The organism is Martinezella sp. CNPSo 3957 (genome assembly GCF_057784395.1).
Genome location: NZ_JBXSOU010000008.1, coordinates 1 through 53,592 on the forward strand (window position 1 = coordinate 1; position 53,592 = coordinate 53,592).

Here is a 53,592-nt window from a genome sequence, read left to right on the forward strand (position 1 = left end):
TCGAAGACGGCCACTCCATCCGAGTGGCCGATTCGATGACAATATTATGATGCAAGCGGCACTAGCCGCTTGCTTATGACATGGAAATGTTGCAAATGGCGCGCGAGCGCGATTTGCGCGCTGCTTCGGATGACGAAGTGGCGAATGAAATTAACAATAAGGTGGGCCGGAAGGCCTAAAGAGTGGATAGGGATGCCCGTAGCCGGCGTCCCTCTCGATCTTTGAAACCGGTGGTCCGCCTTAGGAAACAGAACAATCCGTGCCTTTTCGAAAGGCGCGCGAGATAACAAACACAAGGATAACGTCGAATGAACGGCCAAAATATCCGCATTCGCCTGAAGGCGTTCGATCACCGGATTCTCGATGCTTCCACGCGCGAGATCGTGTCGACGGCGAAGCGCACCGGTGCAAGCGTCCGGGGCCCCGTTCCGCTTCCGACTCGTATCGAGAAGTTTACGGTAAACCGGTCCCCGCACATCGACAAGAAGAGCCGCGAGCAGTTCGAGATGCGCACGCATAAGCGCCTCCTCGACATCGTTGACCCGACCCCGCAGACGGTAGACGCGCTGATGAAGCTCGATCTCGCCGCCGGTGTCGATGTTGAGATCAAGCTCTGAGACCTCCGGTCCTCGAGCTGAGTGAGAAGGATTGAACCGATGCGTTCAGGTGTGATTGCACAGAAGGTGGGAATGACCCGCGTCTATAACGACGCCGGCGAGCATGTCCCGGTTACCGTATTGCGTTTGGATGGCTGCCAGGTCGTAGCCCAGCGCACAGTTGAAAAGAATGGCTACACCGCAGTTCAGCTCGGTGCCGGCCAGGCTAAGGTTAAGAACACGACGAAGGCTCTTCGCGGCCATTTCGCCGTTGCAAGCGTAGAGCCGAAGGCCAAGCTCGCAGAATTCCGTGTCACGGAAGACAATCTGCTTGAAGTCGGCACCGAGCTCAACGCAGGTCACTTCACGGCGGGTCAGCTCGTCGACGTGACCGGCACGACGATCGGTAAGGGCTTTGCCGGCGCCATCAAGCGCCACGGCTTCGGCGGTCTGCGCGCCACGCACGGTGTGTCGGTTTCGCACCGCTCGCATGGTTCGACCGGTTCGCGTCAGGACCCGGGCAAGGTGTTCAAGAACAAGAAGATGGCTGGTCACATGGGCCAGACCCGCGTTACGACGCAGAACCTTGAAGTGGTATCGACCGACGAAGATCGTGGTCTGATCCTGGTCAAGGGTGCGGTTCCCGGCTCCAAGGGTGCCTGGATCATCGTGCGCGACGCCGTCAAGTCGGCAGCGAAGTAAGGGAGCCAAACCAATGGAATTCAACGTCAAGACCCTTGAGGGCAAAGACGCCGGGAAGGTTTCCCTTTCTGATGCGATTTTCGGCCTCGAGCCGCGTGAAGACATTCTCGCTCGCGTCGTTCGCTGGCAGCTTGCCAAGAAGCAGCAGGGCACGCATCAGGCAAAGGGCCGCGCGGACGTAGCGCGCACCGGCGCCAAGATGTACAAGCAGAAGGGTACGGGCCGCGCTCGTCACCATTCGGCTCGCGCTCCGCAGTTCCGCGGCGGTGGTAAGGCTCACGGCCCGGTCGCCCGCAGCCACGAGCATGATCTGCCGAAGAAGGTTCGCGCCCTCGGCCTGCGTCACGCTCTCTCGGCCAAGTTCAAGGCTGAAGACGTGATTGTTATCGACAATCTCGTCGCTACCGAAGCCAAGACCAAGGCACTCGCTGGCGCTTTCGAGACGCTCGGCCTGACGAACGCTCTGTTCATCGGCGGTGCTGAACTCGACAGCAACTTCAAGCTCGCAGCCCAGAACATCCCGAATATCGATGTTCTGCCGGTTCAGGGCATCAACGTTTACGACATCCTGCGCCGCGGCAAGCTCGTGCTGTCCAAGGCCGCAGTTGAAGCTCTAGAGGAGCGTTTCAAGTGACGGATCTTCGCCATTATGATGTGATCGTTTCTCCTGCGATCACCGAAAAGTCCACGCTGCTTTCGGACAATAACCAGGTTGTTTTCAACGTTGCGAAGACCGCGACGAAGCCGGAAATCAAGGCTGCCGTCGAAGCGCTCTTCGGCGTCAAGGTTACGGCCGTTAACACTCTGCTGCGCCTCGGCAAGACCAAGCGGTTCAAGGGTCTCGTCGGCAAGCAGAAGGATGTGAAGAAGGCTGTTGTGACGCTCGCCGAAGGCCAGTCGATCGACGTCTCCACCGGTCTCTGAGGAATAAGAAAATGGCATTGAAAACATTCAATCCGACGACCCCGAGCCAGCGTCAGCTGGTCATTGTCGATCGCTCCTCGCTCTACAAGGGCAAGCCGGTCAAGTCGCTGACCGAAGGCCTCACTTCCAAGGGTGGCCGTAACAACACTGGCCGCATCACCGTCCGTTTCCAGGGCGGTGGTCACAAGCGCAGCTATCGTTTGGTCGACTTCAAGCGTCGCAAGTTCGACGTCGAAGCAACCGTCGAGCGTATCGAATACGATCCGAACCGTACCGCTTACATCGCTCTGGTGAAGTACACGGACGGCGAACTGGCCTACATCATCGCTCCGCAGCGTCTTGCTTCGGGCGACAAGGTCATCGCTTCGGAAAAGGCAGTGGACGTGAAGCCGGGCAACACCATGCCGCTTCAGTTCATCCCGGTCGGCTCCATCATCCACAACGTGGAAATGAAGCCGGGCAAGGGTGGCCAGATCGCTCGCTCCGCCGGTTCCTACGCGCAGCTCGTCGGTCGTGACCAGGGCATGGCGATCCTTCGCCTGAACTCGGGCGAACAGCGCCTCGTGCACGGCACCTGCCTCGCAACGATCGGTGCGGTTTCGAACCCGGATCACGGCAACATCAACGACGGTAAGGCCGGTCGTTCGCGTTGGCGTGGCAAGAAGCCGCATAACCGCGGCGTTGTCATGAACCCGGTCGACCATCCGCACGGCGGTGGTGAAGGCCGCACCTCCGGTGGTCGCCATCCGGTGACCCCATGGGGTAAGCCGACAAAGGGCAAGCGTACGCGGTCGAACAAGTCGACCGACAAGATGATTATGCGCTCGCGCCATCAGCGCAAGAAGTAAGAGAGGAAGTCTCAAGTGGCTCGTTCAGTATGGAAAGGTCCGTTTGTTGACGGCTATCTTCTCAAGAAGGCTGAGAAGGTGCGTGAAGGCGGACGTAACGAAGTAATCAAGATGTGGAGCCGTCGCTCCACCATCATGCCGCAGTTCGTTGGTCTCACCTTCGGTGTCTACAACGGCAGCAAGCACATTCCGGTCAGCGTCAATGAAGACATGGTCGGACACAAGTTCGGCGAGTTCGCCCCGACCCGTACCTATTATGGTCACGGTGCGGACAAGAAGGCGAAGAGGAAGTAACAATGGGCAAGGCAAAAACCGAACGCCGGCTGAAGGACAATGAAGCGCAGGCAGTTGCGCGCACGCTCCGTGTCAGCCCGCAGAAGCTCAACCTGGTCGCGGCTTCGATCCGCGGCAAGAAGGTTGATCGCGCGCTCGCAGAGCTGGAATTCTCGCGCAAGCGCATCGCAGGAGCCGTCAAGAAGACGCTCGAATCTGCGATCGCCAATGCAGAGAACAACCACGATCTCGACGTTGACTCGCTGGTCGTAGCGGAAGCTTACGTCGGCAAGTCGATCGTCATGAAGCGTTTTCACGCTCGTGGCCGCGGCCGCGCATCTCGCATCGAGCGTCCGTTCGCACACCTGACGATCGTCGTTCGTGAAGTGGAAGCTCAAGAGGAGGCCGCATAATGGGTCAGAAAATCAATCCAATCGGCTTTCGTCTTGGCATCAACCGCACTTGGGATAGCCGCTGGTTTGCGGACAATGCCGAGTACGGCCAGCTCCTCCACGAAGACCTGAAGATGCGCAAGTTCGTTATGAACGAACTGAAGCAGGCTGGTATCTCCAAGGTGGTCATTGAGCGTCCGCACAAGAAGTGCCGCGTCACGATCCACTCGGCTCGTCCGGGCCTGATCATCGGCAAGAAGGGCGCTGACATCGACAAGCTCCGTAAGAAGCTGTCGGACATGACGAATTCCGAAACGCACCTCAACATCGTTGAAGTTCGCAAGCCGGAAATCGACGCGACGCTGGTTGCCCAGTCGATCGCTCAGCAGCTGGAACGCCGTGTTGCTTTCCGTCGCGCCATGAAGCGCGCCGTTCAGTCCGCGATGCGTCTTGGCGCCGAAGGCATCAAGATCACCTGCGCCGGCCGTCTCGGCGGTGCAGAAATCGCTCGTACGGAATGGTACCGCGAAGGCCGCGTGCCGCTGCATACGCTGCGCGCCGACATCGACTACGGTACGGCTGAAGCAGAAACCGCTTTCGGTATCTGCGGCATCAAGGTCTGGATCTTCAAGGGCGAAATCCTTGAGCACGATCCGATGGCCTCCGAACGCCGCGCGCTCGAAGGCGACGCCCAGGGTCCGGCTAGCCGCGATCGCGATAGAGACCGTCGCCGCGACAACGCTTGATAGCGTACGTGGCAGATAAGTTCGGAGAATAAGAAAATGTTGCAGCCAAAGCGTACGAAGTACCGCAAGCAATTCAAGGGCCGCATCAAGGGCGTTGCCAAGGGTGGTTCTGATCTGGCGTTCGGCGAATTCGGCCTGAAGTCGCAGGAGCCCAACCGCGTCAATGCTCGCGAGATCGAAGCGGCTCGCCGCGCGATTACGCGCTATATGAAGCGCGCCGGCCGTGTATGGATCCGCGTGTTCCCGGATGTTCCGGTAACCGCAAAGCCGACCGAAGTCCGTATGGGTAAAGGTAAGGGCTCTGTCGAATACTGGGCATGCAAGGTCAAGCCCGGCCGTATGATGTTCGAGATCGACGGTGTGAGCGAAGAAATCGCTCGTGAGGCTCTGCGCCTCGGCGCTGCCAAGCTCTCGGTCAAGACGCGCTTCGTTCAGCGCATTGCAGAGTAAGGAAGAAGCTCATGAAAGCCGCAGATGTTCGCGCCCTGAGCGCCGACCAACTCAAGGACGAGCTTGCCAAGCTGAAGAAGGAGCAGTTCAACCTGCGCTTTCAGAAGGCGACCGGCCAGCTCGAGAAGTCCTCGCGCATCAACGAAGTCCGTAAGGACATCGCTCGCGTAAAAACCATTGCCCGCCAGAAGGCGGCAGAAGCAAAGGCCTAAAGGAAAAATAACATGCCGAAGCGCATTCTGCAGGGCGTCGTGGTCAGCGACAAGAACGAGAAGACGGTAGTTGTCCGCGTTGAGCGTCGTTTCGCTCACCCGCTGCTCCAGAAGACCGTTCGTCGTTCCAAGAAGTACAAGGCTCACGACGAAAACAATCAGTACAAGACCGGCGACGTCGTTTCCATCGAGGAATGCGCGCCGATCTCCAAGGACAAGACCTGGACGGTCATTTCCGCCCAGTCCAAGTAACAGAATTTCGCTCAGGCCCTTGCGCTTGGGCGAAATATCTGTATGAAGCACGAGCTTGGAAGCAGGACGCTCGAGAACGGGCGTTCTTTTGCTTTATTGATGGCCGGCAGAGACGATCCTTGTGGTCGCGAAGCCAGGCATAATCAGACAAGACACTAGTCCATAAGCCGGGGTAGGGGGTCGACTGACCCAACCATTCCGGTAACAACAAGAAGGCGACCTGACATGATTCAGATGCAAACAAACCTCGACGTGGCGGATAATTCCGGCGCACGTCGTGTCATGTGCATCAAGGTGCTGGGCGGCTCGAAGCGCAAGTATGCCTCGATCGGCGACGTTATCGTCGTTTCGATCAAGGAAGCTATTCCGCGCGGCCGTGTGAAGAAGGGTGACGTGATGAAGGCGGTCGTCGTTCGTACCGCCAAGGACATCCGTCGTCCGGATGGCAGCGTCATCCGCTTCGATACCAACGCAGCAGTCCTCATCGACAACAAGAAAGAGCCGATCGGCACCCGCATCTTCGGACCGGTTCCGCGCGAACTTCGCGCCAAGAACCACATGAAGATCATCTCGCTGGCTCCAGAAGTACTGTAAGGAGCGGAGCGATGCAGAAGATCCGTAAAGGCGACAAGGTTGTCGTATTGACCGGTAAGGACAAGGGCCGTACCGGCGAAGTCATTCAAGTGCTGCCGAAGGAAGACCGTGCGGTCGTTCGTGGCGTCAACGTCATCAAGCGCCATCAGCGCCAGACGCAGAACCAGGAAGCCGGCATCATCAGCAAGGAAGCCTCGCTTCACCTGTCCAACCTGGCAATCGTCGACAAGGACGGCAAGCCGACCCGCGTCGGTTTCAAGGTTGTAGATGGCAAGAAGGTCCGCGTGGCGAAGACCTCGGGAGAAGTGATCGATGGCTGAGGTAAAGTACGAGCCGCGGCTCAAGAAAGAATACGTTGCTCGCATCCGTGCAGCCATGCAGGAGAAGTTCTCCTACGCTAACGAGATGCAGATCCCGAAGCTGGACAAGATCGTGATCAACATGGGCGTTGGCGAAGCGACGGCTGATTCGAAGAAGCCGACTGTTGCTGCTGCCGACCTGGCGGCCATCGCTGGCCAGAAGCCGGTCATCACCCGTGCACGCAACTCCATCGCTGGCTTCAAGGTCCGCGAAAATATGCCGATCGGCGCGAAGGTTACCCTGCGCGGCGCCCGCATGTATGAGTTCCTGGATCGTCTGGTCAACATCGCGCTTCCGCGCGTTCGCGACTTCCGCGGCCTGAACCCGAAGAGCTTTGACGGTCGTGGCAATTTTGCCATGGGCATCAAGGAGCACATTGTGTTCCCTGAGATCAACTACGACAAGGTTGATCAGATGTGGGGCATGGACATCATCGTTTGCACGACGGCGACGACCGACGACGAAGCACGGGCTCTTCTGACAGAGTTCAACTTCCCGTTCCGTCAATAACCGTAACGACGAGCGTAGAAAAGGAACCCTGATATGGCGAAGACAAGCGCAGTTGAAAAGAACAAGCGCCGCCGCAATACGGTTGCCAACCAGGCCGCGAAGCGGGCTGCTCTCAAGGCAATCATCATGAACCAGTCTCTCTCGATCGAAGACCGGTTCAAGGCCACTCTGAAGCTGGCATCGCTGCCGCGCGATGGATCGAAGACCCGTATTCGCAACCGTTGCGAAGTGTCTGGCCGTCCGCGCGCCTACTACCGCAAACTGCGCATGTCGCGTATCGCGCTGCGTGAACTCGGCAATCTCGGCAAGGTGCCGGGCATCGTCAAGTCCAGCTGGTAAGGAGCAGATTAGATGTCTATGACTGATCCTTTGGGCGATATGCTCACCCGCATCCGCAATGGCGCTTCGCGCCGCAAGTCGTCGGTTTCGACGCCTGCGTCCAAGCTCCGTGCGCGCGTTCTCGATGTACTCCAGGCTGAAGGCTACATCCGTGGCTACTCCGTCGTCGATTTCGGCAACGGCAAGTCTGAGCTCAACATCGAACTCAAGTACTACGAAGGCGCATCGGTGATCCGTGAGATCGGCCGTGTGTCTAAGCCGGGCCGCCGGGTTTATGTCTCGGTCAAGTCCATTCCGCAGGTCGCGAACGGCCTCGGCATCACCATCCTTTCGACTCCGAAGGGTGTGATGGCCGATCACCAGGCTCGCGAACAGAATGTTGGTGGCGAGGTTCTCTGCTCGGTCTTCTAAGATTGAACAGAGATCTCCTTCGAAACAGACAGGTTTGAAAAATGTCTCGTATCGGTAAGAAGCCCGTTCAGGTACCTGCAGGGATCACGGCCACGGTTGATGGCCAAAAAGTGACCGCCAAGGGCCCCAAGGGCGAGCTGTTTTTCGTCGCTAACGACGAAATCGGTCTCAAGCTGGAAAACAATGCAATCGTCGTGACGCCGCTCAACGACTCCAAGGATGCTCGCGCAAAGTGGGGCATGTCCCGCACGATGATCGAGAACATCCTCAAGGGTGTTAAGGACGGCTACGAGCGCAAGCTCGAAATCAACGGCGTCGGCTACCGTGCCTCCATGCAGGGCAAGAACCTGCAGCTCGCGCTCGGCTTCAGCCACGACGTGGTTTATGAGCCGCCGCAGGGCATCTCGATCGCTGTGCCGAAGCCGACGGAAATCGTCGTCACCGGCATCAACAAGCAGCAGGTCGGCCAGGTTGCCGCTGAAATCCGCGAATACCGCGGCCCCGAGCCCTACAAGGGCAAGGGCGTTAAGTATGCCGAAGAGCGGATCATCCGCAAAGAAGGCAAGAAGAAGTAAGGATCACGCGAAATGGCTAGCAGGAAAGAAGCACTTGCGCGTCGCGCCAACCGCGTGCGCCGCCAAATCAAGTCGGTGGCCAATGGCCGTCCGCGCCTGTCGGTTCATCGCTCGTCGAAGAACATCTACGCCCAGGTCATCGATGACGTGGCTGGCAAGACCCTCGCGGCTGCCTCCACCCTCGACAAGGATCTGCGCGGTTCTCTGAAGACCGGTGCCGATACCGCAGCCGCAGCCCTCGTTGGCAAGCTCGTTGCAGAGCGCGCCTCCAAGGCCGGCGTGAAGGAAGTCGTGTTCGATCGCGGCGCTTTCATCTACCACGGCCGTATCAAGGCTTTGGCTGAAGCAGCCCGCGAAGGCGGCCTGACCTTCTAATCAGATTTCCGGCCGGCGATCCCAAGGATGCCGGCCGGATATTCACCGGACCGCAGGTTTCCCGCAAGGGAAGGCATGCGGTCTTCGTTTTGTTTGCCGATTGCACCCGGAAAAGAAAAAGGAAGAGGACAATGGCACAGGAAAAGAGGGCTCCGCGGGAAGACCGTCAGAGCCGTGAAGAGCGCGATAGCGAATTCGTCGACAAGCTGGTCGCGATTAACCGCGTCGCCAAAGTTGTTAAGGGTGGCCGTCGCTTCGGCTTCGCCGCTCTCGTCGTCGTCGGCGACCAGAAGGGCCGCGTAGGCTTCGGCCATGGCAAGGCACGTGAAGTGCCGGAAGCTATCCGCAAGGCAACCGAAAGCGCCAAGCGCGACATGATCTTCGTACCGCTGCGCGACGGCCGTACGCTGCATCACGACGTTCATGGCCGTCATGGCGCCGGCAAGGTTCTGCTGCGCTCGGCCAAGGTCGGTACCGGTATCATCGCCGGCGGCCCGATGCGCGCCGTTTTCGAAACGCTCGGCGTTCATGACGTCGTTGCCAAGTCGACCGGTTCGTCGAACCCGTACAACATGGTTCGCGCCACGTTCGACGCCCTGAAGCACCAGGTTCACCCGAAGGACATCGCAGCTCAGCGCGGCATCAAGTATGCCACCCTGCAGGCTCGCCGCGCCGCTTCGGGCAACGCCTCCGAAGAATAAGGGAGTTTGACCTATGGCCAAGACGACCAAGAAGGCTGAAGCTAAGGCGACCGTTACGGTCGAGCAGATTGGCAGCCCGATCCGCCGTCCGGATGTTCAGCAGAAGACGCTGATCGGTCTCGGACTGAACAAGATGCACCGTCGCCGCACGCTGGAAGATACTCCGGCTGTTCGTGGCATGATCCGTGCTGTCCAGCATCTCGTTCGCGTTGTCGACGAGAAGTGAGCCGGAGGTAATTCGCTATGAAACTGAATGAAATCAAGGATAACGAAGGCTCGACCCACAGCCGCAAGCGCCTCGGCCGCGGCATCGGCTCCGGCTCCGGTAAGACCGGTGGCCGTGGTGTGAAGGGTCAGAAGTCCCGTTCGGGCGTTGCGATCAACGGCTTCGAAGGCGGTCAGATGCCCATCTACCGTCGTCTGCCGAAGCGCGGCTTCAACAACATCTTCGCATCCGACTACGTTGTCGTATCGCTGGCACGCATCCAGGCTGCCGTCGATGCCGGCAAGCTCGATGCCAAGAACACCGTTGATGCAGCGGCTCTCAAGGCCGCCGGCGTTATTCGCCGCGTCAAGGACGGCGTTCGTGTTCTCTCGGACGGCGAACTGAAGGCGAAGCTTGTTCTCGAAGTTGCAGGCGCTTCCAAGTCTGCAGTCGAGAAGATCGAAAAGGCTGGCGGCTCCGTTAAGCTGCTCGCTGCTGCCGCAGAATAATATTATCAATAATCGCCCGAAGTGACTTCACTTCGGGCGATTTTGCTCCCATATGTGAGCCTCACGAATCTGATCGATGCGGCAAGTGTCTTTCCGATCGATAACGGGAACCAAGGGTGAGGCGCCCGATTGCTGCGCAATCCGTCCGAAGCCCGGCTTTTGAACAATTTACAGACCGATTCCGGACTCGGCCGACTATGCCGGAATTGGTGATGCGGAGATTTGCATGGCTTCTGCAGCGGAACAATTGGCGTCCAACCTCAATTTTTCGACCTTTGCCAAAGCCGAGGATCTCAAGAAGCGCCTGTGGTTTACGCTCGGTGCTCTCCTCGTCTACCGGCTCGGCACCCACATTCCGCTTCCTGGCCTCAATCCTGCCGCTTATGCCCAGGCTTTCCAGAATCAGTCGGGCGGCATTCTCGGCCTCTTCAACATGTTCTCGGGCGGCGCTGTGCAGCGCATGGCGATCTTCGCGCTCGGCATCATGCCTTATATTTCCGCCTCGATCATCGTTCAGCTGATGACCTCGGTCGTCCCGTCGCTCGAAAACCTGAAGAAGGAAGGCGAGCAGGGCCGTAAGATCATCAACCAGTACACCCGCTACGGCACAGTGCTGCTCGGCGCATTGCAGGCCTATGGTATTGCGATCGGTCTGGAGCATGGCAACGGCGTCGTCGTTGATCCCGGCTGGTTCTTCCGCATTTCCACCGTCATCACGCTACTCGGCGGCACAATGTTCCTGATGTGGCTTGGTGAGCAGGTGACGTCGCGCGGTATCGGCAACGGCATCTCGCTGATCATTTTCGCGGGCATCGCTGCAGGTCTTCCGACTGCGCTTGCCGGTACGCTCGAGCTCGGCCGCACCGGCGCGCTTTCTACGCCGCTCATTCTCGCCGTGCTGATCGTCGCCATTCTGGTCATCGCGCTCATCGTCTTCGTCGAGCGCGCGCAGCGTCGCCTTCTGATCCAGTATCCGAAGCGCCAGGTTGGCACACGCATGTTCCAGGGCGATACGTCGCACCTGCCGCTGAAGCTCAACACTTCGGGCGTCATCCCGGCGATCTTCGCGTCGTCGCTGCTGCTGCTGCCGGCAACCGTCGCAGGCCTCGGCAACAACACCGCGCTCCCGACCTGGGTGACCTCGATCGTTGCGGCACTTGGCCACGGCCAGCCGGTCTACATGGTGCTTTACGGCGCTCTGATTGCCTTCTTTGCCTTCTTCTACACGGCTCTCGTCTTCAATCCGAAGGACACGGCCGACAATCTGAAGAAGCACGGCGGCTTCATTCCGGGTATCCGTCCGGGTGAGCGCACCGCCGAATATATCGATTACGTGCTGACCCGCATCACGGTCATCGGCGCGATCTATCTTGTCTTCGTCTGCATCCTGCCCGAAATTCTCGTATCCCAGACCGGTATTCCCTTGTCTCTGGGTGGCACTTCGCTTCTGATCGTGGTTAGCGTAACGCTGGATACGGTGGCGCAGATTCAGGGTCACCTGATCGCACAGCAATATGAAGGCCTGATCAAGAAATCGAAGTTGCGTGGAGGAAAGAGGGGGCGATGAGACTCATACTTTTAGGGCCGCCGGGAGCAGGTAAGGGGACCCAGGCCCAGCGCATCGTGGAAAAGCACGGCATTCCGCAGCTTTCCACAGGCGATATGCTGCGCGCGGCCGTTCAGGCCGGCACGGAAGTCGGCAAGCGCGCCAAGGCTGTCATGGACGCCGGCAAGCTTGTTTCGGATGAGATCGTGAATGCGATCGTTTCCGAGCGCATCGATCAACCGGATTGCGTCAGGGGTTTCATCCTCGACGGCTTTCCGCGCACCTTGGTGCAGGCCGATGCCACCGAAAAAATGCTCAATGCGAAGGGCCTCGAACTCTCCGTTGTGATCGAGTTGAAGGTCGATGATGCCGAACTGATTCGCCGCGTCTCCGGCCGCTATTCCTGCTCGAACTGCGGCAGCGTCTATCACGACACTGACAAGGTTCCTGCAAATGCCGGTGTCTGCGATAAATGCGGCTCGACCCATTTCAAGCGCCGCCCTGACGATAATGCTGAAACCATGGCGACTCGCCTCCAAGTCTACTACAAGGAGACGTCGCCGCTGATCGGTTACTACTATGCTAAGGGCAAGTTGCAGAGCATCGACGGCATGGCCGATATCGAGCATGTGACCGAAAGCATAGAGGCTATCCTGGCTAAGCTCTAGATAGCCTAAAATAAACTTGCCGGAGCGGTTGCTTTTTTGCGCTGATTCCGCTAAACACCGCGCCAACTCGCGACATGCTATGCGATCGGCGCGGATTTCCAACGGGAAGTCCGAGCACGGTCGTTTTGACATGTGGCGGACACACATCGAACAAGCAGCTCCCGGGCTGCATAACAAGACCCTTTGCCAAGGCAAAAGGAATGCAAGGAGAACAGGCGTGGCTCGTATCGCTGGCGTCAACATCCCGACTGCAAAGCGCGTAGTTATTGCGCTTCGTTACATTCACGGGATCGGACCGAAGTTTGCACAGGAAATCTGCGAGAAGGTTGGTATTCCGGCCGAGCGTCGCGTCAACCAGTTGACGGATGCTGAAGTTCTGCAGATCCGCGAAACCATCGACCGTGACTATCAGGTCGAAGGTGATCTGCGTCGCGAAACCGCGATGAACATCAAGCGTCTTATGGACCTGGGTTCCTACCGTGGTCTGCGTCATCGCCGCGGCCTGCCGGTTCGTGGCCAGCGCACGCACACCAATGCCCGCACCCGCAAGGGTCCGGCAAAGGCGATCGCTGGTAAGAAGAAGTAATTTCCGGGCAACCGGATTTGGGAGGCTGGCGGTCCGCCGGCCTCTTTTGAGTTTGAAGCGGTGCTCCATGGGTGCTGCTTCGGTGTAGCCGCTGGCATTACGGCGGTGCAGAGATCCAAGAAAGGACTAACATGGCCAAGGAAGCCGTACGCGTTCGTCGTCGCGAGCGTAAAAATATCACGTCGGGCGTCGCACACGTCAATTCGACCTTCAACAACACGATGATCACCATCACCGACGCGCAGGGCAACGCTATTGCCTGGTCGTCCGCTGGTGCCAAGGGCTTCAAGGGTTCGCGCAAGTCGACCCCGTTCGCTGCCCAGATCGCTGCCGAAGACTGCGCCAAGAAGGCTCAGGAACACGGCATGAAGTCGTTGGAAGTTGAAGTTTGCGGTCCGGGCTCCGGTCGTGAATCCGCTCTGCGCGCCCTCCAGGCTGCTGGTTTCATGATCACGTCGATCCGCGACGTCACCCCGATCCCGCACAATGGTTGCCGCCCGCGCAAGAAGCGTCGCGTCTGATCATCGCCACTCACGACACCGGCCGGGGTAGATGCGCCCGGTTTGGTGTTACTCAAGCTCGGTTGCCACGATTGGATGGTGGCAACGAACGGAAGGCAAAAACATGATTCAGAAAAACTGGCAGGAACTGATCAAGCCCAACAAGGTCGAGTTCACCTCGAGCGGCCGCACCAAGGCAACGCTCGTGGCCGAACCGCTGGAGCGTGGCTTCGGTCTTACCCTCGGCAACGCGCTGCGCCGCGTTCTGCTGTCCTCTCTGCGCGGCGCCGCTGTAACGGCCGTGCAGATCGACGGCGTACTGCATGAGTTCTCCTCTATCCCGGGCGTCCGGGAAGACGTGACGGACATCGTGCTGAACATCAAGGAAATCGCCATCAAGATGGACGGCGATGATGCCAAGCGCATGGTCGTCCGCAAGCAGGGCCCAGGCGTAGTAACGGCTGGCGACATCCAGACGGTCGGCGATATCGAAATCCTCAACCCCGAGCATGTCATCTGCACGCTCGACGAGGGTGCCGAAATCCGCATGGAGTTCACCGTCAATAACGGCAAGGGCTATGTGCCCGCCGAGCGCAATCGTGCGGAAGATGCTCCGATCGGCCTCATCCCGGTCGACAGCCTCTATTCGCCGGTCAAGAAGGTGTCCTACAAGGTTGAAAATACCCGCGAAGGACAGGTTCTCGACTACGACAAGCTGAGCATGTCGATCGAAACCGATGGTTCGATCAGCGGTGAAGATGCAGTCGCTTTCGCGGCCCGCATCCTTCAGGATCAGCTTGGCGTGTTCGTCAACTTCGACGAGCCGCAGAAGGAAACCGAAGAGGAAGCAGTTACCGAACTCGCTTTCAACCCGGCGCTCCTCAAGAAGGTGGACGAACTCGAACTGTCCGTTCGTTCGGCAAACTGCCTGAAGAACGACAACATCGTCTACATCGGCGACCTCATTCAGAAGACCGAAGCAGAAATGCTCCGCACGCCGAATTTTGGTCGCAAGTCGCTGAACGAAATCAAGGAAGTTCTCGCTTCCATGGGCCTGCACCTCGGCATGGAAGTGCCGGCATGGCCGCCCGAGAACATCGAAGATCTCGCCAAGCGTTACGAAGACCAATACTAAGGCCGCAAGCGCTCCGGCGGAGCGCTTAAAGCTGGCCTTAGCATCTTAAACTGCGCATGCACCTTTCGCTCCGCCGGGAATCGGAGCGGGGCATGCGCCCAACAAACTGCAGGCGAGCGATGCCTGCAAGTGAAGGAGAATAGCCATGCGCCACGGTAAAGCCGGCCGCAAGCTGAACAGAACCGCTAGCCACCGTAAGGCGATGTTCGCCAACATGGCGGCTTCGCTCATCACCCATGAGCAGATCGTCACCACGCTCCCGAAGGCGAAGGAAATTCGTCCGATCGTCGAGAAGCTGGTAACCCTTGGCAAGCGTGGCGACCTGCACGCTCGTCGTCAGGCCATCTCGCAGATCCGCGACGCTGCTGTCGTTTCGAAGCTGTTCGATGCGATCGCAACCCGCTACGCCACCCGCAACGGCGGCTACCTGCGTATCATGAAGGCCGGCTTCCGCCAGGGCGACAATGCCGCTCTCGCAGTCGTCGAATTCGTTGATCGCGACGTCAATGCCAAGGGCGCAGCCGACAAGGCTCGCGTTGCCGCTGAAGAAGAAGCCGCAGCCGCTTAAGGCTAAGCTTTGGATTAAATATAAAAGGCCGGATGAGCGATCATCCGGCCTTTTGTCGTTTGTGCTGCGGGAGGGGCCTTTCAATCCCCCTGAATGCTTTGGAATATCGTAAGCAGCCTTGCTGAGTCGCAGTCGGCTCGGGCTCATCAGGGGCAGGGAGCGTCGTGGGACATGCAGCGAAAATTGATGCGCGGGAGGCTGCTTCTGGTCGTGGCGCTGCTGGTGACCATCGCCAGCGGTCTTGCGTTGCGGCATTATGGCTATGCGATCAATCTGCCCTTCGCGGTCGTCAAATATGGCGGCTCATTACTGTGGGGAGCTATGGTCTATTGGCTCCTGGCGGCAATCTTCGTGTCACAGGGGCGTTTCAGGATTGCCGTGGCGGCGCTGCTCATCGCGGTCGCCGTCGAGCTTTTCAGACTGTGGCATACGCCTGATCTCGATGCTTTTCGATTGACTGCCGCCGGAGCCCTGTTGCTGGGCAGGGTATTCTCGCCGTGGAATATCGCCGCCTATACCGCCGGCATCGCCCTGGCGCTGGCGCTCGATTGCGTCCTGGCCGGAACGAGGCGCTCGGTTTGATGTTCTTGCCTAGCTTCTATTCCGGCGACCTCGATCCTCACTGAGTGATCCACTAGGGCATCGGTCGCTTGCGATCCCGGTCGGTTACCGCTGCCCCTCCCGATATTCGCATAGCTGCATTCCCCATTTGGAATGGCGATTTTGATGGTAATAATTTGAATCCTAATTAGTTTAGTGCTAATAGGTTCTCATGAACCCGTCAAACACCCTGCAACGTATATTTACAGCCAATCTGCTGACCACCGGCCGCCAGTGGCGCCGAGCTGTCGATCTTGCGCTGAGCTCCCATGGCATATCAGAGGCGGTGGCTGCGCCGCTGCTTTGGATCGGCCGCTTGGGGGGAGGCGTGCGGCAGGTGGTGCTCGCCACCTGTGTCGGTATCGAAGGCCCGTCTCTAGTGCGGTTGATCGATCAGCTCGAAAGCATGGAACTTGTCATCCGCAAGGATGATCCTACGGATCGGCGCGCGAAAGGCCTGTGGCTGACGCCTGAGGGCGAAAAGGTGGCTTCCCGCATGGAAGACATACTTGATGAGCTGCGTGGCAAGATCCTTGCCAATGTCGACCCTGCGGATATCGAAGCTGCGGTTCGCGTCCTGAAGGCTTTCGAGGAGTTTGAGGCATCCAAAGCCACCGAACCGGAGCCGGAGAAGGTCTCATGAGCATTCCATCCTGGCGCGAGTGGTTATTTTCCGTCAAAGCCTTCATTGCTGCGATCATGGCGCTGTTCATCGCGTTGTCGCTCGATCTGCCGCGTCCCTATTGGGCGATGGCCGCTGTTTATGTGGTCGCCAATCCTCTTGCCGGGGCGACCAGCTCAAAGGGGCTTTATCGCGCTCTCGGCACGCTGATCGGTGCCACCGCATCGGTGATCCTCATCCCGCTCTTCGTCAACGCGCCGGAACTGCTTTCGATCGTTGTCGCGCTGTGGACCGGCACCTTGCTGTTCATCTCGATGCTCGACCGTACCTCGCGCAGCTATGTCTTCATGCTGGCCGGCTATACCTTGCCGCTGATCGCACTGCCGACCGTCGGCTCGCCCGAAACCATTTTCGATGTGGCGCTTGCCCGCTCCGAAGAGATTATCATCGGCATCGTCTGTGCGAGCGTGGTTAGCGCCGTCGTCTTTCCGAGCAGCGTCGGCACTGTGCTCGGCCAGCGCATAGGGTTCTGGCTGGATGACGCTGGCACCTGGGCAGACGAGATCCTGCGCGGCGAGGGCGCTTCACCCGCAACTCCCCTTAAGCGGCAGAAGCTCGCCGCCGACGTTTCCGGCCTTGATCTCGTCATCAGCCAGTTGCGCTATGACGCAGGCAGCCGCGACATCGTCAGGCATTCGCGCGAGCTGCGCGGCCGCCTGCTGATGCTGCTGCCCCTCTTTTCCTCTCTTGCCGACCGCCTGCACGCCTTGAAGGCCGGTGGCAAGCCGTTACCGCAGGAATTGGTCGTTGTTTTGAACGAGGTGGCCGACTGGCTGAGGCAGGGTGGTCGTAGTAGGGCCGATGAGACCGCTGAGACCTTGTCGCGGAAGATCGAGAAGTTGCAGGAGGACGACCTCGATATCGGTTGGGACGATCTCGTCCGGTCGAGCGCGCTCGCTCGCCTTAAGGAAATTGTCGACTTGTGGCAGGATTGCCTGACGCTGCGCGCTGAGATCGTCTCGGGACAGCAGGTCGGCACCTGGCGCCCGGCATTCCGCTACCGCAATGTCGTCGGTCGCAGCAGGCATTATGATTACGCCCTGCTTGCCTTCTCTGCCGGTAGCGTCATCGCCGGGATTGCCGTCGCCTGCTTCTTCTGGATCTATTCCGGCTGGGCGGATGGTGCCGGCTTCATCGCCATGGTGGCCGTTGCCTGCTCGTTTTTCGCGGCGCTCGATCGTCCCGCGCCCTTCATCACCACCATGTTCATCTGGACTGCGGTCAGCCTGGTTATCGCCTGCGTCTATATCTTCATGGTGCTGCCGTCGATTTCCGGTTTCGAGATGCTGGTGCTGGTCTTTGCACCGCCCTTCCTGGTGATGGGGCTGCTGATTACCCGCCCGCAAACCAACATGCTCGGCATGCTGCTGGCGGTAAACGGTGCAAGTTTCATCGCGCTGCAGGATCGTTACACCGCCGATTTCGCCAGCTTCACCAACAGTGCGATCGCCGCTCTGGCCGGTGTTGGCTTCGCCTTGGTCTGGACTTTGCTCACCCGTCCTTTCGGTTCGGAGCTGGCCGCCTGGCGGCTGGTGCGGGCCGGCTGGAGAGATCTGGCCGAGACTGCTGCCGGTATCCGTCGCGCCGATCATGAACGGCTCTCCGGCCGCATCCTCGACCGCCTGGGCCAACTCGTGCCCCGCCTTGCGGGCATTGAGGACCGAGAGCTGAAGAAGGTCGATGGCTATGCCGATGTCCGCCTCGGCTTCAACGTGCTGATGCTGCAGAAAGAGCGCGGCCAGCTGAAACCGGCTGCCGCTGCATCCGTCAGCAAAGTGCTCATCGGCGTGTCGGATTTCTATCGTTCGCGGCTGAAGGCAAAACGGGCTGTGGATCCGGCCGACGAACTGCGTGTGTCGATCGACCATAGCCTCGAAGCCGTCGCGCAGGAAAAGCGAGATTCCGCTCGGGCGAGCCTTGATGCGCTGGTCGGCCTTCGCCGGGCACTCTTCCCGCATTCCGAACCGCCGGCGAGCTGGCGACCGCCCGTAGCGGATACAACCCAACTTCATCCCATTGCCGCCGAGTAATATCATGCCCGCAGAATTCGATCTTTATGGCGTCTATATCCCACGCCTTCTCGTTCTCATGCTCTTGACCTTGTTTGTCGTCATTATCCTTCGGCGCCTGCTCGCATGGATCGGAGTCTACACTCTGGTCTGGCATCGCGGCCTCTTCGATCTCGCGCTTTACGTCCTGCTGCTCGGCGCCGTCTCCTCAGTCTCTCGTTGGTACTTCACATGAACGCGTTAAAACTCATCGGCCGCGTGGTCGTCACTCTCATCTTCGTCGCCGCCGCTGTCTATGTCGGCCGTCACCTCTGGGGTCATTACATGGATGAGCCGTGGACGCGCGATGCGCGTCTGAGGGCCGATGTCGTCGGCATCGCGCCTGACGTCTCCGGCCTGGTGAGCGAGGTTCTCGCGAAGGACAATCAGACCGTCAGGAAAGGCGATGTCCTCTTCCGCGTCGATCGCGATCGCTTTGCCATCGCTCTCGAACAGGCAGATGCGGCGCTTGCCAGCAGCAAGGCGGCTCTCGAACAGGCCCAACGTGAAAGCGCGCGGCAGGCGCGTCTCGGCGATGCCGCCTCCCTGCAGCAGAAGGAACAGGCACTGACCACCGTGCAGCAGGACGAAGCCGCCGTTCGTCAGGCGACCGCCAATCGCGAACTCGCTCAGCTCAATCTCGACCGCTCCGAGGTTCGCGCCACCGTCAACGGCACGATCTCGAACCTCAGCCTGCGTCCAGGTGATTATGTCTCTGCCGGCACTGCCAAAGTGGCGCTGATAGACAGCGATTCCCTGCGCGTCGAAGGCTATTTCGAGGAAACCAAGCTGCCGCGTATCCAGATCGGCGATGAGGTCTATATCCACCTGATGGGCCAGGCCGAAAAGCTGACCGGCCATGTCGAGAGCATCGCCTATGGCATCGAGGACCGCGAGCGAACCTCCGGCAGCCTGCTTGCCAACATCACGCCGACCTTCAGCTGGGTGCGACTGGCGCAGCGCGTGCCGGTGCGCATCGCGCTCGACAAGGTTCCCGATGGCACGAAGCTGATCGCCGGCCTGACGGCAACCGTCGAGGTGCAGGAGCAGGGCCAGGCAAAAATCGCCAGCGCTGCGGAATGATTTTCGCTTAAAGGCAGGGCGGCCGCCTTCAGGCCGCTCTGGAACTCGATGCGGCAGCCGGCTTACGCGCTGCCCGCCGCCTTTCCATCATGATCGGCCGGTAGGATCTGTAGAGGATCATCGCGATCAGCAAGCCGATATAGATGAACTGCTCCACGGATAGCACCTTGGTCGATAGCGCAAAGTGCAGAGCACCGCAGGCAGCGATGATGTAGACGAGGCGATGCAGCCAGATCCATTTCTTGCCGAGCCGTTTGATCGAGAAATTGTTCGAGGTCACGGCAAGCGCTAGCAGCATGACGAGGCCCGCCATGCCGAACATGATGAAGGGTCGCTTCAGCACATCATCAATGACCGCCTGTACGTCCAGCGCCTGGTCTAGGACCATATAGACGGTCAGGTGCATCAGGGCGTAATAGAAACAGAGCAGGCCGAGCGCACGGCGATAGCGCAAATAGTTCCAGCCGAAGAGATCGCGAAGCGGCGTCACCGCAAGCGTCAGCAGCAGGAAGCGGATCGCCCACAGGCCTAGGAAGAGCTCGAAGGTCTTCACCGCATCGGCGCCGAGCTGATCGGTAGCGCCAAGATAGAATTCCCAGACCGCCGGCAAAAGCCCGACAAAGTAGAGCGCCCAGACGGAGGTGGGTTGCCAGCGTTTGGGCAGAGCGAAGGAGAGGGCCATCAGAAATTCACCCTGAGATCCATGCCGCTATAGAGGCTGGCGACCTGATCGGCATAGCCGTTGAAGGGCAGGGTGGGGTGGCGATTGGAGCTGAAGAAGCCGCCTTCGCCGATGCGCCGTTCGGTTGCCTGGCTCCAGCGCGGATGATCGACGGCCGGATTGACGTTAGCGTAGAAGCCGTACTCTTGGCTGTTCGTCGCCTGCCACGTGTTCAGCGGCTGCTTGTCGGTAAGCGTGATGCGGACGATCGACTTGATGCCTTTGAAGCCATATTTCCAGGGCACGACGAGCCGGATCGGCGCGCCGTTCTGGTTCGGCAGCGTCTCGCCATAGAGACCTACGGCAAGCAGCGTCAGCGGGTTGCGCGCTTCATCCAGACGCAGGCCCTCGACATAGGGCCAATTCAGGGATTGCAGGAGGCCCGACTGCCCCGGCATTTCTTCCGGTCGGACCACGGTCTCGAAGGCCACGAACTTAGCGCTGCCCTGCGGCTCCACCTTGTCGAGCAGGGCCGAGAGCTGGAAGCCGTCCCAGGGAATGACCATCGACCAGGCCTCGACGCAGCGCATGCGATAGACACGCTCCTCCGGCGGAAATTCCTTGATCAAGGCATCGACATCGAACGTGCCGGGCTTGTTGACCATACCGTCGACCTTGATTGTCCAGGGACGTGGCTTGAATTTACCCGAGAGGTTGGCCGGATCGGCCTTGTCGAGGCCGAATTCGTAGAAGTTATTATAGGTGGCAACATCCTTGAGCGGCGTCAGCTTCTCATCAACGGTATAATTGCTCTTGGTCGCCGTCAGCGCCTCGGCCAGCGCCGCCTTGCCGCCGATCGTGGCCATGCCGATGCCAGCTGCTGCAGCCGTCAGGAACTCGCGACGCTTCAGATAGATCGAGCGGGGTGTAATCTCGGAGGATGCGATTTTCGGCGGGCGATAGGCGGCCATGGAACAATTCCTTTATGCGATAGCAGCTTCGATATGAGCGATACGCAACGGACACAGGTTTTGTTACACTCTTAGGCAGGCATTTCTTTGGAAGTGAAAGCAACTTTTTGTGTGCGCTTGTGATCGGGCCGTTTCGTTCCCAACTTTGGTCGAGCGACTTGTTTGCACGGACGCGGCCCTTGCCCGGCAGCGTACCGGATTCGCTCGAGTTGATAGTGACAGTACTGCATGATTGGATTAGGACAATTCCAAAAAGCGGAGTTGCCGGCGCCCCTGCGGCCTAAAACCCTTGGCCCATGCCTGACGCCGCACAAATTCCAGGATGACGAGGAAGACACCATGCCAGCTTATCGTTCCAGAACAACCACCCACGGCCGCAACATGGCCGGCGCGCGCGGCCTTTGGCGCGCGACGGGTATGAAGGATAGCGATTTCGGCAAGCCCATTATTGCGGTGGTCAACTCCTTCACCCAGTTCGTGCCCGGTCACGTTCACCTCAAGGATCTCGGCCAGCTCGTTGCCCGCGAGATCGAGGCGGCCGGCGGTGTTGCCAAGGAATTCAACACCATCGCCGTCGACGACGGTATCGCCATGGGCCATGACGGTATGCTCTATTCGCTGCCGTCGCGCGAGCTGATCGCCGACAGCGTCGAATACATGGTCAACGCCCATTGCGCCGATGCCATGGTCTGTATCTCAAACTGCGACAAGATCACCCCCGGCATGCTGATGGCTTCGCTGCGCCTCAATATCCCGACGGTCTTCGTGTCCGGCGGCCCGATGGAGGCCGGCAAGGTCGTCCTGCATGGCAAGAAGGTCGCCCTCGATCTTGTCGATGCCATGGTTGCCGCGGCCGACGACAAGATCAGCGATGAAGACGTCCAGGTCATCGAGCGCTCCGCCTGTCCGACCTGTGGCTCGTGCTCGGGCATGTTCACCGCCAATTCGATGAACTGCCTGACTGAAGCGCTCGGTCTGTCGCTGCCGGGCAACGGCTCGACGCTCGCCACCCACGCCGATCGCAAGCGCCTCTTCGTCGAGGCCGGCCATCTGATCGTCGATCTTGCCCGCCGTTACTACGAGCAGGACGATGCATCCATCCTGCCGCGCTCCGTCGCCTCCAAGCAGGCCTTCGAGAACGCCATGGCGCTCGATATCGCCATGGGCGGCTCAACCAACACGGTTCTGCATATCCTGGCAGCTGCGCACGAAGGCGAGGTCGATTTCACCATGGCCGACATCGACGCGCTGTCGCGCCGCGTCCCGTGCCTGTCCAAGGTTGCGCCCGCCAAGAGCGACGTTCATATGGAAGACGTGCACCGCGCCGGCGGCATCATGTCGATCCTCGGCGAGCTCGATAAGGGCGGCCTGATCAACCGCGATTGCCCGACGGTTCATGCCGAAACGCTCGGCGACGCTATCGACCGTTGGGATATCACTCGTACCAACAGCGAAAGCGTACGCGAATTCTTCCGCGCGGCTCCGGGCGGCGTTCCGACGCAGGTTGCCTTCAGCCAGAGCTCCCGCTGGGATGAACTCGATACGGACCGCGAGAAGGGCGTCATCCGCTCCGTCGAGCATCCCTTTTCCAAGGATGGCGGCCTGGCCGTGCTCAAGGGCAACTTGGCGCTTGACGGCTGCATCGTGAAGACGGCCGGTGTCGATGAATCGATCCTGAAGTTCTCCGGTCCGGCCAAGGTCTTCGAAAGCCAGGACGCTGCCGTCAAGGGTATCCTCAGCAACGAAGTGAAGGCCGGCGATGTCGTCGTCATCCGATACGAAGGCCCGAAGGGCGGCCCCGGTATGCAGGAAATGCTCTATCCGACGAGCTACCTGAAGTCGAAGGGCCTCGGCAAGGCCTGCGCGCTGATCACCGACGGCCGCTTCTCCGGTGGCACCTCGGGCTTGTCGATCGGCCATGCTTCACCGGAAGCGGCCAATGGCGGTACGATTGGCCTGGTGCGCGAAGGCGACATGATCGACATCGACATCCCCAACCGCACCATCAACTTGCGCGTTGATGACAAGGAACTTGCCGCTCGCCGCGAAGCGCAGAACGCCAAGGGCTGGCATCCGGCGGAAGCGCGTAAGCGCAACGTCACTACGGCCTTGAAGGCTTATGCCGCTTTTGCGACCAGTGCGGATCGTGGCGCTGTTCGGGATTTGGGTGGGAAGTAACAAAGCCCCTTCGCCCCGTGAAACGGGGAGAAGGTGGACTTGAGCGGTCGAGCGGAGCTCGGCTGCGAGAGGGCGGATGAGGGGCTTTTCGAATTCCATCGCGATGGCACAGCTTGCCGTTCCTGCGTTTGCCCCTCACCCTAACCCTCTCCCCGCAGGCGGGGAGAGGGGACTTTGTCCGGTCAAGCCCGCAGACCTTTCGAACCAATTCCTTACAGCGGCCGATTGATCTGCTTATAGGTGTCGTTCAGCACTTTCAGGCGCTCCTCATAGGACGCCTTCAAGCAGGCGACATCCGCTTCGCAAGCCTGCCGCTTTTTCAGCCATTCGGTCTGCTGATCCTGCATCGTCCCGCGCGCACCCATGGCAAGCAGTCCCGAAAGCAGGTCGAAGGTCGTCACCATTCTCACGTCGGCATCGTTGAGAGCCCTCACATCGCAGATCGTCTTCTCGTCCGGCTTCAGGTTCTGCGCCTCGCAATCGAAGCTGGCGGCGTGAGAGGCGCCGGCCATGCCCAGCGAGACGAGGAAAGTGGCAGCGGCAAGATGGTTTAATCGCATGTCTGGTTCCCTTTTGACGATTCCCAACGCGAAATGCATGACAGCATGTTTTTGTTCAGCGAGCCTGTTTTTTATCGTCGCCAACTTCCATTTATGCTTCATGGTTCCGCCCTCTTTTCTTTCTAGCGTCGGGCGCTACAACGTTGTTTAAAGAGAATTAAAAAGGGAAATTTCCATGCATGTCCTCCTGAAGCGCACTGCCGTTTCGATGATTGCCCTCGTCATGGCGATGCCGCTTTCCGCTGAGGCTCAAACGGCAAAGACGCTGCCGCAAAGCCAGACGCAGATGCAGCTTTCCTTCGCTCCGCTGGTCAAGCAGACCTCCGGCGCCGTGGTGAATGTCTATGCCGAGCGTGTCGTGCAGCGTCAGTCGCCCTTCGCCGGCGATCCCTTCTTCGAGCAGTTTTTCGGTCAGCGCATGCCGAATCGCACCGAGAAGCAGTCTTCGCTTGGCTCCGGCGTCATCGTGGAGGCGAATGGCACCGTCATTACCAACAACCACGTCGTCGATGGCGCTGACGATATCAAGATCGCACTTTCGGACGGCCGCGAATTTCCCTGCAAGGTCGTTCTGAAAGACGATCGCGTCGATCTCGCCGTCTTGAAGATCCAGTCGAAGAACGAGACCTTCCCGGTTCTGCCGCTCGGCAATTCCGATGGCATCGAGGTCGGCGATCTCGTGCTGGCGATCGGCAATCCCTTCGGCGTGGGCCAGACGGTCACGAGCGGTATCGTCTCTGCGCTCGCCCGTAACCAGGTCAAGAACGAGGTTGGTTTCTTCATCCAGACCGATGCCTCGATCAACCCTGGCAATTCCGGCGGCGCGCTCGTCAACATGACCGGCGAGCTGATCGGGCTGAATACGGCGATCTTCTCCCAGGGGGGCGGCTCCAACGGTATCGGCTTTGCCATCCCCGCCAATCTGGTCAAGGTCTTCCTTGCCGCTGCCGATCGCGGCGACAAGGCCTTCGAACGCCCCTATATCGGCGCCTCCTTCGAGCCGGTGACATCGGACGTCGCCGAAGCGCTTGGCCTCGACAAGGTGCGCGGTGCGTTGGTAACGAAGGTGGTCGACGGTGGCCCTGCTGCCAAGGCCGGCCTCAAGCCTGGCGAAGTGATCACGGCGCTGAACAATATCTCGATCGAGCATCCCGATGCGCTCGGCTATCGTCTGACGACGGCTGGTCTCGGTGTGACGGTGGCATTGACTGTGCTCGACAATGGCAAGGAGCATCAAGCCACGATGACGCTGGCCGCAGCACCCGAATCCACGCCGCGCGATCAGCGGGTGATCGACGGTAACAATCCTTTCTCCGGCGCGACCGTTGCCAATCTCTCGCCGCGCGTTGCCGACGATCTGCATATGCCGCCGGATTCCACGGGCGTTGTCATCGAAAGCCTGAAGCAGAACTCGCCGGCCGACCGGCTTGGATTTGCCGCCCGCGATATCGTCATCTCTATCAATGGCGTGGCGATCAACACCACGGAAATCCTTCAGAAGACCGTCACGTCAAACCCCAGCTTCTGGCGCGTCGAGATCGAGCGTGACGGCCAGCGTATCAGGCAGTTCTTTCGATGAGCGATGATCTGTTTGCACCGCGGATACCGGAGGAGGTCGCCAACAAGCGGCCGCTCGCCGATCGCCTGCGGCCGCAAACATTGGCCGAAGTCACCGGTCAGGAACATCTGACCGGCGAGGATGGCGTTCTGCGCCGGATGATCGAAGCGGGTTCACTGGGATCGATGATCTTCTGGGGGCCGCCAGGCACCGGCAAGACGACGGTCGCGAGGCTTCTTTCGGGCGAGGCAGGCCTCGCCTTCGAACAGATTTCGGCGATCTTTTCCGGTGTTGCCGATCTGAAAAAGGTATTCGAGGCGGCACGTCTGCGCCGCATGGATGGTCGCCAGACCCTGCTGTTCGTCGACGAGATCCATCGCTTCAATCGCGCCCAGCAGGATAGCTTCCTGCCCGTGATGGAGGACGGTACTGTCATTCTTGTGGGAGCGACGACCGAAAATCCATCCTTCGAACTCAACGCCGCTCTTTTATCCCGCGCCCGTGTCCTGACGTTCCGCTCGCATGATGAGGAAAGTCTGGAAGAACTGCTGCGCCGCGCCGAAACTGTCGAGAGCAAGCCGCTGCCGCTGACGGAGGATGCCCGCGCCAGCCTGATCCGCATGGCCGATGGCGATGGTCGCTCGGTGCTGACGCTGGCGGAAGAGGTCTGGCGTGCCGCGCGCAAGGACGAGCTTTTCGATCCCGATATGCTGATCAAGATCGTCCAACGTCGCGCGCCGGTCTATGACAAGGCGCAGGATGGGCATTACAATCTGATTTCTGCGCTGCACAAGTCGGTTCGCGGCTCCGACCCGGACGCCGCGCTCTATTATCTTGCCCGCATGTTTGATGCCGGCGAGGATCCGCTCTATCTCGGCCGTCGGCTGGTGCGTATGGCGGTGGAGGATATCGGGCTTGCCGATCCGCAGGCGCTTGTCATCTGCAATGCCGCCAAGGATGCCTATGATTATCTCGGGTCGCCTGAGGGTGAATTGGCGTTGGCGCAGGCCTGCGTCTATCTCGCCACCGCCCCGAAATCCAGTGCCGTCTACACGGCCTTCAAGGCCGCAACCCAGGCCGCCAAGCAGAATGGCTCGCTGCTGCCGCCGAAACACATCCTGAACGCGCCCACGAAACTGATGCGCACGGAAGGCTATGGCGATGGCTATCGCTACGATCACGACGAGCCGGATGCTTTTTCAGGGCAGAATTACTTTCCGGAGAAGATGGGTCGCCAGATCTTCTACGATCCGCCGGAACGGGGCTTCGAGCGTGAAATCCGCAAGCGGCTGGATTGGTGGGCGAAGCTGCGCAAGGAGCGTGGCGAGCGCTAGTCCATATATCACCTGGCGGTGACGGATTGCCGCTATGCTTTTTGCATGCGTGGAACGGTTACCCTGTCCACCATTTTGACGCTCGATTCCGCCAGGCTCTTATGACCTTCCATATCGACCACCAGATGCCAATGGCCGGCCTCCGGAATGACCAGCCGTATCGGCGATTTCTTGGCAACGCCGCCGAGAAACTGATGCTTCAGCGTTTCGGTGAAGCGCTCGAAATTCGAGCCGTTCATCAGCCTGACATTGGCAATGGCCGAGAGCGTGATTTCGATCACCGTTCCGGCGCGTTGTTCCCCGAGATCGTAGTGGCTATAGCGGAAGGCAGGCTTCGACATTGTCTTCTGTTCTATGGATATCTCGCGAAAGTTTACCTTGGGGCGGTTAAGGAAGCGTTCGGCGGGATATTGTCGAAGCCTGCCAAGGGCAAGTTCAGTGCAGGTTTGACGGGGCGGGGGTAAAGCCATCCAGATCGAGGATGGCGCCTTCGGGTGCCAGGCAGATGTCGGCCGGATTGTGGTTGCACTCCTCGGCGGCGAAGTGGAGGGCCGCCGCTTCATTGCGGAACAGACCGCCAACGAGGCCTTGCCGGTCCTGAACGATCCAGCTGCCGCGGCGGTCACGACCGATGATGAAGCGCGCCGGCGCCGGAGCGAGCGGGCTGTGGGCCGAGCGACGTTGAAGATGTTGTGCGTTTGCCATTGTTATTTCCTCTTGGATCTCTTCGATTTCACTCAGTGTCCGGTCAGATGCAGCCCCATTTGCAGGGCGGCGGCGATCAGGAAGACAAGTCCGAGGCGCGGAGCGACGGAACGAATTCCGTCCAGCAATGCGTCCGAAGAGAAGTGCCGCTCGTTGCGCGCAAACGCGACGGCGCGAGGGCGTTGGAGAGGGTCGGCGGCCAGGCCTACTTGCCTGTGGCGTGACATCATGGTTCCTTTCAGTGTCAGCAGCACTACGGGTCCGATAAGACCATTTCCGGTGCTACGCTGTTGAATCTATGAGGGGGCTGCTAGGTTTTCCATTTGCCTGGAACGGCAAAAATATAAAAATCTCATAGGGATGAAGCGATTTCACAATCCCGGGCGATAGGCATGGCGCGAGGCAAACCGGCCGCTGCCATCAAGCTGAAACGGAGCAATTGCCGCCTGGATTGCCGCGGCTGTCTCAGTGCCGACGCCGACCAATGGCAGGCGAACTTCCGCTTCGATATCTCTGGCTAGTGACAAGGCATGCTTGATCGTCGCCGGCTCACTTTCGCGGGCGAGTGCGTTGAACAATGGCTGCAAGCGCTCGTCGATGGATCGGGCAGCACTGATGTTGCCGCACGCAGCCGAATACTGCATGGATCGAAAGAGGCGTGGGACGATATTGGCCGCACTGGAGAAACAGCCATGACCACCCGCAGCCGTGAAGCCGAGCGCGTTGGCGTCGTTGGATGTGAACAGGCCGAACCCCTCCGGTAGCAGATGTCGCCAGAGATCGATGCGCGAGATATCGCAGCCGTCGTCGGCGATCCCGATAATCCCCCGGATTTCGGCGAGGCGCGCGATCGTTGCCGGAGCGAGATCGATCGCGGTATGCGATGGCTGATTATGCACGATGATGGGCAGCTCGCTCTGCGCCGCCAGCTGCTCGAAATGGTGGATGATCCCTTTTTGCGTCGGCTTGGAATAATAGGGCACCGTCACGAAGGCCGCATCTGCGCCAAGGCGCTGTGCCTGTATCGTTTGCTCCAGGGTCGTCTTCGTGTCGTTGGTTCCGGTCGCGACGATGACCGGCACCTTGTCTTCGGAAAGCTCGACGCAGATTTCGATGGCTCTGAAGCGTTCGGCGTCGGTCAGCGTCGGGCCTTCGCCGATCAGCGAACAGACGAGAAGTCCGTCGATCCCGCTTAGCAGCTGCCACTCGATATGCGCCATCATGTCGACGCCATCGAAAACGCCGTCGCGGAAAGGCGTGATGAGAGCAGTGATCGCACCGCCGATCCGCCTTCGAAAAGTCGGTCCATTCATGTCTGTGACATCTCAGAGGTAATGCAGCACGATGAACAGCTCAAGCGCGCCGAGCAGCAGCCCGAAGGCGAACATGGCCTGAAACGTGCGTTTTTCCCGGACCTGACGCGAGTGAGGCTGACGCTTGCGCGAACTCTTCGTTGTTGCAGTCGATGCCGCAACGCGATGATGCTTCTCGTCGCTGTTATGAACGAGGACGCGGATGGATTCCGTGAGATTGGGTGCGTGCGTGTCGAGCATGGGATCTATCTCCATATTCCACCGCAAGCGTAACGCCGGCCCCCATAGGAAATCCATTCGGGGCTGAAGACGAAGAAGTAAGTGAAATATAAAGAGCTGACATACCCGGAATTCCTCCGGAAACAGGCCCGTGGACCGCTGCCGGAGGATCGAAAAGCTGTCTGGCGTCGTCGACCGCTGCTTACTCGGCGCCTTGCTGGTTCTTGCGGTCGAGCTCCGTCACCAGCGCCAGGATAGTCGCCGAGACCGGCGTCGGTATATTCACGAGCTTTCCGAGCGAGACGACGACGCCCACGAGAGGCGTGATTTCCAGCGCTTTGCCGGCAAGTAGGTCCTGCAGCATCGAGGTACGGACGGGTCCGATCTGACGGGAACGCTCAAGACGCTCCTCCACGGACATGGCGATGTGCGATCCCAAAGCCTCGGCAACGGCTTTTACCTCGCGCATCACCTGACCAACCATGGCGGCTAGTGCCGGGTCGTCCATGATATCGGACATCAATCCGCGGGTGAGCGCGCTGATCGGATTGAAGGCGGCGTTGCCCATGAGCTTGCTCCAGATATCGTCGCGAATGCGCGAGGAAATCGAAACATTGACGCCGGCCCGCTGCAGCAGTGCTACGATGGCTTCGATATCGCCCGTCGTTTCGCCGGAAGGTTCGCCGAGGATGAAATGTCCGTTGTTGGCGAGCTTGACCTCGCCGGGTGCGACGACTTCCGCTCCCTGATAGGCGACGCAGCCGATGATGCGCTCCGGCCCGATCAGACGCCAGAGATCGCCGTTCGGGTCGAGCTCTTCTATCTGGCGTTCGGCGTAACCGCTCCGACTATCCCGGTGAAAATACCACCATGGTACGCCGTTGAGGATCATCACGACGCGCGTACCGGAATGCAGCAATTTCGCAATGCCCGGAGCGGCTGCGCCAAGCTGATGACCTTTGAGGCCGGTGATAACGAGATCTTGCGGCGGCAACTCGTCTGAATCCGAGGTTGCTGTCATCTGCGCAACGATAGGACTGTCCGCATCCGCTTCCCACAGGCTTATGCCGCCAGCGCGAATAGCTTCCAGATGGTCTCCGCGCGCCACGACGGAAATCTTGGTCTGGCTTTCTTTGGGGGAGGCGAGCTTGGCCGCGATCGCACCGCCGAGTGCGCCGGCGCCGTAGACACAAATGTTCTTGAAGGGAGAGGACGTCATGACTTGATGCTCCGAACGAAGTCGCATGCCCCTTGCCAAGATATGGCGGGACCGTGATTTGGCGAGTGGTTTATCCGATTGCCGGCAGTTGAAACTGAAAATTGCCTGGCTCTTGGGCACACTACAGGCCTCACGTAATTTCACCATGCTTGTCCCGCTTGAATCGGAGGCTTTTTTATTCGGCGTAGGCTTGGGCTAGTCTTTACCACAATCACATCCTAACCTCTGCCATATCGCTCTGGACCGCGGACAACCGGTGCGATATCGATCTCTCAATTGTCCTTTCTAAGTTGATGAATTCGCCGGGGAAGATCGTTGCGTTTCGAAGCCCTCAACCGTCTCTGGGATAGCGTTCGGGAGACCAGCCATGATTTCCGTGCCTCGACGGACGTTTTTCCCGTCGTCGATATCGAAAAGCTAGGTGCCACCCTCGATCTGAGGGAAAAGGGAGCTGCAGCCGGGCGTCAGAACCGGCCGCCGCCGGATGCGCAATCGCATGATGAGACGGAGCAGCGCATCGTCGCCTGGGTCGAGGCGGAGAAGAAAAGCTCCTATCAAATCCTCGAAGACCAGTTCCAGACCTTCGACAGCCGCTTGCGCAACCTCGATTTCGAGGGGCAGTTCGGGCTGATCCGCCAGGCGAACGCGTCAAGCGTCTCGGATTTCAAGGCGGAAGTGGCAAGCGGCGTCGACGAGCTTCACGGCCTGCGCCGCAAGCTGAAAACCGCCGAGGACGAGATGGTGGGCTTCAAGGCCACGCACAAGCTGCAGCGGGCGGCCAAGGTTTCCAGCCGTGCGGCATGGGGCTTCAAGGTCTCGCTGATCGTCTTCCTCGTGCTCATCGAAATGGTGATGAACGGCAGCTTTCTGGCCAAGGGAAGCGAGCAGGGTCTCGTCGGTGGTGTAACCGAGGCGGCCGCCTTCGCCTTCCTGAACATCGGCACGGCGCTGATGTTTTCCTTCTTCTGCGTGCGTTTTCTGGTGCATCGCTCCTATGCGCTGAAGCTGCTCGGCCTGCTAGGGCTTGTCGCCTATGTCGCGGTGGCCCTCGGGATCAACATTGCGCTGGCGCATTATCGCGAGGTCTCTGCAACGATCTTGAGCGGGGCTGGTGCCGAGGTGATTCAGCGTCTGAAGGCAGCACCGCTCGGGCTGCAAGAGCTGAACTCGTGGATGCTCTTTGCCATTGGCCTGATGTTCTCGCTCGTCGCCTTCATCGACGGCTGTTATCTGACGGACCCCTATCCGGGTTTTGCCGGCGTGCAGAAACGTCTCGATGCCGCGAGGGACAATTATATCGACCGCAAGCTCGATCTTATCGAAGATCTTCGCGAAATCCGCGACGAACATAACGGCAAGATCGAGGAGATCATCCGCGACCTCTCGCTGCGCCGGCAGGAAACGGCTGCCATCATCGCTCATCGCGCCAGGACCGCAGGCCTCTTTGCAGAACACCAGAACCATCTCGAGCGCGCCGCCAATGTGCTGCTCACCTCTTATCGCGATGCGAACCGTGCTGCGCGAACCGAGGCGGAGCCACCTTATTTCAAAACCGCTTACAAGATGGAGCGCCTGACACCTGTCATTCGCACCGAAGAAGAATGGGACGACAAGGTACTCGGCGCACGCATCCAGAGCGCCCAGGCGGAATTGTCGGAGCAGATCAAGCGGATCGGCGACGAATTCGAGCGCGCCATCGAGAAATACCATCAGCTCGACAATCTTTTCCCGGAGAGCATCCTTGGCTCGACGCAAGCGGCGTAGCCGGCGCGGCGGATCCGCCGGTCTCATCATCGCAACGGTTTGTCTCGCCGTCCTGTCCCTCGGGATCGTTGGCGCCTATGGCTGGCTGCGCTACAAGGCAAGCGGCAATGTCGCCGTTGACCAGGCGTCTCTCTGCCCGATTGATGGCCCGAATGCGGAAACGGCCATATTGCTCGATGTCACCGATCCGATTGCCGATACAACGGCGCTCGACCTACGCAACCAGTTCCAGAAGATCGTGGCGGATGTGCCGATCGGCGGCGCGATCGATATCTATGCGCTCACCGAGAAGGAAGGGGAACTGATCCAGACCTTCCATGGCTGCAATCCTGGAAGCGGCGCGAATGTCGACGAATGGACCAGCAACCCGCGCCTGGCGCAGGCGCGCTGGGAAAAGGGCTTCCAAAAGCCGCTTACTGATATCGCCGGCAAGCTGACTGCGGGCGAGTCCGGCAGGCTGTCGCCGATCATGGCAGCCATCCAGAAAATCAATCTGGAAGTCTTCGCCAATGCGCCAGACGGCATCCCGAAGCGCCTCTACATCGCCTCCGACATGATCGAGCATACGGCTGCCTTCTCCAACTACCGGGATGGCGTATCCTATCAAAAATACCAGAACAGCCCTGCGAACGATCGTTTCCGCACGTCACTGAGCGGTGTCACGGTCAAGATTCTCGCCTTTCAAAGGCCCAACATGAAGTTCAGCATGGAGGATCTTGCGAATTTCTGGGCGCAGTGGATCAAGAACAACAAGGGTGATTTTGGCGGCTTCGTGCGGCTGGAGGGGATACGCTGATGGCCAATACCGATGCCAGATATCTCATCCGGGATTACGGGCCGATGGTGCTTTTCGCCTCGATCACCGTCGGCGGCATGATCTTCATCTGGTCATCGAAGCTCATGGGCTGGTCGCTGCCCATCGTGACCGGTGTGCCGCTCGTGCTGATGGGGGTCTACTTTATCGTGTCGCTCGCCGTTGCCGGGTTCCGGCTGCACAATGAGCAGGCGGGCGACAACCTCTATTACATGGGTTTTCTCTTCACCCTCTCGAGCCTTGGCGTATCGCTCTATCTCTTTGCTGGCGAAACATCGATCGAGACCATCGTCCGCAATTTCGGCATTGCCGTCACCTCGACCATTGCCGGCGTGACGCTGCGCATCCTCTTCAACCAGATGCGGCGAGATCCGATCGACATCGAGCGCAGCGTGCGCCATGAGCTTGCCGAGATGACGCGGCGCGTGCGCACCGAACTCGATTCCTCCTCGCGTGAATTCTCGCATTACCGGCGCGTCAGCAACCAGATGCTGTCGGAAGGATTCGAGGAGATCGCGCGGCAGGCCGAACGCAATGGCCAGGAGATCAACAAGATCCTGGAAATGCTGGCGAAGCAGGCCGTGACGCCAATCAATGACGCGGCGGCGCAGTTGACGACGACGACATCGCAGTTGTCCGACATCATCGGCACGTTCGGCGCCGCCGTCGAAAATGTCGGCAAGAAGCTCGAGGGAATTCGTTCCCCGGAAGATGTCGTGCGTGCCGAGCTGGCGCCGGCAATCACCGCGATCAAGGAGATGTCGGAGGCGCAATTGCAGCCGCTGCGCAACATCGAAGTGGCGCTCGGCCGCCTGGCGGAGGCGATGGGGCAGGCGTCGCTGCCAAAGGCCGACGGTGATATCGCTGTCGAGCCTGCGGCTCCAGCGCGAAAACGCTGGTGGCATCTATGGTAGCGGGAGGTTCGGACAACAAGCCGAAACTGGAGCACAAGGGCTATAATCGAGGCCTCATCCTTGGCCTGACGATGGCCGAATCCATGCTGCTTCTGGTCTTCTGCCTGCTGTTGGTGGCCGCTGCCTTGATCTCGTCGGAGAGAAACAAGCGTTACGAGGTCGAGCGCAAGCTTGAAAAGGCTGAACAGCAGGTTGCTTTGCTGGAGAAGAAGCGGGCGGAGCAGGCGGCCGAGATCGTGCTTCTCCAGTCCAAGGTCGTCTCCGGCGATCTCACAGCGGCCGACAAGGCGGTGGTGGACAAGCAATGGCGGGAGCTAGTGCTGGCGAAAGAAGCGCTAGATAGCGTAACGGACCAGGGCGCAACCCCGGCCGATCTGCAATCGCTGTCCAAGGTCGCGGCGGTTCTGAAGGAACATGGCATCTCGCTCGCGACGGCGCCCGATGCGGTCAATAAGCTTCTGGCCAGCAATGGCGGCGGGAACGGCATGCACGACTGGCCGCCCATCATCAATCTCGACGATGCCAAGAAGAACTATTTCCAATCCGGAAGCGCCGAGCTCACAGGCACTTTCGCGCAGTTGCTCAGCACAACGATTACGGATGAAATCGCCAGCAACCTGAGCCTCTACGGCGCCAATATCGTTGAAGTAATCGGCCACACCGACGAGCAGCCGGTGGCACGCGAAAAATCCAATCTCGATGATACGATCATCAGTGCTATGGACGGCAAGCTGCCGGTCTCCACCCTGCAGCCCGCCGACAATGCGGGGCTAGGCCTTGCCCGCGCCATTGCCGTCGCCAATGTGCTCAAGGCCAATCCGAAGCTGAAGGATGCCACCATCCTGCCGATGTCCGCCGCCCAGCTCATCCTGCCCGGCGATACCGTCACTTCGGGCCAGCGCGGCGCCGTCGAGGCGCGCCGCCGTATCGAAATCCGCGTGCGCGGCAGGACCGTGCCAGTTGCCGTCATCAATGCCGGTGCCGCGCCCTCAACGAACACGCGATAGTGCTCGTTCGGCCTATTATCAGCTTCTGAGGCCGGGTGCCTCATAGCCGGTGCGCTCCACGTACTCGGTGTAACCGCCGGCATATTGGTGGATGCCTTCCGGCGTCAGCTCCAGAACGCGATTGGAGAGCGCTGCCAGGAAATGCCGGTCGTGCGAGACGAACAGCATCGTGCCCTCGTATTGCGACAGCGCCTCAATCAGCATTTCCTTGGTGTCGAGATCGAGATGGTTGGTCGGCTCGTCGAGCACCAAAAGGTTCGGCGGATCGAAGAGCATGATCGCCATAACGAGCCGCGCCTTCTCGCCGCCCGACAACACGCGGCACTTCTTTTCCACATCGTCACCGGAGAAGCCGAAGCAACCGGCAAGCGCTCGCAGAGAGCCTTGGCCTGCCTGGGGGAAGTCATGCTCGAGCTGCTGGAACACGGTGCGCTCTCCATCCAGCAGATCCATGGCGTGCTGAGCGAAATAGCCCATCTTCACGCTGGCGCCGAGCGCCACGCTACCTTCATCCGGCTGTGCCGAGCCGGCAACCAGCTTCAGAAGCGTGGATTTACCGGCACCGTTGATACCCATGATGCACCAGCGCTCGCGGCGGCGTACCATGAAATCAAGTCCTTCATAGATGGTGCGGCTGCCATACTTCTTGTGAACGTTCTTCAGCACGGCGACGTCTTCGCCCGAGCGCGGCGCCGGCTGGAATTCGAAGGCGACGGTCTGGCGGCGCTTCGGCGGCTCGACGCGATCGATCTTTTCCAGCTTCTTCACGCGGCTCTGCACCTGCGAAGCATGCGAGGCGCGCGCCTTGAAGCGCTCGATGAACTTGATTTCCTTGGCAAGCATCGCCTGCTGCCGCTCGAACTGCGCCTGCTGCTGCTTTTCGTTCTGAGCGCGCTGTTGCTCGTAGAATTCATAATCGCCCGAATAGCTGGTGAGATTACCTGCATCGATTTCAATGATCTTGGTGACGATGCGGTTCATGAACTCGCGGTCGTGCGAGGTCATCAGCAGGGCGCCTTCATAACCCTTCAGGAAGGATTCGAGCCAGATCAGGCTCTCAAGATCGAGATGGTTGCTCGGTTCGTCGAGCAGCATGACGTCGGGACGCATTAAGAGGATGCGGGCAAGCGCCACACGCATCTTCCAGCCGCCTGAAAGTGCGCCGACATCGCCGTCCATCATCTCCTGGCTGAAGCTCAGGCCCGCCAGCACTTCGCGAGCGCGGCCTTCGAGCGCATAGCCGTCCAGTTCTTCATAGCGTGCCTGCACCTCGCCATAGCGCTCGATGATCTCATCCATCCTGTCGGCCTGGTCCGGATCGCTCATCGCTGCTTCGAGTTCGCGAAGTTCGGCGGCAACGGCGCTGACGGGACCGGCACCTTCCATCACTTCCGCGACGGCACTGCGCCCCTCCATCTCGCCGACATCCTGATTGAAATAGCCGATGGTGACGCCCTTATCGACGGAAACCTGCCCCTCGTCGGGCTGCTCCTGTCCGGTGATCATCCGGAAAAGCGTCGTCTTGCCGGCGCCGTTCGGCCCGACGAGACCGACGCTCTCGCCCCTGTTGAGCGCAGCGGATGCCTCGATGAAGAGGATGCGATGGCTATTCTGTTTGCTGATATTCTCGATACGAATCATGGTTACGCGAGGCCCGAAGAAAGTTTTTCGGGGGCCTTATGCCACGGGTCGGGCGTTCTGTCGCAGGTTTTCGGGCGGAGATATGAGATCGATAGCGAACTGACGTTCATGGGCGACAATTTCCGGTCCGCCTATTTGCCATACGGGAGAGAAACTTTCGCGGGGCGACGGATTCTGCCCACGCGTTCGTTCAAGCAGCATGGCTTCCAGCAGGGCCGGCGCTTGATCGGATCGCCGGCTGTCTTCCGCGTAGTTGGAAGTCGCTATATTCATTGCCATCCGTCTCAGCCGAGTTTTACAGATGAAAATTATGAGAAGCATTCAGGGCCGGGTTCGCGCCCGACTGACGATCGCAGCGCTGATCGCCATCGGCATGTCGGGCGAAGCTCAATTGGCCAATGCGGCTTCCGAACACCAGCGGCTCAACGAACCGGTCAAGGAGATCGCGGATCAACCCCTGCTCCTCGACACGCCTGATGGCAAAGGGGAGCTGCCCATCTACGCCGATCATGCGATCGAAGCGGCGTCGCCCGACGTGACGAAGGTGCTGATTATAATTCACGGCACGCTCCGAAATGCCGATGCCTACTACGCAGCCGGAGAGGAACTGCTCGCGAAAGCGGGGGATCTTGCCGATGGTACGATGGTGGTCGCGCCGCAATTCCTGATAGGGCCTGACGTGGATGCGTTTTCGCTGAGTGCGCAGACGCTCGCCTGGACGCAGAACGGTTGGAAAGGCGGTGAAGCCGCGCGCCAGCCGGCGCCGATCAGTTCTTTTGCCGCGCTCGATGCCCTGCTCAAGCACTTCGCCGATCGTCGTCTGTATCCGTCTCTGAAGACCATCGTCGTGATGGGGCATTCGGCGGGAGCGCAATTGGTCCAGCGTTATGCCGTGGCCGGACAGGAGGTCGAAGATTTGACGAGCGCCGGCATCTCCGTCCGCTATCTCGTGGCCAATCCCTCGAGCTATCTCTATTTCGACGACGAACGACCGGCCTTGGCGGATCAGCAGGCTGGGCTGGCTTCATGTCCTAAGGCGACGCAATGGCGATATGGTCTGACCGGCGCACCGCCTTACGTGTCCGCACAGGATCCGAAACTCCTCGAAACCAGATATGCCGCGCGCAATGTCGTCTATCTGCTGGGGCAGGCGGACACGAACCCCTACACCCATTTCATCGATCGCTCCTGCGGAGCAATGGCGCAGGGACCGTATCGGCTCGCGCGCGGGCTGACCTATTTCGACTATATGAGGAAGCGGCATCCATCCGATCTCAATCAGAAGGTCGTCGAGGTGCCGGGCGTGGGACATAATGACGAAGCGATGTTCACATCGGATTGCGGCATTGCTGTTCTGTTCGATCGCCCGCTGCCGCAAGCCTGCCCGGTTATCGATGCGACTGCAAAAGTATCCGGAGCGGTGCCGTAAGTTTTCTAGAGTGGTCGATCCCCATCGCGATCACATGCAGGTGGTGAGGCTTTTGGGGTCCATCGTGATCCGGCCGTCCACTTTCATGCTTCAGTTGCGATAGGCCGGCCGCGGGCGCGACGATCGCATTTTTCGCTGTATCGGGCGCTCGATGCCCAAATAGAAAACGATGGCAAAGGCCAGCGAACCCAATGCGATAGGCATAGGCTGCATATCGTGCGGCACCCCGAGGCGCAAAAGCAGCGCCGTGACCAAGATGCCCGTCAGGACGTGCCAAACGTAGATGGAATAGGAGGCATCCCCCAGGAAGTGCAGGAATGCCAGCTGCGGCACGCCTCGTTCCCGCTCGGCGAAAACGGCGCCCGATAGTAGCAACATTGCCGGTATGCCCCAGCGCACGGCGCGTTCCAGATGGATCAGCGGGTCACTCGCGACTAGCAACACGACCCCGATGATCATCAAGCCAATGGCGACGCGAAAGGGCAGGCGATATCCTTGCTTCCACAGATGCCCGATGACGATTCCGGCGGCAAATTCCAGAATGATCGGCTGCGTGAAAATACTGGCATACCCAGAGGGCAGCAGGAAATGTGCAATGACGACGGCCCCCAGGATCACGATCAGGAACCATAGCCGACGGAACTCCGGCAGGAGCAATGAAACTGAAAAGATAAGATAGAAGAACATCTCATAGGATAGGGTCCAGCCCTGTTCGACGACGGGTTGGAGCGCTTCATCCTTAATAGTAGGCACGAAAAACAACGAGCCCAACAGATTGCCGACGCTCGAATTCGTGTCGAAGAAGAATTGCGGTTTCAACACGGCCACGGCGAATGTTGCCAATGTCGCAATCCAGTAAAGTGGCACGATCCTGATAATCCGGCGCCACATGAATTCCTGCGGGCCGATCGGTTTTCCAACCGTCGTAACCCACATGATGAAGCCGCTGATGACGAAGAATATGTCGACGCCCGCCGCCCCGATCTTGAAGTTCAGGCCGTATGTTTCGCTCACGTGAAAGCAAAGGACGGAGATCGCCGCGATGGCGCGCAGATACTGGATGCTCTTGATATCGTTGCCGGTTTTCAGGATGGTGCCTCCTGCGACTGGGCTACTATCGCCGATGCCCTGATGGCCGATTTAGCAATAGAATGCGTCGAAAGGCCGGATACTCATGCGAAATGGCTTGGAGTACGGCAGATATGGCTGGTGGCAACAATTTCAATCAAAATGGATGATTTTCCGCCATTTCGTGTTCGAAATCGGGACATCCGAGGTGATGTGGCATGAACCCCGACCAAGCTAAAAAGCGTCTCCCCACAGGCAAGGCACCGGCAATTCCCTCGAAGCCGATCAGACCGCTCTAACTTCGGCAAGCCGCTTGACCGCGTATTTGTCCCGCCAGCAGACGGCAGCTTCCCATGCTGCAGATGCCTGTGCGGCAGCATCATAAGCACCGTCGTTGAGATCGGCAGCATTGTGGGGCAATACAAGGTCGAGGTCTGGAACGTCGACATGTGACTCGTCCCAGTCGATCAACGCGACGCGATCTGCAGTCATGCGGATATTGCCAGGGTTATTGGGGTTTCCATGGACGACGCATGTCTGACGCCCGACGAGACGCGCCCACGCTGCTCGACATCGAGCGACGCCATCGGGCGGCATCGCGGCAAGATTGATCCGCGTTCCGGCTTCGGCATGCAGGAGGTCGGTCGACGATTTCCAGCCGGGCCGTTGAGGCCAGCCCTGCGTCAGCCGGTGCAGCTCGCGTAATGTTTTGGCGACACGACGCCAATCGGCCCCTGTCTCCGGCGGTCCACCTTCCAGGTATTTCATCACCACCAGACCGTCCACGAACAGCCGACCGTCCATCGTCGAGATCGGCACTGGAACGGTCATGCCTTCATGATCGAGGTGCTGGAGCAGGGCGGTTTCCCAACCAAGATCAGCATCGGACCTGGAGCCGAGACGAGCGACGGCAATTCGCCCATGGATGCGAACGCTCCATACATCGTTGGCAACTCCACCGGTGAGTGGTCCGAGGCGGACCGCGTCTTCACCCCATTGCGCGAGTGCTTCCCATCCCATTGGCGATATCCTGCGTGACTACTGCTTTGCCTGACTCATTTTGTCCGCCGGCGCGGGCAATGCCAATGGTCAGGAGCCGCCATAATAGCGCCGAAACGAGTTCACCGGGCCATTGCGGACCCGGTGAACGTTTGTTTGCGTAATGACACCGACTTTACGCCGAAGGTAACGTCGATACGACGCAGTTCACATCATTCTAGGCGATCAGCCGAATACTCAGCTGCAGCCGCTCGTTGCCCCGCAAGTGTCGCACTTCTCGCAAGTTCCATTCCGGACCATCGTGAAGTTCTGGCACTCGGTGCACATGTTGCCGGTGTAGCCCTGCATGATGGAGCGGGCGCGTCGTTCTGATTCCAGCTTCTTGGCTTCCGTCTTGGCATTTGCAGCTTCGCTTGCCGCGTTGTCGCTGAAGAGGCCTGTCGCGGATTCGGAGATGACTTCCTCTGCGATCTCTTCGGCCAGTTCCTTCGCACGCTCCTCATAATCGCGCTTGAAGGCGACGACTTCGGAGGTCGATACGGAGCTTGCCGGCTCCAGCTTGCGGACCGTGTTGCCGGCAAAGGCGGTTACGGTCGAGAGCGAGGCGGCGCGGGCAGGGGCGGCCGTTGCCGAACCCTTGGCGTCTGCCGAACGCTCGCCCGATGTCTGAACCAGCGTCGGCTTGTAGCCGCGGGTCAGGCCCTTGGAGACGACATCGGCCTTGCCTTCGGAAACGCCGCGGCCGAGCGCCGTGTTGTTGAAGTCGGACGTGTCGACATGGGCAAGATCGTGGCGGCCGAGATAGGAGATCGCCAGCTCGCGGAACACGTAGTCGAGGATCGACGTGGCGTTCTTGATGGCGTCATTGCCAGTCACGATGCCGGCCGGCTCGAACTTGGTGAAGGTGAAGGCATCGACATATTCCTCGAGCGGCACGCCATACTGCAGACCGAGCGAGACGGAGATCGCGAAGTTGTTGATGAAGGCGCGCAGAGCCGAGCCTTCCTTGTTCATATCAAGGAAGATTTCGCCGAGACGGCCGTCGTCATATTCGCCGGTGCGCAGGAAGATCGTGTGTCCGCCGATCTTGGCCTTCTGGGTGTAGCCCTTGCGGCGACCGGGAAGCTTTTCCTGCGTGCGGATGACCTTCTCTATGACGCGCTCGACGATCTTTTCCGTGATGGTGACGGCCTGTGCGGCTGCCGGAGCCTGCAGGAATTCCTCCAGCGCATCCTCGTCGCTGTCATCTTCAATCAGCGAGGCGTTCAGCGGCTGGCTGAGCTTGGAGCCGTCGCGATAGAGCGCGTTGGCTTTGAGACCCAGCTTCCAGGACAGCATGTAGGCGTTCTTGCAATCCTCGACGGTTGCTTCGTTGGCCATGTTGATCGTCTTGGAGATGGCGCCCGAGATGAAGGGCTGCGCTGCCGCCATCATGCGGATGTGGCTTTCGACCGAGAGGTAACGCTTGCCGATCTTGCCGCAGGGGTTGGCGCAATCGAAGACGGCCAGATGTTCGTTCTTCAGGAACGGCGCGCCTTCCAGCGTCATCGCACCGCAGACATGGATGTTTGCGGCCTCGATGTCCTTCTTGGAGAAGCCGAGATGGTCGAGCAGGTTGAAGCTCATGTCGGCCATCTGCTCGTCGGAAACCTTCAGCGTGCCCTTCAGGAAGTCGGCGCCGAGCGTCCACTGGTTGAAGACGAACTTGATGTCGAAGGCGCTCTTCAGCGCAGCATTGACTGCATCGACCTTCTCGGCGGTAAAGCCCTTGGCCTTCAGCGTCGACGGGTTGATGGCGGGAGCCTGGTTCAGGTTGCCGTGGCCGACAGCATAGGCTTCGATCTCGGCGATCTGGCTTTCGGAATAGCCGAGCGTACGCAGCGCTTCCGGAACGGCGCGGTTGATGATCTTGAAGTAGCCGCCGCCGGCGAGCTTCTTGAACTTCACCAGGGCGAAGTCCGGCTCGATGCCGGTCGTGTCGCAATCCATGACGAGACCGATTGTGCCGGTCGGCGCGATCACGGTTGCCTGGGCGTTGCGGTAGCCGTGCTTTTCGCCGAGTTCCAGCGCCTTGTCCCAAGCGGCCTTGGCATGAGCGACGAGGTCCTGGTCCGGATTGTCGGAGTGGATCAGCGCCACCGGATTGACCGACAGGTTTTCATAGCCCGAGGTCTCGCCATAGGCGGCGCGGCGATGGTTGCGGATGACGCGCAGCATGTTTTCGCGGTTCGGCTTGAACATCGGGAAGGTCCCGAGTTCGGAGGCCATTTCGGCCGAGGTCGCATAGGCGACACCGGTCATGATCGCGGTCAGCGAGCCGGCAATGGCGCGGGCTTCGTCCGAGTCGTAGGGAATGCCCGACGACATCAGCAGGCCGCCGATATTGGCGTAGCCGAGGCCGAGCGTGCGGTATTCATAGGAGAGTTCAGCGATACGGCGCGAGGGGAACTGCGCCATCATCACGGAGACTTCGAGAACGACGGTCCAGAGGCGAACGGCGTGTTCGTAATCGGCAATGTTGATGCGCTTCGTCGCTGCGTCCTTGAAGGTCATCAGGTTCAGCGAAGCGAGGTTGCAGGCCGTGTCGTCGAGGAACATGTATTCCGAGCACGGGTTGGACGCGCGGATCGGGCCGGCAGCTGGGCTGGTGTGCCAGTCGTTCATCGTCGTGTTGAAGTGCAGGCCCGGATCGGCCGATGCCCAGGCGGCGTAGGAGATGGATTCCCAGAGGTCGCGGGCCTTCAGCGTCTTGACGACCTTGCCGTCTTTGCGGGCGGTCAGGTTCCAGTCGCCATCATTCTCGACGGCGCGCAGGAAGTCATCCTTGATCGAAACCGAGTTGTTGGAGTTCTGGCCCGATACGGTGAGATAGGCTTCCGAATCCCAGTCCGTGTCGTAGGTCTTGAATTCGAGATCCGTATAGCCCTGGCGGGCGAACTGGATAACGCGCTGGACGTAATTTTCCGGAACCTGATCCTTCTTGGCAGCGCGGATCTCGCGCTTCAGGGCAGGGTTCTTGGCCGGGTCGAAGCAATCGTCATTGTCGCCTTCGCAATTGACCGTCGCCTTCATGATCGCCTTTAGGTGCTTGGCGACGATCTTGGAGCCGGTGACGAGGGCGGCAACCTTCTGCTCTTCCTTGACCTTCCAGTTGATGTATTCCTCGATATCCGGATGGTCGATGTCGACGACCACCATCTTGGCGGCGCGGCGGGTCGTGCCGCCCGACTTGATGGCGCCGGCAGCGCGGTCGCCGATCTTCAGGAAGCTCATCAGGCCCGAGGAGCGGCCGCCGCCGGAGAGCTTTTCGCCCTCACCACGCAGCATCGAGAAGTTGGAGCCAGTGCCCGAACCGTATTTGAACAGGCGCGCTTCGCGGACCCAAAGGTCCATGATGCCGCCCTCGTTGACGAGATCGTCTTCGACGGACTGAATGAAGCAGGCATGCGGCTGCGGATGCTCATAGGCCGACTTGGACTTGGTGAGCTTGCCGGTGAAGGGGTCGACATAATAGTGGCCCTGGCCGGGGCCATCGATGCCATAGGCCCAGTGCATGCCGGTGTTGAACCACTGCGGCGAGTTCGGTGCGACGCGCTGCGTGGCGAGCATATAGGCGAGCTCGTCCTGGAACGCAGAGGCGTCTTCCTCCGACGAGAAGTAGCCGCCCTTCCAGCCCCAATAGGTCCAGGTGCCGGCGAGGCGATCGAAAACCTGGCGCGCATCGGTTTCCGAGCCGCTCTGCTGATCCTTGGGCAGATCCTTCATGGCGGCATCGTCAGGCACGGAACGCCACAGGAAGGAAGGAACGTCGTTTTCCTCGACCTTCTTCAGCTTGGCGGGCACGCCGGCCTTGCGGAAATACTTCTGCGCGAGAATGTCGGCGGCAACCTGCGAGAATTGCGCTGGTACATCAATGTTTTCGAGGCGGAACACGATCGAACCGTCAGGATTCTTGATCTCGCTCGTCGCCTTGCGGAATTCGATGTCCGCATAGGGTGACTGGCCGGCCTTCGTAAAACGACGTTCGATGCGCATGGTCCCAATCCTTCATTCGTTGGTGTGCGCCTGCATGAAAACAGGGCGCAAAAATTCTCATTCCGGCATCGCGAATTCAACGCGCAGCCAGCTTCCGATCCGCTCTTTGACAGGAGGTGTCACCCGGAGATGTCTTTCCTGTATCTTGTGGTGATGGTGGCTGCAAACACTAAATATAGTATTAACAGCTTGTTGCCGCCAGTCCCCGCATATATTTTTTCGGCAGCCTCGATACCGGCACAAAAAGCCTCACGGCGAGCCACCTGCATAGGTGAAACGCCTTGAATCCAAATCCGATTTCGAATTGAGAACCAGTCCTCGTAACCCCGCCTGGTCCAGTCGCCGCCGCAACGTCGTCCATTAACTTTGAAAGACCCGATTCCGTCAAGGGGTGGTTTGTAACGGATTGCTAACCACAATATCTTGTGGGCTTGCCTGTGGAAACTGGGGAAACGCCAGTAGAGCAAGAGATTCAAGAACTTGAGGGGGGATGCTCGCCCTTCGTGCGACCGTTCGCGCAACAACTATTATCACCGCCGGTGTCGAAAGCGACAAAATTGTGACCGTGACCTGGATGCCATTGGCAGCACGGCAAAATCATGCCGTAGAGCATCATGATTCGCGTGGAAACCCTTGAATCCCACGCATTCCCATCAAAGCGACGTCCACTAAATCTAGTGGGCGCCGCAGCGCCCACCTCTATTACCGTAATTCGAATCATATTTCGGCATCGCGATCAGATCGGGTCTGATTCGCGCTGCCGGCAGCCGGCAGCTCAGCCGCGATGACCCTTGGCGATCGGTTCCTGATAGGTGAAGCCCATGTCCCAGGGGAAGTAGATCCAGGTATCCTGGCTGACCTCTGTGATGAAGGTGTCGATCGTGGGAACGCCGGTCGGCTTGGCGTAGACGCAGGCGAAATGCGCCTTCGGCAGCAGGGCGCGAACTTCGAGGGCCGTTTTGCCGGTATCGGTGAGATCGTCGATGACGAGGACGCCTTCGCCGCCGTTGACCGACAGCTCTGGTGCGATGCCTTTGAGCAGGTTCATTTCGCCCTGGCTGGAATAGTCGTGATAGGAGGCGACACAGACCGTCTCGATCAGCCGGATATTGAGCTCGCGAGAGATGATTGCGGCCGGCACGAGGCCGCCGCGGGTGATGCAGACGATTGCCTTGAATTCACGGTTGAGGCCGGCAAGCCGCCAGGCAAGCGCGCGCGCATCGCGATGGAACTGATCCCAGGATACGGGAAAGGCTTTATCGGGCAGGGACATGGCAGAAAGCTCCGGGGCATGGAATAACGACGCACCGGCAGCGCCGGCGACCCTGAGCAGACCCCGCGCTGGGCGCGGACCAAGAACCAAATCCGGAACGCGATTCGCTTGCTATCTGCTTGAACAGGATCTCATCCGGGAAAAGCCTGGGCTTTTCGGGATCATGCCCCTTAGACCGCGCGAACGGTTCCCTGGCGGGAATTCTGTCATCGGTCGCTGCTTTCTGCTGGATTTGCTGGCAAAAGGCAATAGCTGCAAGGGGCGCAACCGGTGCACATTCACACCGGTTGCCACAGGAATTGAGTTTTCAGCCGTTCAGCGGGCCAGCAGCGTCATCGCCGTCATCGATTGCAGCAGGGTGCGCGTCGTGCCGCCGAAGATCATCTGCCACAGCCAGGAATGCGTATAGGCGCCCATGACCAACAGGTCGATACTGTCGTCGGCCAGCCGGTTTTCGATGACCTGCGATGGCGTCGATTTGCCGGTGCAGGCTGCCGTCTCGAACTTGGCGCGAACGCCGTGGCGTGTCAGCGCCGCGGCTATCCGGACGCCGGTTTCCTTGGACGGATGCGGATCCTTTTCCGACGTGCTGACGGAAAGGATCTCGACCGAATCCGCAGCCTTGAGGAAAGGCAGGGCGTCGAAGGTGGCGCGCGCCACTTCCTTGGAGCCGTTCCAGGCGATCAGCACGCGGCGGACGGGCTTCGGCTCCTTGAGAATGTAGGGGATCAACAGGACCGGCCGGCCGCTGTCGAACAGGAAGGTTTCGACATCGACCTGAGTATCAGCGTATTTCGACGGGTCGGGCTGCACGGCCACCAGAAGATCGGCGCTGCGGGCACTTTCGATCAGCGGTTCGGTGCCGTAGCCGACCGTGCTGGCAAAGCTGTGCCACTCGTAATCGAGACCGGCGGCTTCCATCTTCGAGCGGAACACCCGTTCGATTTCGACCGCCTGATTATGGGCGACTTCCTGAAGTGCTTGGACCGCGACAGGGTCCGGAATCTCCATCGGCGCCACCAGCGGCACGGTCGAGACGATTTCCGCATGAAGCCCGACGACATGCGCGCCGTGCTCCTTTGCGAGCGCTGCCGAAAACTCCGCAGCGATGCGCGTATTGTCGGGATTGTCGAGAACGGTCACTATCGTTTTGTAGGACATGAAGAGATCTCCCATGCGGAAGGGTTGGATCGGATCATGATATCAGCATTCCGCTAGAAGATAATGCTCTGAATGGTCTCAGGGTTCCCCGGAAGTACACGTCCTCGTTGAGAGTCAGGCCTCAGCCGACTGATTTTCGATACAGCGCCGCGCGTCATATATGACGCGCAAAGGTCGCTGTAATACTTTAAGTCTGCTGCATAATTTATCCTTAAATCGATTTCGATTTAAGGAGTTATGCAGTCGCTTTCGACTGCCCGATGGCCTCGATCATCGCACGCACTTCGGCTGCGACACTTTCAACCAGCTCGGCGGAACGCCCGCGCACGACGATCTCGGTCGAGAAGAATTGGCCGACATAGCGCGGATAGGAACCGATGCTGGTATCCGGATGCGCCTTCTGGATGAGGCCGAGCGGCGTGCCGATCTCGCCCTCGCCATAGGGGCAGGAAATCGCTGTTGATAGCACCTTTGCGCCGGTCTTCAGCGTCGGGATGACATTGTCGAGCATCGCCTGGAAAACCTGCGGCACGCCGGCCATGACATAGACATTGCCGATGTTGAAGCCGGGTGCGGTCGAGACCGGATTGGCGATATGCTTTGATCCCACAGGCATGCGTGCCATGCGCTGGCGAGCCTCGGTGAACTCCATCTCGCGTCGTGCATACATTTCACCCATGATCCGCATGGCTTCGGCGTCATGCTCGCAGGGCACGCCGAAGGCCTTGGCGATGGCATCGGCGGTGATGTCGTCATGGGTCGGGCCGATGCCGCCCGAGGTGAAGACGTAATCATATTGGCGGCGCAGGGCGTTCAGCGCCGATACGATGGCATCTTCATCGTCAGCCACGATGCGGACTTCCTTCAGGTCGATGCCGGCCAGCAGCAGTACGTCGGCGAGGTGGCCGATATTCTTGTCCTTGGTCCGGCCGGAGAGCAATTCGTCGCCGATGGCGAGCATGGCGGCTGTGACAATGGTTTCGTTCGACATGAAGTTATCCAGGACAATGCGCAGTCGGCGCGTTCAAAAAGGTCCGAGATAGGTAGCGCTGTTTGCAGCGAATGCAAACGCTCCTTTTGCTGAGCCGCTGCTCATCACAAGATGTTGCAAGTGAATTTCCGTCTACACAGGATGAACACTGCGTTCTGAGCGTGGGGGCTGCGCCCTTGTCGCATCGCTGATACAACATTCCTCGACATTCAATGCGTCCAACAAACAGGAGACGTTTTCATGGCTAAGGTTCTGGTTCTCTATTATTCCGCTTACGGTCACATCGAGAAGATGGCCTATGCCGTCGCGGAAGGCGCAAAGTCGGCCGGTGCCGAAGTCACCGTCAAGCGCGTGCCGGAACTCGTTCCGGAAGAGGTCGCCAAGGCCTCCTACTTCAAGCTCGATCAGGAAGCCCCGATCGCAACCCCGGACGAACTGGCAGACTATGACGCCATCATCGTCGGCGCTGGCACCCGCTTCGGCACGGTCGCCTCGCAGATGCGCAATTTCTGGGATCAGACTGGCGGCCTGTGGTTCGGCGGCAAGCTCGTCGGCAAGGTCGGCTCGGTGTTCACCTCGTCGGCAACGCAGCACGGCGGCCAGGAATCCACCATCCTCGGCTTCATCCCGACGCTGCTCCACCACGGCATGGCCGTCGTCGGTCTTCCTTATGCCTTCCAGGGCCAGATGGGCACGGAAGAAGTCAAGGGCGGCTCGCCCTACGGCGCCTCCACCATCACCAACGGTGACGGCTCCCGCCAGCCCTCCGAAATCGAACTGGAAGCCGCAAAGTATCAGGGCGCGCACGTCGCCAAGATTGCTGCCAAGCTCACGGCTTGATTTGAATTCTGCATATCGATTGAGAGAGGCGCGGCGAAAGCTGCGCCTTTTTCATTGGGATTTTGATGGAATTTAATTTTGGTGCGGACGACGGGGGTCGAACCCGTACAGCCAAAGGCCGAGGGATTTTAAGTCCCTTGCGTCTACCAGTTTCGCCACGTCCGCGTGCCTTTCCCCATCAAGCACTTGAGCGATTCAGTCAAGGAAATGTTTTGCGGGAGGGATTTGATCTGTATGGCTTAGCCTTAACTGATCCAGGCGAAGCCCGCCGGAGCCGACGGATCGGTATTAGGCGGGCCTCTAACCATCATCATGATGGCTGTGTCATATTGGACGCGGGGGGAGCTTGGCTGTCAACTCGCAGATTTTGTGGTTTCACCGGTCAGGGGCATAAATAGTTAATGACTCGTCAGTGCGGCGAATACCGCTATCGCAGGTCCGAAAGCGCGATAAACAGGCTTTCTTTGCTCATCTTTCCTATGCGATAGCGAAGGCGGATTGAAGAAGGACGGATAGACCGTGGATAAACAGACTGTTCTCGAAGCTACAGAGGCCATGCGCGGCCTCTTTCCTGCAACGCCGCTGCAGCTGAACGAGCATCTTTCCGCGCGTTATGGCGCCGATATCTGGCTGAAGCGCGAAGATCTGACGCCGGTCCGGTCCTACAAGATCCGGGGTGCCTTCAACTTCTTCCGCAAGGTGATTGCCGAGGGCGGTACGGGAAAGACATTCGTCTGCGCATCCGCCGGCAATCACGCTCAGGGCTTTGCCTTCGTCTGCCGCCATTTCGGCGTGCCGGGCGTGGTCTATATGCCCGTCACGACGCCGCAACAGAAGATCGACAAGACCCGCATCTTCGGCGGCGAGTTCATCACCATCAAGCTCTTCGGCGATTTCTTCGATCAGTGCTACCAGGCGGCGCGCGAGCATGTCGAAAAGATCGACGGCGTCATGGTGCCGCCTTTCGATCACGCCGATATCATCGAAGGGCAGGCGACGGTCGCAGCCGAGATCGCCGAGCAATTGCCTGAGGGTATTATCCCCGACCACATCTTGCTTCCCGTCGGCGGTGGAGGCCTTGCGGCCGGGATCACCGGTTACTTTGCCGATACGCTTCCCCGTGATGCCTTCACCTTCGCCGAACCCGCCGGCGCGCCGAGCCTGCGCCGCAGCATCGAGGCGGGGCAGGTGATCACGCTTGCCAAGGTCGATAATTTCGTCGATGGCGCTGCCGTGGGCCGGATCGGCGAGCTGAACTTCGCCGCGCTCAAGGACTTCGCGGCCGAGCAGGTGAAGCTCATCGAGGAAAACGCCATCTGCGTCACCATCACCGATATGCTGAATGTCGAAGGCGTGGTGCTGGAGCCGGCCGGCGCTCTGGCGATCACGGCGCTGGAAAAGCTCGATCGCGAGGCCATCCGTGGCAAGACGATCGTCGCGGTCGTCTCCGGCGGCAATTTCGATTTCGAGCGCCTGCCTGACGTCAAGGAGCGCGCCATGCGCTATGCGGGCTTGAAGAAATACTTCATCCTGCGCCTGGCGCAGCGCCCCGGCGCGCTTCGCGATTTCCTCAACATGCTCGGACCGGAAGACGATATCGCCCGCTTCGAATATCTGAAGAAGAGCGCCCGCAATTTCGGCTCCATCCTGATCGGCATCGAGACGAAGAATCCGGATAATTTCAAACAGCTTATCGCGAACTTTGAAAGTTCCGGCATGGGCTATGAGGACATCACCGAAAACGAGATCCTGGCAAACCTGATCATTTGACTTTGCGACCCTCCAACCTTCATGCTAAAGGCGATCCATGGCTTCGTTCATTTCAAATATCCTTTCGATTTTCACCGGTGGCGCATCGCAAGCGGGCACTGAAAAGTCCGGCGGCTCGACAGTCAGCGTCGAACCCCAGGTGCATGCCGGCTGCACGATCTATGCGACGCCGCAGCGCGAGGGCAATCAGTTCCGCCTTATGGGCCGGATTGAGAAGGATGTGAACGGCGAGATCCTGGTGCGCAATTTTATCCGCGCCGATGTCTTCACCTCGTCGGATGACGCGGTGGAATCGACCTTCCGCAAGGGCCAGCAGATCATCGATCAAAACGGGGCCGGCCTCTTCGGCGACGGCGAAAAGGTTCGCCAGGTCTGATCGTCAGGCGAATCCCCTTAGCATGCGCTTGATGCAGGGCCGCCTCCCGCATGTGCTTTTGGCGGCCCAGAATACTCTCTGAAATCGAAACTGATTGGATTTTCGCAAGGCTCAAGCCGTGCGGAAAATCTTCGCGCCGGCGGGGGCGTTGACGGCGCCGCCGTCGACCGTGATTTCGATCGCCGTGACATTGGCGGAATCGTCGGAGGCGAAGTAGAGCGCGGCCTTGGCGATTTCATCGGCTTCGCTCATGCGGCCGAGCGCACTCAGGCCGCCAAAGCGGGCCTGCAGCGCATCCAGGGCCTCCGGCGTGGCAGCGCGCGGGTCCCAGATCGGTGTCTTGGTGGCGCCCGGTGTGACCTGGTTGACGCGGATGCCGCGGGGCGCAAGCTCGGAAGCGAGATTGCGGGTCATGGCTCGAACGGCGCCCTTCGTGCCCGCATAGGCCGACGCGCCGGGAATGCCGAGAACGGCATGCACGGAGCCGTTCAGGATTACCGAGCCGCCATCGTTCAGATGTGGCAGGGCGGCCTGCACGGTGAAGAAGACGCCGGTGAAATTGATGCGGACGATGGTTTCGAACTGCTCGAGCGTCGTTTTGCCGAGCGGCGTATCGCCGGCTATGCCGGCATTGGCAAAGACCACATCGAATTTTCCAAGCTTCTCCGCAGCCTCGGCAAAGGCCCTCTCCATCGCCGGGATATCGGTCGTGTCAGCCTGCAATGCCAGCACGCCGCCGCCGAGTTGCTCGGCTGCTGCGGCCAGTGTCTTGGCGTTGCGGCCTGTTATGGCGACCTTGGCGCCTTCGGCGAGGAAGAGGCGGGCGGTGGCAAGGCCAATACCGCTGTTTCCGCCGGTGATGACGGCAACCTTGTTCTTGAGACGCATATTCGTAGCTCCTGTTGGCTTTTGTCACGATCTGGATTATGATCGTTATCTATAAGGATTATGATCGTAATCCATTTTGTCAAGCCGGGCATGAAAGGATTTTCGATGGGCCGCTCACAATTGGAAAAGCAGAAGACGCACGAACGCATCGTGACGCTCGCAGCCAAACGTCTGCGTGAGGAGGGATTGGAAGGGATTGGCGTCGCCGATCTGATGAAGGAAGCGGGTCTGACGGTCGGCGGTTTCTACAAGCACTTCGCCTCACGCGATGAACTTGTGGCGGAAGCCGTCGAATCCGCGATCGGGTCATGGCGGCGGCAGCAGGAGGAAAAGGGGATCATCCCCGAGACCATCTCGCTCAACGATTATGTCGATACCTATCTCAGCGAAGGTCACCGGGATCATTGCGGCGAGGGCTGCGCCTATGCGGCACTGACGGCGGATTTGGCGCGTAGCAGCGATACGGTCCGCGCGGTTGCGACGGAAGGCCTGCGACGGAATTTCAATGCCATGACGGCGCGCATGCCGGAGCCGGAAACTGCCGAAGCCAGGCGCAAGGCGATCATCGCGTCGTGCCTGATGACCGGAGCGCTCGGCCTCGCGCGCGTGGCGGATGACGAGGCTCTTTCGGCCGAAATTCTGGAGACCGTGAAGCAGTTCGTAAAGGCACTGCCGCAGGCACAATAGCAAAGCGGCCGGTTTTAACCCCGGCCGCCTGTGATCATCTGAATAAGTAATTGATTAAGCGGCGAGAGCCAGCTCGGAAGCGCGAGCCTGGGCAGCGCCGATGGCCTTCTCAGCAGCTTCCGGACCGAAGGCGACGCCTTCGATGTAAACGGTCTCGACATCGGTGATGCCGATGAAGCCGAGAACCGACTTGAGGTAAGGAACGGCATGGTTCAGCGGTGCAGCCGGGCCTTGCGAGTAAACGCCGCCGGAAGCGAGCACGATGTAGGCCTTCTTGCCGGTTACCAGACCCTTCGGGCCGGTTTCCGTGTAGGTGAAGGTGCGGCCGGCGCGGGCGACGTTGTCGATCCAGGTCTTCAGCGAGGAATAGATGTTGAAGTTGATGAGGCCGGTGCCGATGACGAGGGTGTCGGCTGCCAGCAGCTCGTCGACGAGCGCGTCGGAAACCTTGATCAGTTCCTGCTGCTCGGGCGTGCGTGCATCAGCCGGCGTGCGGATGGCGGCCGTGAAGGGGCCATCGATGTGCGGCAGGTTGTCGGCAGCGAGGTCGCGGTGAACCAGCGTCTTGCCCGGATTGTTGGACTTGATCTTCTCGGCCAGCTCGGTGGCGATCTTGGTGGAGAGCGAGTCCGGACGCGGGCTGGAGGTCAGAAGCAGAATGGAGGACATATCCGTTTTCCTTTTCAATGAGTTGCTAAATCGGCTGGGAGAGTCCGATCATGTTCGCCTCCATAAATAAGTCGTCAGTGCTATCGAGAAAAACTGTGATAATATGGATTGGAATTATCGATAGAATGGATGGCAGATGCTCCCCAATCCCACCCTTGACCAATTGCAGGTCTTTCTGACGGTCGCCGAGTCAGGCAGTTTCTCCGCCGCCTCGCGTGCGCTCAACCGCGCGCAATCGGTCATCAGCTACACGATCGCCAATCTGGAGGCTCAGCTCGAAATGCCGCTGTTCGAGCGCTCCGGATCGCGCCAACCGAGGCTGACGGATGCGGGCAGGGTGATGCTGGAGGATGCGCGCCGCATTCTTTCCGATCTGCAAGTGATGCGCGCCAGGGTGAAGGGTTTGAAGACCGGGCTCGAGGCGGAGGTGGCCGTCGCCATCAGCGTCATGGTGCCGGTTCATGCCACCGTCGACGTGCTGCGCGAATTCCGTGATCGTTTCCCTTACGTCTCCCTGCGGCTCGACACCGGCGAACTCGGCTCGATGCTCGAGCTTGTCACAAGCGGCAAGTCGACGATCGGTATCGGCGGCTCGGTGGTGAAACAGGATGATGCTTTGGTGATCGAGCGCATCGGACATTCCTTCATGATGCCGGTTGCCGCCCCCACCCATCCGCTCGCTATGCTCGGACGACCGCTGACGCTTGCCGACGTGCGCGAAGAAGTGCAGCTGGTCGTCACCGATGCGTCAAACCTCACGAATGGCAAGGATTTCAACGTCCTGTCCTACAAGATCTGGCATCTGAGCGACATTGCCACCAAGCATCAGCTTATCCGAGGTGGTCTTGGTTGGGGCGGCCTGCCGGCCTCGTTCATCATGGAGGATTTGCAGAAGGGCAGGCTGGTGCCTTTGGCTCTCGATGCCTATGACCAGAGCGAATATCCGCTCTATGCGATCCGCAAGGTTGATAACCCTCCAGGCCCTGCGGCTGCGTGGATGATCGAGGCTTTCCGGGATCGTCTGTCGCGATGCCCGAATCAGGATGACTTCAAGTCCGCCGTCGAGATGTTCCATCCAGGCGACAAGCGCCTAGCGGCGGAGTGAAAAGTCCTCTCCCCGATGAGAGGAGAGGACGATAGCATCCGTGATTACAGCAC

The 53,592-nt window shown here is 59.6% G+C and carries 65 protein-coding genes and 1 tRNA gene (1 of these 66 only partly in view); 46 read left to right on the forward strand and 20 right to left on the reverse strand.

All coding sequences use genetic code 11. The features are described from left to right. Window positions 1-308 precede the first annotated feature (308 nt). The 32 genes from rpsJ to AC13QE_RS18925 all read left to right on the forward strand — a co-directional run bounded on the left by rpsJ (window position 309) and on the right by AC13QE_RS18925 (window position 19,390). Window positions 309-617, forward strand: coding sequence for a 30S ribosomal protein S10 (rpsJ, locus tag AC13QE_RS18770; RefSeq protein ID WP_003547547.1), 309 nt, complete (start codon window positions 309-311; stop codon window positions 615-617). A gap of 39 nt (window positions 618-656) precedes the next feature. Next, complete coding sequence (gene rplC / locus AC13QE_RS18775; protein ID WP_015339598.1) at window positions 657-1,298, forward strand: 50S ribosomal protein L3; 642 nt, start codon at window positions 657-659, stop codon at window positions 1,296-1,298. Window positions 1,299-1,311: 13 nt separating this feature from the next. Continuing rightward, the gene (rplD, locus tag AC13QE_RS18780; protein ID WP_015339599.1) at window positions 1,312-1,932 is read left to right on the forward strand and encodes a 50S ribosomal protein L4; all 621 of its coding nucleotides are present in this window, start codon (window positions 1,312-1,314) and stop codon (window positions 1,930-1,932) included. Further along, entirely contained in the window at window positions 1,929-2,222 is a 294-nt protein-coding gene (locus AC13QE_RS18785) for a 50S ribosomal protein L23 (RefSeq protein ID WP_015339600.1), read from the forward strand. The genes rplD and AC13QE_RS18785 overlap by 4 nt, the downstream gene beginning before the upstream one ends. Before the next feature lie 11 nt (window positions 2,223-2,233). Next, a complete protein-coding gene (gene rplB, locus AC13QE_RS18790) occupies window positions 2,234-3,070 on the forward strand; it encodes a 50S ribosomal protein L2 (RefSeq protein WP_015339601.1) in 837 nt (278 codons plus the stop codon). A 15-nt stretch (window positions 3,071-3,085) separates the two neighbouring features. Then, window positions 3,086-3,364, forward strand: a complete 279-nt coding sequence (gene rpsS / locus AC13QE_RS18795; RefSeq protein ID WP_037199970.1) for a 30S ribosomal protein S19 — start codon at window positions 3,086-3,088, stop codon at window positions 3,362-3,364. Window positions 3,365-3,366: 2 nt separating this feature from the next. Next, window positions 3,367-3,756: a 50S ribosomal protein L22 gene (gene rplV, locus AC13QE_RS18800; protein WP_015339603.1), complete on the forward strand. Its 390-nt coding sequence runs from the start codon at window positions 3,367-3,369 to the stop codon at window positions 3,754-3,756. Beyond that, a complete protein-coding gene (gene rpsC / locus AC13QE_RS18805; protein ID WP_004118393.1) occupies window positions 3,756-4,481 on the forward strand; it encodes a 30S ribosomal protein S3 in 726 nt (241 codons plus the stop codon). The genes rplV and rpsC overlap by 1 nt, the downstream gene beginning before the upstream one ends. 36 nt (window positions 4,482-4,517) lie before the next feature. Further along, window positions 4,518-4,931, forward strand: coding sequence for a 50S ribosomal protein L16 (rplP, locus tag AC13QE_RS18810; protein ID WP_004118395.1), 414 nt, complete (start codon window positions 4,518-4,520; stop codon window positions 4,929-4,931). 11 nt (window positions 4,932-4,942) lie between these two features. Further along, window positions 4,943-5,143, forward strand: a complete 201-nt coding sequence (gene rpmC / locus AC13QE_RS18815) for a 50S ribosomal protein L29 (protein ID WP_007690763.1) — start codon at window positions 4,943-4,945, stop codon at window positions 5,141-5,143. 12 nt (window positions 5,144-5,155) lie between these two features. Next, window positions 5,156-5,395, forward strand: a complete 240-nt coding sequence (rpsQ, locus tag AC13QE_RS18820) for a 30S ribosomal protein S17 (protein ID WP_015339604.1) — start codon at window positions 5,156-5,158, stop codon at window positions 5,393-5,395. Between the two features lie 225 nt (window positions 5,396-5,620). After that, window positions 5,621-5,989 carry a 50S ribosomal protein L14 gene (rplN, locus tag AC13QE_RS18825; protein ID WP_003573790.1) on the forward strand — a complete coding sequence of 123 codons (369 nt, stop codon included), beginning with the start codon at window positions 5,621-5,623 and terminating at the stop codon, window positions 5,987-5,989. Window positions 5,990-6,000: 11 nt separating this feature from the next. Beyond that, on the forward strand, window positions 6,001-6,309 hold the full coding sequence (gene rplX / locus AC13QE_RS18830; protein WP_015339605.1) for a 50S ribosomal protein L24: 309 nt from the start codon (window positions 6,001-6,003) through the stop codon (window positions 6,307-6,309). Further along, window positions 6,302-6,859 carry a 50S ribosomal protein L5 gene (gene rplE / locus AC13QE_RS18835; RefSeq protein WP_015339606.1) on the forward strand — a complete coding sequence of 186 codons (558 nt, stop codon included), beginning with the start codon at window positions 6,302-6,304 and terminating at the stop codon, window positions 6,857-6,859. Before rplX ends, rplE begins: the two co-directional genes overlap by 8 nt. A gap of 33 nt (window positions 6,860-6,892) precedes the next feature. Beyond that, complete coding sequence (gene rpsN, locus AC13QE_RS18840; protein WP_004118406.1) at window positions 6,893-7,198, forward strand: 30S ribosomal protein S14; 306 nt, start codon at window positions 6,893-6,895, stop codon at window positions 7,196-7,198. A 12-nt stretch (window positions 7,199-7,210) separates the two neighbouring features. After that, window positions 7,211-7,609 (forward strand): 30S ribosomal protein S8, encoded by a 399-nt coding sequence (gene rpsH, locus AC13QE_RS18845; RefSeq protein WP_015339607.1) that lies wholly within the window; start codon window positions 7,211-7,213, stop codon window positions 7,607-7,609. A 41-nt stretch (window positions 7,610-7,650) separates the two neighbouring features. Further along, window positions 7,651-8,184, forward strand: coding sequence for a 50S ribosomal protein L6 (rplF, locus tag AC13QE_RS18850; protein ID WP_015339608.1), 534 nt, complete (start codon window positions 7,651-7,653; stop codon window positions 8,182-8,184). A 12-nt stretch (window positions 8,185-8,196) separates the two neighbouring features. Beyond that, the gene (gene rplR / locus AC13QE_RS18855; protein ID WP_004118412.1) at window positions 8,197-8,559 is read left to right on the forward strand and encodes a 50S ribosomal protein L18; all 363 of its coding nucleotides are present in this window, start codon (window positions 8,197-8,199) and stop codon (window positions 8,557-8,559) included. Window positions 8,560-8,690: 131 nt separating this feature from the next. Then, window positions 8,691-9,260 carry a 30S ribosomal protein S5 gene (gene rpsE / locus AC13QE_RS18860; RefSeq protein WP_004118414.1) on the forward strand — a complete coding sequence of 190 codons (570 nt, stop codon included), beginning with the start codon at window positions 8,691-8,693 and terminating at the stop codon, window positions 9,258-9,260. 13 nt (window positions 9,261-9,273) lie between these two features. Next, window positions 9,274-9,486, forward strand: a complete 213-nt coding sequence (gene rpmD / locus AC13QE_RS18865) for a 50S ribosomal protein L30 (RefSeq protein ID WP_007690786.1) — start codon at window positions 9,274-9,276, stop codon at window positions 9,484-9,486. 17 nt (window positions 9,487-9,503) lie between these two features. Then, window positions 9,504-9,974 (forward strand): 50S ribosomal protein L15, encoded by a 471-nt coding sequence (rplO, locus tag AC13QE_RS18870; protein WP_488484832.1) that lies wholly within the window; start codon window positions 9,504-9,506, stop codon window positions 9,972-9,974. Between the two features lie 226 nt (window positions 9,975-10,200). Beyond that, window positions 10,201-11,541 carry a preprotein translocase subunit SecY gene (secY, locus tag AC13QE_RS18875; RefSeq protein WP_015339610.1) on the forward strand — a complete coding sequence of 447 codons (1,341 nt, stop codon included), beginning with the start codon at window positions 10,201-10,203 and terminating at the stop codon, window positions 11,539-11,541. Then, the gene (locus tag AC13QE_RS18880) at window positions 11,538-12,188 is read left to right on the forward strand and encodes an adenylate kinase (protein WP_112337465.1); all 651 of its coding nucleotides are present in this window, start codon (window positions 11,538-11,540) and stop codon (window positions 12,186-12,188) included. The genes secY and AC13QE_RS18880 overlap by 4 nt, the downstream gene beginning before the upstream one ends. 217 nt (window positions 12,189-12,405) lie before the next feature. Beyond that, on the forward strand, window positions 12,406-12,774 hold the full coding sequence (gene rpsM, locus AC13QE_RS18885) for a 30S ribosomal protein S13 (RefSeq protein WP_004118424.1): 369 nt from the start codon (window positions 12,406-12,408) through the stop codon (window positions 12,772-12,774). A gap of 131 nt (window positions 12,775-12,905) precedes the next feature. Next, window positions 12,906-13,295 carry a 30S ribosomal protein S11 gene (rpsK, locus tag AC13QE_RS18890; protein ID WP_004118426.1) on the forward strand — a complete coding sequence of 130 codons (390 nt, stop codon included), beginning with the start codon at window positions 12,906-12,908 and terminating at the stop codon, window positions 13,293-13,295. A 103-nt stretch (window positions 13,296-13,398) separates the two neighbouring features. Then, window positions 13,399-14,409 carry a DNA-directed RNA polymerase subunit alpha gene (locus AC13QE_RS18895; RefSeq protein ID WP_112337464.1) on the forward strand — a complete coding sequence of 337 codons (1,011 nt, stop codon included), beginning with the start codon at window positions 13,399-13,401 and terminating at the stop codon, window positions 14,407-14,409. 145 nt (window positions 14,410-14,554) lie between these two features. Next, window positions 14,555-14,977 carry a 50S ribosomal protein L17 gene (gene rplQ / locus AC13QE_RS18900; RefSeq protein ID WP_015339614.1) on the forward strand — a complete coding sequence of 141 codons (423 nt, stop codon included), beginning with the start codon at window positions 14,555-14,557 and terminating at the stop codon, window positions 14,975-14,977. A 171-nt stretch (window positions 14,978-15,148) separates the two neighbouring features. Then, a complete protein-coding gene (locus AC13QE_RS18905) occupies window positions 15,149-15,559 on the forward strand; it encodes a ribosomal maturation YjgA family protein (RefSeq protein WP_488484833.1) in 411 nt (136 codons plus the stop codon). Window positions 15,560-15,749: 190 nt separating this feature from the next. After that, a complete protein-coding gene (locus tag AC13QE_RS18910; protein WP_488484834.1) occupies window positions 15,750-16,220 on the forward strand; it encodes a MarR family winged helix-turn-helix transcriptional regulator in 471 nt (156 codons plus the stop codon). Continuing rightward, window positions 16,217-18,289 carry an FUSC family protein gene (locus tag AC13QE_RS18915; protein WP_488484835.1) on the forward strand — a complete coding sequence of 691 codons (2,073 nt, stop codon included), beginning with the start codon at window positions 16,217-16,219 and terminating at the stop codon, window positions 18,287-18,289. Before AC13QE_RS18910 ends, AC13QE_RS18915 begins: the two co-directional genes overlap by 4 nt. A gap of 4 nt (window positions 18,290-18,293) precedes the next feature. Then, on the forward strand, window positions 18,294-18,503 hold the full coding sequence (locus tag AC13QE_RS18920; protein WP_015339618.1) for a DUF1656 domain-containing protein: 210 nt from the start codon (window positions 18,294-18,296) through the stop codon (window positions 18,501-18,503). After that, the gene (locus tag AC13QE_RS18925) at window positions 18,500-19,390 is read left to right on the forward strand and encodes an efflux RND transporter periplasmic adaptor subunit (protein WP_488484836.1); all 891 of its coding nucleotides are present in this window, start codon (window positions 18,500-18,502) and stop codon (window positions 19,388-19,390) included. Before AC13QE_RS18920 ends, AC13QE_RS18925 begins: the two co-directional genes overlap by 4 nt. Before the next feature lie 28 nt (window positions 19,391-19,418). On the opposite strand, the gene msrQ is transcribed toward AC13QE_RS18925, so the two are convergent. After that, complete coding sequence (gene msrQ / locus AC13QE_RS18930; RefSeq protein ID WP_488485006.1) at window positions 19,419-20,075, reverse strand: protein-methionine-sulfoxide reductase heme-binding subunit MsrQ; 657 nt, start codon at window positions 20,073-20,075, stop codon at window positions 19,419-19,421. After that, complete coding sequence (gene msrP / locus AC13QE_RS18935) at window positions 20,072-21,022, reverse strand: protein-methionine-sulfoxide reductase catalytic subunit MsrP (protein ID WP_488484837.1); 951 nt, start codon at window positions 21,020-21,022, stop codon at window positions 20,072-20,074. Before msrP ends, msrQ begins: the two co-directional genes overlap by 4 nt. A 339-nt stretch (window positions 21,023-21,361) precedes the next feature. Here msrP and ilvD point away from each other — a divergent pair, with 339 nt between their 5' ends. Next, a complete protein-coding gene (ilvD, locus tag AC13QE_RS18940) occupies window positions 21,362-23,200 on the forward strand; it encodes a dihydroxy-acid dehydratase (RefSeq protein ID WP_183870341.1) in 1,839 nt (612 codons plus the stop codon). A 212-nt stretch (window positions 23,201-23,412) separates the two neighbouring features. Here the strand turns inward: ilvD and AC13QE_RS18945 are convergent, their stop codons facing one another. Then, on the reverse strand, window positions 23,413-23,760 hold the full coding sequence (locus AC13QE_RS18945) for a lysozyme inhibitor LprI family protein (RefSeq protein ID WP_488484838.1): 348 nt from the start codon (window positions 23,758-23,760) through the stop codon (window positions 23,413-23,415). 175 nt (window positions 23,761-23,935) lie between these two features. On the opposite strand from AC13QE_RS18945, the gene AC13QE_RS18950 reads away from it, so the two are divergent. Then, complete coding sequence (locus tag AC13QE_RS18950; RefSeq protein WP_488484839.1) at window positions 23,936-25,339, forward strand: DegQ family serine endoprotease; 1,404 nt, start codon at window positions 23,936-23,938, stop codon at window positions 25,337-25,339. Further along, entirely contained in the window at window positions 25,336-26,652 is a 1,317-nt protein-coding gene (locus AC13QE_RS18955; RefSeq protein WP_488484840.1) for a replication-associated recombination protein A, read from the forward strand. The genes AC13QE_RS18950 and AC13QE_RS18955 overlap by 4 nt, the downstream gene beginning before the upstream one ends. Window positions 26,653-26,684: 32 nt before the next feature. Here AC13QE_RS18955 and AC13QE_RS18960 read toward each other — a convergent pair whose 3' ends face one another. The 6 genes from AC13QE_RS18960 to AC13QE_RS18985 form a co-directional block, all read right to left on the reverse strand. After that, window positions 26,685-26,993: a DUF1883 domain-containing protein gene (locus tag AC13QE_RS18960; protein WP_112337455.1), complete on the reverse strand. Its 309-nt coding sequence runs from the start codon at window positions 26,991-26,993 to the stop codon at window positions 26,685-26,687. 94 nt (window positions 26,994-27,087) lie between these two features. Beyond that, window positions 27,088-27,357, reverse strand: coding sequence for a hypothetical protein (locus AC13QE_RS18965; RefSeq protein ID WP_132716421.1), 270 nt, complete (start codon window positions 27,355-27,357; stop codon window positions 27,088-27,090). A 32-nt stretch (window positions 27,358-27,389) separates the two neighbouring features. Next, window positions 27,390-27,584 carry a hypothetical protein gene (locus AC13QE_RS18970; RefSeq protein WP_488484841.1) on the reverse strand — a complete coding sequence of 65 codons (195 nt, stop codon included), beginning with the start codon at window positions 27,582-27,584 and terminating at the stop codon, window positions 27,390-27,392. A gap of 144 nt (window positions 27,585-27,728) precedes the next feature. Continuing rightward, window positions 27,729-28,670, reverse strand: a complete 942-nt coding sequence (dapA, locus tag AC13QE_RS18975; RefSeq protein WP_488484842.1) for a 4-hydroxy-tetrahydrodipicolinate synthase — start codon at window positions 28,668-28,670, stop codon at window positions 27,729-27,731. Between the two features lie 12 nt (window positions 28,671-28,682). Next, entirely contained in the window at window positions 28,683-28,910 is a 228-nt protein-coding gene (locus AC13QE_RS18980) for a hypothetical protein (RefSeq protein WP_132716424.1), read from the reverse strand. A 181-nt stretch (window positions 28,911-29,091) separates the two neighbouring features. After that, window positions 29,092-30,108 (reverse strand): ketopantoate reductase family protein, encoded by a 1,017-nt coding sequence (locus tag AC13QE_RS18985; protein ID WP_488484843.1) that lies wholly within the window; start codon window positions 30,106-30,108, stop codon window positions 29,092-29,094. A 315-nt stretch (window positions 30,109-30,423) separates the two neighbouring features. Between AC13QE_RS18985 and AC13QE_RS18990 the strand changes: the two genes are divergently transcribed. From AC13QE_RS18990 to AC13QE_RS19005, 4 genes are read left to right on the forward strand one after another with little or no spacing between them, the layout of a single operon-like run. After that, entirely contained in the window at window positions 30,424-31,872 is a 1,449-nt protein-coding gene (locus tag AC13QE_RS18990) for a hypothetical protein (RefSeq protein ID WP_488484844.1), read from the forward strand. Continuing rightward, on the forward strand, window positions 31,850-32,668 hold the full coding sequence (locus AC13QE_RS18995) for a hypothetical protein (RefSeq protein ID WP_488484845.1): 819 nt from the start codon (window positions 31,850-31,852) through the stop codon (window positions 32,666-32,668). The genes AC13QE_RS18990 and AC13QE_RS18995 overlap by 23 nt, the downstream gene beginning before the upstream one ends. Next, window positions 32,668-33,600, forward strand: a complete 933-nt coding sequence (locus AC13QE_RS19000) for a hypothetical protein (protein ID WP_488484846.1) — start codon at window positions 32,668-32,670, stop codon at window positions 33,598-33,600. The genes AC13QE_RS18995 and AC13QE_RS19000 overlap by 1 nt, the downstream gene beginning before the upstream one ends. Next, complete coding sequence (locus AC13QE_RS19005) at window positions 33,594-34,607, forward strand: OmpA family protein (protein WP_488485007.1); 1,014 nt, start codon at window positions 33,594-33,596, stop codon at window positions 34,605-34,607. Before AC13QE_RS19000 ends, AC13QE_RS19005 begins: the two co-directional genes overlap by 7 nt. Before the next feature lie 18 nt (window positions 34,608-34,625). Here the strand turns inward: AC13QE_RS19005 and AC13QE_RS19010 are convergent, their stop codons facing one another. Beyond that, window positions 34,626-36,248, reverse strand: coding sequence for an ABC-F family ATP-binding cassette domain-containing protein (locus AC13QE_RS19010; protein ID WP_112337445.1), 1,623 nt, complete (start codon window positions 36,246-36,248; stop codon window positions 34,626-34,628). Between the two features lie 310 nt (window positions 36,249-36,558). On the opposite strand from AC13QE_RS19010, the gene AC13QE_RS19015 reads away from it, so the two are divergent. Beyond that, window positions 36,559-37,677 (forward strand): alpha/beta fold hydrolase, encoded by a 1,119-nt coding sequence (locus tag AC13QE_RS19015; protein WP_488484847.1) that lies wholly within the window; start codon window positions 36,559-36,561, stop codon window positions 37,675-37,677. A gap of 90 nt (window positions 37,678-37,767) precedes the next feature. On the opposite strand, the gene AC13QE_RS19020 is transcribed toward AC13QE_RS19015, so the two are convergent. Next, on the reverse strand, window positions 37,768-38,691 hold the full coding sequence (locus AC13QE_RS19020; protein WP_488484848.1) for an acyltransferase family protein: 924 nt from the start codon (window positions 38,689-38,691) through the stop codon (window positions 37,768-37,770). On the opposite strand from AC13QE_RS19020, the gene AC13QE_RS19025 reads away from it, so the two are divergent. Beyond that, on the forward strand, window positions 38,692-38,967 hold the full coding sequence (locus AC13QE_RS19025; protein ID WP_488484849.1) for a hypothetical protein: 276 nt from the start codon (window positions 38,692-38,694) through the stop codon (window positions 38,965-38,967). It abuts the gene before it with no gap. 63 nt (window positions 38,968-39,030) lie between these two features. Here AC13QE_RS19025 and AC13QE_RS19030 read toward each other — a convergent pair whose 3' ends face one another. The 5 genes from AC13QE_RS19030 to AC13QE_RS19050 form a co-directional block, all read right to left on the reverse strand. Continuing rightward, window positions 39,031-39,765 carry a phosphotransferase enzyme family protein gene (locus tag AC13QE_RS19030; protein WP_488484850.1) on the reverse strand — a complete coding sequence of 245 codons (735 nt, stop codon included), beginning with the start codon at window positions 39,763-39,765 and terminating at the stop codon, window positions 39,031-39,033. Window positions 39,766-39,981: 216 nt separating this feature from the next. Next, window positions 39,982-43,779: a vitamin B12-dependent ribonucleotide reductase gene (locus tag AC13QE_RS19035; RefSeq protein WP_488484851.1), complete on the reverse strand. Its 3,798-nt coding sequence runs from the start codon at window positions 43,777-43,779 to the stop codon at window positions 39,982-39,984. Window positions 43,780-44,554: 775 nt separating this feature from the next. Next, window positions 44,555-45,052 (reverse strand): xanthine phosphoribosyltransferase, encoded by a 498-nt coding sequence (gene gpt / locus AC13QE_RS19040; RefSeq protein WP_015339639.1) that lies wholly within the window; start codon window positions 45,050-45,052, stop codon window positions 44,555-44,557. Between the two features lie 315 nt (window positions 45,053-45,367). Next, window positions 45,368-46,213 carry a universal stress protein gene (locus tag AC13QE_RS19045; RefSeq protein WP_015339640.1) on the reverse strand — a complete coding sequence of 282 codons (846 nt, stop codon included), beginning with the start codon at window positions 46,211-46,213 and terminating at the stop codon, window positions 45,368-45,370. A 235-nt stretch (window positions 46,214-46,448) separates the two neighbouring features. Continuing rightward, the gene (locus tag AC13QE_RS19050; RefSeq protein WP_488484852.1) at window positions 46,449-47,204 is read right to left on the reverse strand and encodes a competence/damage-inducible protein A; all 756 of its coding nucleotides are present in this window, start codon (window positions 47,202-47,204) and stop codon (window positions 46,449-46,451) included. A 240-nt stretch (window positions 47,205-47,444) separates the two neighbouring features. On the opposite strand from AC13QE_RS19050, the gene wrbA reads away from it, so the two are divergent. Then, entirely contained in the window at window positions 47,445-48,044 is a 600-nt protein-coding gene (wrbA, locus tag AC13QE_RS19055; RefSeq protein WP_112337437.1) for an NAD(P)H:quinone oxidoreductase type IV, read from the forward strand. 79 nt (window positions 48,045-48,123) lie between these two features. Here wrbA and AC13QE_RS19060 read toward each other — a convergent pair. Continuing rightward, a tRNA-Leu gene (locus AC13QE_RS19060) sits at window positions 48,124-48,209 on the reverse strand. 354 nt (window positions 48,210-48,563) lie between these two features. On the opposite strand from AC13QE_RS19060, the gene ilvA reads away from it, so the two are divergent. Then, window positions 48,564-49,814 carry a threonine ammonia-lyase gene (gene ilvA / locus AC13QE_RS19065; RefSeq protein WP_488484853.1) on the forward strand — a complete coding sequence of 417 codons (1,251 nt, stop codon included), beginning with the start codon at window positions 48,564-48,566 and terminating at the stop codon, window positions 49,812-49,814. Between the two features lie 37 nt (window positions 49,815-49,851). After that, window positions 49,852-50,190 carry an HlyU family transcriptional regulator gene (locus AC13QE_RS19070; RefSeq protein ID WP_132716437.1) on the forward strand — a complete coding sequence of 113 codons (339 nt, stop codon included), beginning with the start codon at window positions 49,852-49,854 and terminating at the stop codon, window positions 50,188-50,190. Between the two features lie 111 nt (window positions 50,191-50,301). Here AC13QE_RS19070 and AC13QE_RS19075 read toward each other — a convergent pair whose 3' ends face one another. Next, window positions 50,302-51,078: an SDR family NAD(P)-dependent oxidoreductase gene (locus AC13QE_RS19075; RefSeq protein ID WP_488484854.1), complete on the reverse strand. Its 777-nt coding sequence runs from the start codon at window positions 51,076-51,078 to the stop codon at window positions 50,302-50,304. Between the two features lie 105 nt (window positions 51,079-51,183). Between AC13QE_RS19075 and AC13QE_RS19080 the strand changes: the two genes are divergently transcribed. Then, window positions 51,184-51,765: a TetR/AcrR family transcriptional regulator gene (locus AC13QE_RS19080; RefSeq protein ID WP_488484855.1), complete on the forward strand. Its 582-nt coding sequence runs from the start codon at window positions 51,184-51,186 to the stop codon at window positions 51,763-51,765. Window positions 51,766-51,819: 54 nt separating this feature from the next. On the opposite strand, the gene AC13QE_RS19085 is transcribed toward AC13QE_RS19080, so the two are convergent. Further along, window positions 51,820-52,434, reverse strand: a complete 615-nt coding sequence (locus AC13QE_RS19085; protein WP_132716440.1) for an FMN-dependent NADH-azoreductase — start codon at window positions 52,432-52,434, stop codon at window positions 51,820-51,822. Window positions 52,435-52,570: 136 nt separating this feature from the next. Between AC13QE_RS19085 and AC13QE_RS19090 the strand changes: the two genes are divergently transcribed. Beyond that, a complete protein-coding gene (locus tag AC13QE_RS19090) occupies window positions 52,571-53,539 on the forward strand; it encodes a LysR family transcriptional regulator (RefSeq protein ID WP_488484856.1) in 969 nt (322 codons plus the stop codon). Between the two features lie 44 nt (window positions 53,540-53,583). On the opposite strand, the gene AC13QE_RS19095 is transcribed toward AC13QE_RS19090, so the two are convergent. Then, window positions 53,584-53,592: the end of a bifunctional 2',3'-cyclic-nucleotide 2'-phosphodiesterase/3'-nucleotidase gene (locus AC13QE_RS19095; RefSeq protein WP_488484857.1), read on the reverse strand. Its footprint extends 1,980 nt past the window's final position; the window shows 9 of its 1,989 coding nt (coding positions 1,981-1,989); the start codon falls outside the window, past its right edge — the gene reads right to left on this strand; the stop codon is at window positions 53,584-53,586.

What these genes read in the sequence shown, in the direction of transcription:
- rpsJ (WP_003547547.1), top strand. Translation starts at nt 309, where the DNA reads ATGAACGGCCAAAATATCCGCATTCGCCTGAAGGCGTTCGATCACCGG.
- rplC (WP_015339598.1), top strand. Translation starts at nt 657, where the DNA reads ATGCGTTCAGGTGTGATTGCACAGAAGGTGGGAATGACCCGCGTCTAT.
- rplD (WP_015339599.1), top strand. Translation starts at nt 1,312, where the DNA reads ATGGAATTCAACGTCAAGACCCTTGAGGGCAAAGACGCCGGGAAGGTT.
- rplB (WP_015339601.1), top strand. Translation starts at nt 2,234, where the DNA reads ATGGCATTGAAAACATTCAATCCGACGACCCCGAGCCAGCGTCAGCTG.
- rplV (WP_015339603.1), top strand. Translation starts at nt 3,367, where the DNA reads ATGGGCAAGGCAAAAACCGAACGCCGGCTGAAGGACAATGAAGCGCAG.
- rpsC (WP_004118393.1), top strand. Translation starts at nt 3,756, where the DNA reads ATGGGTCAGAAAATCAATCCAATCGGCTTTCGTCTTGGCATCAACCGC.
- rplP (WP_004118395.1), top strand. Translation starts at nt 4,518, where the DNA reads ATGTTGCAGCCAAAGCGTACGAAGTACCGCAAGCAATTCAAGGGCCGC.
- rpmC (WP_007690763.1), top strand. Translation starts at nt 4,943, where the DNA reads ATGAAAGCCGCAGATGTTCGCGCCCTGAGCGCCGACCAACTCAAGGAC.
- rpsQ (WP_015339604.1), top strand. Translation starts at nt 5,156, where the DNA reads ATGCCGAAGCGCATTCTGCAGGGCGTCGTGGTCAGCGACAAGAACGAG.
- rplN (WP_003573790.1), top strand. Translation starts at nt 5,621, where the DNA reads ATGATTCAGATGCAAACAAACCTCGACGTGGCGGATAATTCCGGCGCA.
- rplX (WP_015339605.1), top strand. Translation starts at nt 6,001, where the DNA reads ATGCAGAAGATCCGTAAAGGCGACAAGGTTGTCGTATTGACCGGTAAG.
- rplE (WP_015339606.1), top strand. Translation starts at nt 6,302, where the DNA reads ATGGCTGAGGTAAAGTACGAGCCGCGGCTCAAGAAAGAATACGTTGCT.
- rpsN (WP_004118406.1), top strand. Translation starts at nt 6,893, where the DNA reads ATGGCGAAGACAAGCGCAGTTGAAAAGAACAAGCGCCGCCGCAATACG.
- rpsH (WP_015339607.1), top strand. Translation starts at nt 7,211, where the DNA reads ATGTCTATGACTGATCCTTTGGGCGATATGCTCACCCGCATCCGCAAT.
- rplF (WP_015339608.1), top strand. Translation starts at nt 7,651, where the DNA reads ATGTCTCGTATCGGTAAGAAGCCCGTTCAGGTACCTGCAGGGATCACG.
- rplR (WP_004118412.1), top strand. Translation starts at nt 8,197, where the DNA reads ATGGCTAGCAGGAAAGAAGCACTTGCGCGTCGCGCCAACCGCGTGCGC.
- rpsE (WP_004118414.1), top strand. Translation starts at nt 8,691, where the DNA reads ATGGCACAGGAAAAGAGGGCTCCGCGGGAAGACCGTCAGAGCCGTGAA.
- rpmD (WP_007690786.1), top strand. Translation starts at nt 9,274, where the DNA reads ATGGCCAAGACGACCAAGAAGGCTGAAGCTAAGGCGACCGTTACGGTC.
- rplO (WP_488484832.1), top strand. Translation starts at nt 9,504, where the DNA reads ATGAAACTGAATGAAATCAAGGATAACGAAGGCTCGACCCACAGCCGC.
- secY (WP_015339610.1), top strand. Translation starts at nt 10,201, where the DNA reads ATGGCTTCTGCAGCGGAACAATTGGCGTCCAACCTCAATTTTTCGACC.
- AC13QE_RS18880 (WP_112337465.1), top strand. Translation starts at nt 11,538, where the DNA reads ATGAGACTCATACTTTTAGGGCCGCCGGGAGCAGGTAAGGGGACCCAG.
- rpsK (WP_004118426.1), top strand. Translation starts at nt 12,906, where the DNA reads ATGGCCAAGGAAGCCGTACGCGTTCGTCGTCGCGAGCGTAAAAATATC.
- AC13QE_RS18895 (WP_112337464.1), top strand. Translation starts at nt 13,399, where the DNA reads ATGATTCAGAAAAACTGGCAGGAACTGATCAAGCCCAACAAGGTCGAG.
- rplQ (WP_015339614.1), top strand. Translation starts at nt 14,555, where the DNA reads ATGCGCCACGGTAAAGCCGGCCGCAAGCTGAACAGAACCGCTAGCCAC.
- AC13QE_RS18905 (WP_488484833.1), top strand. Translation starts at nt 15,149, where the DNA reads ATGCAGCGAAAATTGATGCGCGGGAGGCTGCTTCTGGTCGTGGCGCTG.
- AC13QE_RS18910 (WP_488484834.1), top strand. Translation starts at nt 15,750, where the DNA reads ATGAACCCGTCAAACACCCTGCAACGTATATTTACAGCCAATCTGCTG.
- AC13QE_RS18915 (WP_488484835.1), top strand. Translation starts at nt 16,217, where the DNA reads ATGAGCATTCCATCCTGGCGCGAGTGGTTATTTTCCGTCAAAGCCTTC.
- AC13QE_RS18920 (WP_015339618.1), top strand. Translation starts at nt 18,294, where the DNA reads ATGCCCGCAGAATTCGATCTTTATGGCGTCTATATCCCACGCCTTCTC.
- AC13QE_RS18925 (WP_488484836.1), top strand. Translation starts at nt 18,500, where the DNA reads ATGAACGCGTTAAAACTCATCGGCCGCGTGGTCGTCACTCTCATCTTC.
- msrP (WP_488484837.1), bottom strand. Translation starts at nt 21,022, where the DNA reads ATGGCCGCCTATCGCCCGCCGAAAATCGCATCCTCCGAGATTACACCC.
- ilvD (WP_183870341.1), top strand. Translation starts at nt 21,362, where the DNA reads ATGCCAGCTTATCGTTCCAGAACAACCACCCACGGCCGCAACATGGCC.
- AC13QE_RS18945 (WP_488484838.1), bottom strand. Translation starts at nt 23,760, where the DNA reads ATGCGATTAAACCATCTTGCCGCTGCCACTTTCCTCGTCTCGCTGGGC.
- AC13QE_RS18950 (WP_488484839.1), top strand. Translation starts at nt 23,936, where the DNA reads ATGCATGTCCTCCTGAAGCGCACTGCCGTTTCGATGATTGCCCTCGTC.
- AC13QE_RS18955 (WP_488484840.1), top strand. Translation starts at nt 25,336, where the DNA reads ATGAGCGATGATCTGTTTGCACCGCGGATACCGGAGGAGGTCGCCAAC.
- AC13QE_RS18960 (WP_112337455.1), bottom strand. Translation starts at nt 26,993, where the DNA reads ATGTCGAAGCCTGCCTTCCGCTATAGCCACTACGATCTCGGGGAACAA.
- AC13QE_RS18965 (WP_132716421.1), bottom strand. Translation starts at nt 27,357, where the DNA reads ATGGCAAACGCACAACATCTTCAACGTCGCTCGGCCCACAGCCCGCTC.
- AC13QE_RS18970 (WP_488484841.1), bottom strand. Translation starts at nt 27,584, where the DNA reads ATGTCACGCCACAGGCAAGTAGGCCTGGCCGCCGACCCTCTCCAACGC.
- dapA (WP_488484842.1), bottom strand. Translation starts at nt 28,670, where the DNA reads ATGAATGGACCGACTTTTCGAAGGCGGATCGGCGGTGCGATCACTGCT.
- AC13QE_RS18980 (WP_132716424.1), bottom strand. Translation starts at nt 28,910, where the DNA reads ATGCTCGACACGCACGCACCCAATCTCACGGAATCCATCCGCGTCCTC.
- AC13QE_RS18985 (WP_488484843.1), bottom strand. Translation starts at nt 30,108, where the DNA reads ATGACGTCCTCTCCCTTCAAGAACATTTGTGTCTACGGCGCCGGCGCA.
- AC13QE_RS19000 (WP_488484846.1), top strand. Translation starts at nt 32,668, where the DNA reads ATGGCCAATACCGATGCCAGATATCTCATCCGGGATTACGGGCCGATG.
- AC13QE_RS19005 (WP_488485007.1), top strand. Translation starts at nt 33,594, where the DNA reads ATGGTAGCGGGAGGTTCGGACAACAAGCCGAAACTGGAGCACAAGGGC.
- AC13QE_RS19010 (WP_112337445.1), bottom strand. Translation starts at nt 36,248, where the DNA reads ATGATTCGTATCGAGAATATCAGCAAACAGAATAGCCATCGCATCCTC.
- AC13QE_RS19015 (WP_488484847.1), top strand. Translation starts at nt 36,559, where the DNA reads ATGAGAAGCATTCAGGGCCGGGTTCGCGCCCGACTGACGATCGCAGCG.
- AC13QE_RS19030 (WP_488484850.1), bottom strand. Translation starts at nt 39,765, where the DNA reads ATGGGATGGGAAGCACTCGCGCAATGGGGTGAAGACGCGGTCCGCCTC.
- AC13QE_RS19035 (WP_488484851.1), bottom strand. Translation starts at nt 43,779, where the DNA reads ATGCGCATCGAACGTCGTTTTACGAAGGCCGGCCAGTCACCCTATGCG.
- gpt (WP_015339639.1), bottom strand. Translation starts at nt 45,052, where the DNA reads ATGTCCCTGCCCGATAAAGCCTTTCCCGTATCCTGGGATCAGTTCCAT.
- AC13QE_RS19045 (WP_015339640.1), bottom strand. Translation starts at nt 46,213, where the DNA reads ATGTCCTACAAAACGATAGTGACCGTTCTCGACAATCCCGACAATACG.
- AC13QE_RS19050 (WP_488484852.1), bottom strand. Translation starts at nt 47,204, where the DNA reads ATGTCGAACGAAACCATTGTCACAGCCGCCATGCTCGCCATCGGCGAC.
- wrbA (WP_112337437.1), top strand. Translation starts at nt 47,445, where the DNA reads ATGGCTAAGGTTCTGGTTCTCTATTATTCCGCTTACGGTCACATCGAG.
- AC13QE_RS19070 (WP_132716437.1), top strand. Translation starts at nt 49,852, where the DNA reads ATGGCTTCGTTCATTTCAAATATCCTTTCGATTTTCACCGGTGGCGCA.
- AC13QE_RS19075 (WP_488484854.1), bottom strand. Translation starts at nt 51,078, where the DNA reads ATGCGTCTCAAGAACAAGGTTGCCGTCATCACCGGCGGAAACAGCGGT.
- AC13QE_RS19080 (WP_488484855.1), top strand. Translation starts at nt 51,184, where the DNA reads ATGGGCCGCTCACAATTGGAAAAGCAGAAGACGCACGAACGCATCGTG.
- AC13QE_RS19085 (WP_132716440.1), bottom strand. Translation starts at nt 52,434, where the DNA reads ATGTCCTCCATTCTGCTTCTGACCTCCAGCCCGCGTCCGGACTCGCTC.
- AC13QE_RS19090 (WP_488484856.1), top strand. Translation starts at nt 52,571, where the DNA reads ATGCTCCCCAATCCCACCCTTGACCAATTGCAGGTCTTTCTGACGGTC.